The following is a 57671-nucleotide window of genomic DNA, read 5'->3' as shown; positions in this document are numbered from 1 at the left end:
CACCTGCGCAGAAACCCAGCGACATGATCCAACCATGCACAAACGCGTCAGGCGAACGTATCAAGCAAACCAACGGCCTTCGTCACGACTGGTGCGTCCACCGCGTCAGCCTCTCCGGCAAAACGTTCATCACCCTTCCCGCCCTGCCCCTGCCCTCCACCATTACCACTCGCACTCTGCTGCCCCACCTGCGCCTGTCCCAGCGACAAGCCATGACCGGCCAGCATCAGATCCAGCTGCCCCAGCGTCTGCTGCACGGCCAGCACCGCCTGCGGGTGCTGCGCGGTGAAACTCACATCGACCTTGCCGTGCTCGGCCACGCTGACCTTCACATCCAGTTGCCCGAGTTCCTCGGGACGCAAGCGAATGCGTGCTTCCTTGACGTCATGGCCACCCAGCCATGCCACGTGCTGGCTCAGCTCTTCGGCGAAGGCCGGGCTGCCGACCGGCGCATCCATCTGCAGATTCGGGGCTTGCGGCGCATGCGTCGCATGGGTACCGGGCGACATCAGGGGCGCGGCGAGCAGATCGGCCGACAACGACGCGCCGTCCGATTTCCGTCCGGCGTGCTCGTCGCCCTGCTTCGATCCGGCCAGCATGGAGGCTGCGTCGATGATGACGTTTGTTGCTGACGCTTGCGCCGGTGCGCCATCGGTCATGGCATTGGCGGTCAGGTGTGACTTGAGCGCCGTGAGATTCAGGCCTTGCGCGGCATCGCCCTTCGCAGCATCGCCGCCGGTCGCGTCTGTTTTGATCGCCGCGTTCTGCGACTGCCCCAGCATGGCAAGCATGGCGGCCGCCATCACATTGCCGTTGCGTTCGGCCGGATCGGCATCGTCCGGCGGAAGATGGGCCGGCACCGGCACCGTGACATTCGTCGCGTCGCCGGCATGCTGCGAAGCGAGCAACGACACCAGGTTGGCAGGCAGCGGCGCCGGACCCAACTGCTGCTGCAACAACTGCTCAAACGGCTGACCGAAAGCCTGGCCACCTTCCTGCCCGGTGAGCAAATGGAGGGCGTCGTTGGCAGCGGTACCTTTGGCGCCCTGCACGGCGGCGGTCTTGACGGAAGGCGAAGTCGGAGCGGCGGTGGGTGTCATCGTGGTGTCCTGATTTACGTCCGGCGCTGACCCATGGACGCGCGCGGATACTGCATGCGCTCGTCAATGGCGTTCTGTTCGCGGCGGTCTTCGGCTTTGCGTTCCAGATTGCGGGCGTTGTCGATGACGCTGTCGAGCGCACGCTCGCGCGCATGCGCATCGCGCCACTCGCCACGCACCTGGTCGAGCTGGCGACGCTGGCGCTGGACCTCGAATTGCTGTTGTTCAATCGCCTGATCGATGCGATCCATGAACTGCTGGCGGTTGAGCAAAGCACTGACGGTCATGCCCGTGCCCCCGGCCTGCAAGGCGTACTCGGCCTTGTAGCGCTGGAGCTCGCCCAGCTGCTGCTCGGCGTTCTGCACGCGGCCCTGCTGTTCGGCCAGACGCTGGGTCGCGCCTTCGCGCTTTTCGCGCGCGACATCGGCGGCCGGCTGGAGTCGGACCGAGCGGCTTTTCATGTGCTGGCCTCTTCAGCAATCCCGTTCAATGCCTCGATGGCCTGTGCCAGCGCCATCGGCTCGTCGACTTCCTGCTGGAGGAAGTCACGCAGGCGCGGCCACATGGTGATGGCCTTGTCCACCTGCGGATCGGAGCCCTTCTGGTAGGCGCCGACGGCAATGAGGTCGCGCTGGCGACTGTACGCCGAATACACCTGGCGAAAGGCCTGGGCCGCGCGCATGTGTTCGCGCCGAACTACGGCAGGCATGACGCGGCTGATGGACGCCTCGATATCAATGGCCGGGTAATGACCTGCTTCAGCGAGGTCACGCGACAGGACGATATGACCGTCCAGGATGGCGCGCGCGGCGTCGGCGATGGGATCGTGGCGGTAATCGTCGCCTTCGGTCAGCACGGTGTAGAACGCCGTGATCGAACCTCGCCCGTAGGCGTCGTTGCCCGCGCGTTCGACCAGCGCCGGCAACATGGCGAACACCGACGGCGGATAGCCCTTGGTCGCGGGCGGCTCGCCGATCGCCAGCGCGATCTCACGCTGTGCCTGCGCATAACGGGTGATGGAGTCCATCAGCAGCAGGACGCGCTGGCCGCGATCGCGGAACCACTCGGCGATCGCCGTGGCGTACTGCGCGCCACGGAGGCGCTTCAGCGGCGGCGCGTCGGCGGGCGCGGCGACGATCACCGAGCGCGCGCGACCTTCGTCGCCGAGCGTATGTTCGACAAATTCCTTGACTTCGCGGCCGCGCTCGCCGATCAGCCCCACGACCACGACATCGGCGTCGGTGTACCGGGTCATCATGCCCAGCAGGGTCGACTTACCGACACCCGAACCGGCGAAGAGGCCCAGGCGCTGGCCCCGTCCCACCGTCAGCAGCGCGTTGATCGCACGCACGCCCGTATCAAGCGGTGTATCGATGGGCTTGCGCGACATCGGGTTGATGGGTTCGCGCTTGAGCGTTGCGTGCTCATCGGCTTCCAGCGGGCCCATGCCATCAAGGGGAACGCCATCGGCTCCGATCACGCGCCCCAGCAGGGCCGTGCCGACAGGCAGATCGCCCGCCCGCGCACAGGGACGCACGCGCGCATTGGGCAGCACGCCGTGCATTTCCGTCACGGGCATCAGCAAGAGCCGGTCATCGGCAAAGCCGACGACTTCGGTATCGAGCTGCGCACCCGTCGCCGTCGACACGAGGCAACGCGCACCCAGCGGCGCCTCGCAACCTTCAGCCTCCAGCGTGAGCCCCACCACGCGACGGAGGCGCCCTTCGACCACGTTGAGCTGTGCTTCTTCGGCGCGACGCGAACGACGCGCGAGGCGCTCCTGCCAGCGCTGTTGTCTCAGCTGCAGGCTGGGGCGCACGATATTCATGCCATCTCCGCCTCGGGATCTTCGTCGACGGCACTCAGCTCATCGCCGAACACCGCGTCGACCACCGCGGCAAGCCGCGTTTCCACGCGGGCATCAAGTCGGGAGCTGTCGCTTTCCAGCCGGCAGTCGCCGCGCTCCATCGACGGATCGGCCAGCAGCTGCCAGTGCTCCTCGGTCGCTTCAAGCGCGCGCAGCAGGCCCAGGTCGTCCGGGTGAAGCAGGACGCGAATCTGGCGATTGGCCGAGGGCAGTGCCAGCACCGCTTCGCGCACCGTGCGCAGAATCAGCTCAGGCGTGACGGTCAGTTCGTGCGCGATCACGCGACGCGCGATCACCAGCGCAAGGCGCGCCAGCTCCTGCTCCGTCGCCTCGTCCATGCCTGCGAGCGGACGCGCTGCGCCAAGCAGAATGCCTTCCAGGCGCGCACGTTGCTCTTCCAGCTCCTGCAGGGCGGCCTTGCGCCCTTCGGCCAGGCCGGTGGCGAAACCTTCGGCGCGCGCTTCGCGCTCGAGGGCCTCCAGGTCACTGACCGTCGGACGCGCGGCCTGCGGCTGCTCGACTGGCTCGGGCTCGCGCGGCGGGCCCATATCGGGCAGCTCCCAGCGCTCGGCCTGGGCGACCCTTTCACGGGCGAGGATGCGCGCAAGCTGGTTCATGCACCGCGTTCCTTACACGTACTCGTCGCCGCTGGGCGACAGGTTGATCTGGCCGGCGTCGGCAAGCTTGCGGGCAATCTGCAGCACTTCCTTCTGCGCTGCATCCACTTCGCTCAGGCGCACCGGACCCTTCACTTCCAGGTCGTCGCGCAGCATGTCCGAGGCGCGCTTGGACATGTTGGCAAAGATGCGTTCGCGCACGTTCGGCTCGGAGCCCTTCAGCGCGGTGACCAGGCGTGCGGACGGCACTTCGCGCAACAGCATCTGCATGCTGCGGTCGTCCAGTTCGGCCAGGTCCTCGAACACGAACATCAATTCTTCAATGCGTCCGCTGAGGCCCGAGTCATGCCCGCGGATAGCAGACATCAGTTCCGCTTCGCGGCTGGACTCCATCGCATTGAGGATGTCCGCCGCCGCTTTCAGCCCACCCACGTTGGCCGACTTGAGCTTGTTGGTGCTGCCGGAGAACTGGCGCTCCATGATTTCATCGAGTTCGTTCAGCGCATGCGGCTGCACGCCATCAAGCGTGGCGATGCGCATGACGGCATCGCTGCGCACGCGCGGCGGCAGGTAACCGATCACCTCGGCGGCCTGGTCGGCTTCGAGATGCGCGAGCACCAGCGCGATGATCTGCGGGTGTTCCTGGCCAATCATTTCGGCAATGGCGCGGCTTTCCATCCACTTCAGCGATTCCAGGCCCTTGCTGCTGCGGCCGAGCAGGATACGGTCGATCAAGCCACCCGCCTTGCTCTCGCCCAGTGCGTTGACCAGGATCTTGCGGATGTACTCCTCGGTGCCAACGCCCAGCGCCGTATTGCGGCCCATGTCGTCGCTGAGGCGATCGAGCACGAACTCGACCTGCTCGCGTGACACGTTGGTGAGACCGGCCATGGCCTGGCCCACCGCCTGCACGTCGCGGGCATTGAGATGCTTGAGCACTTCGGCGGCGTCTTCCTCGCCCAATGTCAGCAGGAGGATGGCGGCGCGCTGTGCGCCATTGATCTGAAGTTCAGTGCTCATGGAATGCTTCGCCCGCGAAAGTCGCCGGCCTCTGTATCGTCACGCGAGGTCGTCGGCTTGACCATCACGTGCACGGCGCGCGTCAGGGTGTGCATCGATATCATCAGCCACCGTCCTCGCCGACCCAGTTGCGCACGACCTGCGCGACCTGCTTGGGATTCTCGGCGACCATGCGCTTGGCGATGTTCACGCGCGTTTCGTAATTGATGCCCTGCGGCGATGCCAGGCGGCCCGGCAATTGCGCATCGTCGTCTTCCGGATCATCGATGCGCACCGAAACCGTCGGCACGGCGGCCGGCAAGGTCGCCACCTGCGTGCCCGGCCCCTTGAACACACCGCGCAGCAAGGGACGAAGCAATCCGAAGGCGATGATCAGGGCGATCAACACGCCACCACCCTGCTTCATCAGGTCGAGCATGCCCGGTCGCTGCCAGAAGGGCATTTCCGGGGCAGCGTCTTCACCCGGGGCCTTGTGGAAGGCCTGGTTGATCACGCTGACGCTGTCGCCGCGCGTCTGGTTGAAGCCGACGGCATTCTTGGTCAGTTCGGTGAGGTGTTCGAGTTCCTGCGGCGTGAAGGCCACGCTCTTGCCGGCACCCTTGTCGCCAGGCATCCACTTATTGTCGACCACGACGGCGACGGTGAGGCGTGCGAGTCGCCCCGCCGGATCACTCGTATGGCTGACGGTGCGATCGAGTTCATAGTTGCGCGTGGCGCTGCTGGAGCTTTCGCCCGAGGCATTGGCCGTGCTGGCCGTGGCGTTGGCACCTGCGGCACCCGGCGCGCCCGGCTTGGCGGCGGTCGGCTGCGCCACCGTATTGGGCGGCTGGTTGCTCAACGCACCCGGCACCGCGCCTGCGTTGCCATCCTTGCGCGTTTCGCTGCTCGTCTGTTCGCTGCGCAGCGCGGGGTTTTCGTGGTTGTAGGTCTCAACGGCCTTCTCGGTCGCGCTGAAGTCCAGATCGGCGTAGACCTGCGCGCGCACCTTGCCCGGACCCACGAGCGGTGTCAGCAGTTCTTCGATGCGCTGTGCATAGGTGTTCTCCATGCGAGTCGCCAGGCGAAGGCGCGCATCACCGACGGCACCGGCGCTGTCCGGATCGTTGACCGTGAGCAACTGCCCCTGCTGATCGACGACGGAGACTTGACGCGCATCGAGCTCCGGCACGCTGGACGCGACCAGGTGAACGATGGCCGCCACCTGGGAGGCATCGAGCTGGCGTCCCGAATACAGCGTTACCAGCACGGACGCGCTCGCCTGGCGGTTATCGCGAATGAATGCCGACGGCTTCGGCAACGCCAGGTGCACGCGCGCCGCGCGCACCGACTGCAATCCCGCGATCGTGTTGCCCAGGTCGGTTTCCAGCATCTGCTGGTAGCGCGTGCGCTCGGCCAGATCGCTCATGCCGAACGGCGAATCGCCAGCCGGAAGCGCGCTGCTGGTGCCGGCACTGCCCTGCGGAAGACCTTGCGCGGCGAGCTTCAGGCGAACGGCCGGAAGATCCGACGCGGGCACGGAAATCGACGCACCATCCGGACCCAGTTGATAAGGCGTGTTGGACGACTGCAGGGCCTGCGTGATGGCCGCGGCATCTTTCTGGTCCAGCCCCGCATACAGCAGGCCATAGTTCGGCCCGCGCGACCACAGCACCACCGCCACGCCGAACGCCACCGCCGCCGCGACGCCCACGAGCAGTAACAGCTGCCGCGTTGCCGGGCTCTGCGCGAGGTTCTTCAGTGGGTCCAGGCGAGAGCCGTTGCCGGTCTCCGCGATGGCGTTTTCTGCCATGAAAACTGCTCGGTAGCGGGGGATGGGTGACTACGAAGGGAGCGCCGCTTTTAGACCGGCATGTTCATGATGTCTTTGTACGCATCGACCAGCTTGTTGCGCACCTCGGTCATCGTGCGCAGCGAGAGGTCGGCTTTCTGGATCGAAATCATCGTGCGTCCGAGATCGGCGCCGGCGTCGCCGCGCTCGAAACTCGCCGCCATGCGACCGGCTTCCTGCTGGTTCTGCCCCACCGTGGCGATCGACTGCTTGAGCAACGCGCCGAAGTCCGCACCCTGCGCCGCCTTCGCACTTTCCACCGACACCTCAGGCATCCGCACCTGGGCGGAAATCTGACGCATCTGCGAGAGCAAGCTATTGACGTCGATCTGGGTCATGACGGTTTTCCAACGCGTGGCGATGATGTGAGGGGTAGGTGCAAGACGTGTGCCATTGAGTGGGGCGGGGAACGGTTAACGGTGAACAGTGAAGAGGACAGCGAAAGCAGGCAGTCGGCACGTCTGGCCACAAGCTGCTTTTCTATGTTCACTGTTTACCGTTCCTCCGTTCACCGCCCATCAGGGCACCTGAAGCCCCGTCTGCAAGCCGTATTTCCTCAGCTTCTCGACAAGCGTCGTGCGCTGCATGCGCAACAACTTCGCCGCATGCGCCACCACGCCACCCGTGGCATCCAGCGCCTGACGGATCAGCCCGACCTCGATGTCGGAGAGGTGATCCTTCAGATCCAGGCCACCCTCGGGGAGGATGATCGCGGACTCGGCGCCGGCATTGGCGTTGACCTGGGGCAGCCGGCCTTCCATCAGCGCGAACAAGGCGGCGCCAGTCACTTCTTCACCGGCGGGGACGCCACGGTACTTGTCGGGCAGATCGCTTGCGCGCACTTCGCAGGCGGGATACAGGATCGCCATGCGCTCAACCAGGTTGCACAGCTCGCGCACGTTGCCCGGCCAGGTGTAGTGGCGCAGCGCATTCATCGCGCTGGAGCTGAAGCGCACGCCGGCCAGACCACGACGCAGCAAGCGCTGATTGAATTCGGCGATGAGCTCGGAAAGATCTTCGAGGTGCTCGCGCAGCGGCGGCATCTCCAGGGGGAACACGCTCAGGCGATAGAACAGGTCTTCGCGGAAGCGCCCCTCGGCGATGGCCTGCTCCAGATTGCGGTGCGTGGCGGCAATGATGCGAACGTCGCAGCGCTGGGTGCGGGTGCCACCCACGCGCTCGAACACCCGCTCCTGCAGGACGCGCAGCAGCTTCACCTGCATGGGCAGGCTCATGTCGCCGATCTCGTCGAGGAACAGCGTGCCGCCTTCGGCCAGCTCGAAGCGACCCTTGCGGGCACTGATCGCACCGGTGAAGGCACCCTTTTCGTGACCGAACAGCTCGCTTTCGAGCAGCTCCGCCGGAATGGCGCCGCAATTGATCGCCACGAACGGCTTGTCGCGGCGTTGCGAGCTTTCATGGATCGCGCGGGCCACCATTTCCTTGCCGGTACCCGACTCGCCCAGCACCAGGACATTGGAATCGAACGGCGCGACCTGGCGGATCAAGGCATTCACGTGACCCAGTGCCGGCGAACCGCCCACGATGCGCAACAGGGGCGAACGACCCGGCGACATGCTCGGGCGCGGCGTCGTGAAGCGACGCAGGGCATCGGCCAGTTGCTCGAAGCGGAGCGGGAAATTCAGCAGTTCCACGTGGCGCTGGCGCGAACCCGGCAAGGCCGCCGGCAACTGCGAGGCCAGCGGCGAGTCTGCCGCGACCAGCAAAGGCAAGTGCAGGGCCTGTTCCCCCAGGGTGTCCAGCTGCTGCTGGAAATCATCCAGGCTGGCAACGTCGCCGATATAGATGGCGCACCAGTCGTGCTGGCCCAGCTCATCCCGAGCGTCTCGCCCGACCTGTCGCGGCCGGTAACCCAGGAACTGAAGCGCCGACTGGACCGTTTCCGCCCGGACTGCATCCGATTCAATCACCAGAATATCGATGTCTTGTACTTCGTTTTGCACTGCAACCCCCTGCAAATTGCGGCGACCTGGACGTCCACGTCCCGCCGCACACTCGTACCGCGTCAACGCTTCGTCGCTGACGTCGAATACCCATACGCAAGATCGAGGCCAATGCCGCGCCGGGTATTCGTCACACGAATACGTCGAGGACGGTTATTCGTCGCTTCCGGTATCCCAGGACCGACCGCAAGATGTCGACGCGGGACCGCAAACCCTTGTGGGGCGGCGTTTCCGTGAACGGTAGCTGACGGAAGCGTCATGGGCACGGCGCACGTGCCAACTGCCAGACGCGTCAAATAATGAACTGAGACACTTTCGGAAATGTGAGACCGATCACATTCGAAAAATGATGCCAATCACGCCTGAGACGCTTGGCCCTGGCGGGCGACTGCCACTCTGCGTCGGTGGTGACGAAAAACCATACGTTCCAGACCCTCGCGCAGACCTTCAGTGACACCCAGGAACCCTACGAAATCATTCCCATCCGCAAATCGCTGCGCGACACGTGCCGGCAACTCGAGCGGCAGGCTGGGACAGGCATCCATGCGAATACGTAGAACTACGTAGTCGCTGCCAGGCAAAACGACTGAAGGGACGAGCGCACCCAACGCATTGAAGCGCAACGCCATGCGCGTGCGTGTGGTGGCATCGGGTACCAGCATGCGATTGACGATCTGGATCAGCGCGTTGAGCTTGGCGTCCATGCGCGCGATTTCGACCGCGAGCGGGTCTTCCTCGTCGGCAGGCTCGGCACGGCGCGATTCGAACACGTCCATGAAGGTCAGTGCCGAAACATTGCGGTCGGCGTAGCCGGCCAGTACGCGCTCATCGGGTTCGCCGGCCAACGAGTCGGCTTCCACGAGCCAGTCGCCATCGCATGCAAGCAACTGGTTGAAATCGTCCAGGGATGGGGTGTTCATGGGCTGGCCCGTGATGGGGGAGTGAGAACGGAGAATAATCGCTCAAGGCCGGCCGCAGCCCCCATTTCATGGCGTCCGCATTGACCTATTCCCTAGGCTTGCTTCCCCTATTACTAATTCAGGCGCTCAAATAAGCGGCGATGGCCTGGGCGCGCCCGTTGGCACGCTGCCATTCGTCGGCCACGAGGTCGCGGGCGCGACGCACCGTGTCGCGCAACTCGTCATTGAGGCGGATCAGCGTACCGACCGCTTCGTGATCGCGTTCGCCCTGCTCTGCCGCCCGCTGGAGCACGATCTCGCGCTGGGCTTCCTGCAGCGCAAGGCTGTCCCAATCCTCGCTGCGCGCCGATTGCAGCATTTCTTCGCTGAGGCACACCGCCTGGGCCAGGAGCGAACTCACGGCGCGGCACTCTTGGTGCGGGCTTCCGTGGGCACCTGCTTCCAGGCATCACGCAGCTGCTTGAGCAGACGATGGACTTCATCCACCGCGGTGACGTCGTTATGCAGGTTCGCGTGCAGCAGGCGGTTGCCCATGTAGTCGTAGAGCGCGCTGAGCTGGCCGACCAGGGGCGACTCCACCTTGGTATCCAGGCTGCCACGCAGTTCGGACACGATATCCATGATTCGGGTCATCACGTCAGCCTTGGCGGCAATCTCGCCGCGCTCCATGTGGCTGCGCGCGCGAATCAGGCGCTCGATCGCGCCGTCCATCAGCATGGCGATCAGGCCGTGGGCGTCGGCCGATTCGACGCCGCCGTGGGAACGTACTTGCTGGTAGGCGCCTGCGCCGTATCCGAATGCCATGTCCGTGTCCCTTGCTTACTTCTTGTTTGCGTTCGACATGGCGTCGAACTGCTGCGTCAGGTAGCTGCTGGTGTTGTTGAGCTTGGTCAGCATCGTGTCCAGCGCCGTGAACTGCTGCGTGTAGCGCTTGGTCAGCGCGTCCATGCGGTTGTCCAGGTCGGTCTGCTGATCGGCCAGGCTGGTGATCTGCTTGTTGAGGTTGGACGTGCGCGTGACCAGGATGCCGGTGGGGCCGACCCAGCTGTTGAGCGGGGCCTTGAGTGCCGCACCCAGGCCCTTGTCGCCACCAAACAGCGACTTCACCTTGTCGCCATCGCTGCCAAGCGCTGCGGTGAGCTTGTCGTTGTCGACTTTGAGCGTGCCGTCCAGCTGGAATGCCACGCCAAGCTGGCTGAGCGAGGTGCCGTTGGCCGGACCGCTGAGGATGCCGGTCAGCGTGCTCTTGATGCTGTTGAGCGTGGCGTCGCCGATGAGGGCGCCGGCCGAGCCGCTGGTCTTGTCGTAGGCGGTGAGGTTTTTGTAGAGCGTCGCAAAGCTGTTGTACGCGGTGACAAACGTGTTCACGGCGCTGGTGGCCGAGGACATGTCGCTGGTGACGTTGACCGTGGTGCTGCCGGTGGTCAGCAGGCTGATGGTGAGGCCATCGATCGCCGTCACCGAGTTGCTGTCGCTGCTGCCATCCATGCCATCGATGGTGTACTGCGCATTCAGCGGCTTGTCGACAATGCTCAGGCCGTTGCCGTCGGTCGCGGCCGGGTCGTAGTTCAGCGCCGCGAGGCCGCCGTCGCCACCACTGCTGCTGACCGTGAAGCCGTTGTCCTCACCGGTCTTGGTGCTGCGCAGGACCAGATGCGCGCCATCCGTGCCGGTGACGATGGTGGCCGTGACACCCGGGTTGTCACTGGCCTTGTTGATCTTGTCGCGAATGGACGCGAGCGAATTGACCGAACTGTCGATATCGACGTTCATGGTCTTGCCGCCCGCCGAAATGGTGAGCGTGCCGGTACCGACCTTCGTGTTGGCGTCAGTGAATGCGCCGGACGACGCCTTCATCGCGGTCGCCAGCTGGGTGACCTTGATGTTGTAGCTGCCATTGACTGCGCCGGCCTTGCCGGTGGCAGCCGCAGCGGCCGTGGCGGTGACGATGGTCTTGTCGCCCGTGCTCACGGTGTGGCCGGCGAACGCCGTGCCGGTGGTCAGTGCGGACAGCGCCGACTGCAAGGCCGTGAGGGCGGCCGAAACCTGGCCGATGCCGGAGAGCTGCGTCTGCGCGGTGCTCTTCTGGCTGTCGATCTGGTTCTGGAGCGGGGTCTTCTTCGCAGCAACGAGCTGCGAGACCAGGGTGTTCACGTCAAGGCCGGATCCGACGCCTGCTGCGCTGAGCGTGCCGGTGTTGGAGGACGTACTGTTGACGGTAATAGCCACGGTCATTTCCTTCTCATGGGAAAGCGGCCGTGATTGCTCACGGCCGCTTCGGGATTGCTACAACAGTTACTGCAGGAGCTTCAGCACAGCCTGGGTGGAGGAGTTGGCCTGGGCCAGCACCGACACGCCTGCCTGCTGCAGGATGTTCGCGGACGACATGTTCGCGGTTTCCTGAGCGAAGTCAGCGTCCTGGATCTGGCTACGCGAGGAGTCCAGGTTCTGCGAGATGGTCTGCAGGTTGGAGATCGTCGAATCGAAGCGGTTCTGGATTGCACCCAGGTCGCTGCGCATGGAGCTGATCGACGACAGGGCGGCATCGACGCGGCTGATCGTGTCGTTGGCGCCGCTGACGGTCTTCACGCTGCTGTCTTCCAGGCTGCCACCGATGGCGATGGCGCTGCCGCCAGCACCCGAGAAGCCCAGGTTACCCGTGCCGGTGCCGGACTTGGTGCCGTCAACCACGAGATCCTTCTGCGAGTTCAGGTGGATCGAGTTGGTGGTCGAGTCGTAGAAAGCCGACAGGCCGTCGACGCCCTTGGCGTTCAGAGTGTCCACGAAGGACTGTGCGTCCTTGTAGGTGCCAGCCATGTCCACGCCCTGGATGGTCAGGTCGCCAGCAGCGAGCGTCAGGCCCTTGGAGAAGCCGTCCGTCGCACCCGTGGTGGTGACGCTGGCGCTCTTGGCGATGGTGGTGGCGCCGACAAGGCCCTTGCCATCAACGATGGTAGCGTCGTTGGCGGCGTCGCCGTTGGCCAGCTTCAGCTCGCCGTTGGTCACGGTCGCCGAGATCTTCGTCGTGGCCGACTGCGCATTGATCGCGGCAGCCAGGCTGTTGACGTCGTTGAACGTGCCGGTGATCTCGGTGTCGGTCGTCGAACCGGAAGCACCCGTGGTGAACTTCAGGTCGCCCGAAGCCAGCGTGACCTTGCCATCCTTGAACAGCGAGCTGATGTCACCCGTCGAGCTGGCGGCGGTCTGGCCGACCTGCGACGAACCGGTGCCCTGGCTCAGGTTGACCGAGATGGTCTGACCGACGTTGGCGCCGACCTGGAAAGCAGCCGTGCCGAACGTGCCGTCGAGGACGTGGCGGCCGTTGAAGGTGGTCTGCTGCGAGATACGGGTGATTTCAGCCAGACGCTGCTGCACTTCGGCGTCGAGCGCCGAACGGTCGCTGTCCGAGTTGGTGGCGTTGGCGGCCTGGACCGACAGCTCGCGGATGCGCTGCAGGTTGTTGGTCACTTCGTTCAGCGCCGACTCGGTGGTCTGGGCGAGCGAGATGCCGTCGTTGGCGTTGCGGATGGCCTGGTTCAGGCCGTTGATCTGCGTGGTGAAGCGGGTCGAAATGGCGAGACCGGCGGCGTCGTCCTTCGCGCTGTTGATGCGCATACCGGAAGACAGACGCTCGATGGCGGTGCTCAGCTTGCTCTGCGTCTTGGCCAGGTTGTTCTGGGCATTCAGCGAGCTGATGTTGGTGGTAACGGACATGACCATGGGAATAACTCCGTATCGGGTCGGGCTGCTGCCGGAATGGGCCGGCGGTGGGAACACAGCGGGCATTCCTGCTGGAACATCGCCGCCTCAGTCACTGTTTCGGCCCATCTCGCGGGAACTTGAGGCTCGCTTTTGCAGCTTTCCCCGATTTCCTGCGAAGCGCATCACACGTAATGCGCTATCCCTACCCTTCGAAAGCTCAACGCAAGTAATCAAACAAAGACGAACTGTGCACCTTGGTGTACGTCAGCTGCGCCGCCTGCAATGCCGAGTTCTGCAGGTTCAGCTGGCTGATGGCGTCGTAGTAATCCAGATCCTGCACGTCCGACAGCGCGGTCTGGTACTGCAAGGTCAGATCGCTGTTGAGGGACGCCTGCTGGTCGAGCGCATTCATGCGACCGCCGATGGCCGAACGCGTCTGCGTGATCGTGTCCATGGCCTGGTCAAGATTGGAGAACTGCTGGTTCAGCGCGTTCTGCATATCCGCGCCGCCACCGGGCATCTTCAGTGCATCGATGATGTTGCCCAGCGTGGAGAAGATGTCCTGCTGGCCCGACGGCGCCACATTGAACGTGTCGCCTGCGGCGGGCTTGCCGGAAATCGCCACCTGCACGCCCTTGAACGCCACGACGGCGCTGCCGGTATCGGTATAGGTGCCATTGCTGACGACGTTGTTGCCAGCGTCGCGCACTTCGTACGTATCCGGGGCGGTGAACACAATGCTGTAGTTGGCGTTGTCCCACTGCGACTTGTCGGTCACCGTGAGCGTACCGGCCACGGCACTGCCGGTATTGGTCGACGGAACAGACACCTGGAAGGTGCCATTGCCGGTCGGGATGTTCATGAAAACGGATGCACCGGAATCGCCCGTGACCACCTGCATGCCCGGGCCGGCGGCGATCATGCGCTGGCCGTTGTCACCGGTGTAGACCACGTTGCCGCTCTGCACCGAGAACGGCTGCGAACCGACCTGGTTGCCGGCAAAGAGGAAATCACCGGCGCCGTCCTTGCCATTGGCCAGGCCCATGAGCTGCGTGCGGATCTGGGTGAGTTCGGCGGCGATGTCGGCACGCGTCGCGTCGGTCTGCGTGCCGTTCATGCCTTCGAGCAGCAGCGTGCGCACACGCGTCAGGGCGTCGGTCGATGCCGAAAGCGCCGAATCTTCGAGACCCAGGCGTGCGTTGGCTGCCGTGATGTTGCGCTGGTACTGCGCGACATCCGCCGTCATGTGCGTCAGCTCCAGGGCGCGCGTCGCACCCACCGGATCGTCCGACGGACTGTTGATGCGCTTGCCGCTGTTGATGCGGTTCTGCAGGTCGGCCAGGTTCGACTGCCCTTCGAGCATCGTGTTGACCGACTGCTGGGCCATGTAGCTGGTGGAGATGCGCATGGGAATTCCGATAAGAAGGATGGCGTCAGTGGGAAGCGCTCTGAGCGCTCAGACCGTCTTTAGCTCTGCACTGCCGACAGCAGCGCGTTGAAAATCTGGTTGGCGGTCTGGATCACCTGCGCCGAGGCCTGATACGCCTGCTGGTAGCGCACCAGCGACGCGGCTTCTTCGTCGATGTTCACGCCCGAAACGCTTTGCTGGGTGGCCAGCGCCTGGTTGTAGATGCTGTTCTGGGTCGACAGCGCGTCCTTCGCCAGCGAGCCGGCGCTGCCGACCTGACTGGTGAGCTGACCGTACGCGCGGCCGACGCTGGTGTTGCCACCGTCGAGCACACCGAGGTTGGCGACGTTGGTCAGCGTCAGGGCGTTGCTGTTGTCGCCGCGCGCGTTGGCGTTGGCCTTGACGGTGAAGCTGTCGTTCGCGGCAGGGGTGCCACCGAGCTTGAGCGTCCAGCCGTTGACGGTGATCGGCTGACCGGCCGTAAACGTCTGGTCCGGGCCACCGTCGACGCTGTACGTTGTGGCCGAAGTGAACACGATGTTGACCGTGTTCTTGATGTTGGGATTCGTCGGATCGCTGACGCTGATGCCGTCAAGCGTGCCCGAGCCCGTGTTGCCCGATGCCTTCGAGGCGACGACTGGCGCAGCCGCGGCAATCTTGTTTGGATCAGTGATCACCGACTTGAAACCGCCGGCCGCCTGACTGGTCGGCGAAATCTTGAAGCTGTCGCCCTGGGCAGCGCCCGCACCCACCACGATGCTCAGGCCATCCGCCGTGAACGGATCGGCGGCGGTGCCGGTGCCCTTCATGGCGATGTTGTTGCCCGCCGTGTCCTGCAGGGACCAGTTGGTGCCGTCGTAGCGCATCACATAGTCTTTCGCGGTGAGCTGCGAGACGTCGCTCACGCTGGCACTGACCGTCGCCGTGCCGGTATTGCCCGAGTTCAACTGCACCACCGGGCTGCCGACGCTGAAGAAGTCGCCGCCCATGTCGCCATTGAGATCCATGCCCTGCGCATGCTGCGCGTTGAAGGCCTGGGCCATGGCAACGGCGGCACGACCAAGCTGGTTCTGGGCCGGCTGCAGCACGTTGGCGCGGAAGTCGAGGATCGCACCCAGGGCACCGCCGCCAAGCTGGCCGGTGAGCACCATGCCGGTGTCCTTCGCGACCACTTCAAGCTGCGTCGGATCGTAGGCGTTCTGCGCCGTCGCGAGTTCCGAGGCATGGACGCCGTTGACCAGCGCCTGGCCGTTGCCGACGAACAGGCTGACCGTGTGGTCGCCCTGCTCCACCACGGACACGCCGACCTGGCTGGATACCTTTTTGATGAGGGCGTCGCGCTGGTCCAGCAAATCCGACGGCTCGCCCTTGCCCGAGGCATAGGCGGAACGGATCTGCTCGTTCAACTGCGCGATCGACTTGCTGTCGCTGTTGATCTGGTTGACGGTGTCGCTGAGCTGGCGCTGCGACTGGGTACTGAGCTGGTTGAACTGGGTCGACAGCGACTGGAACGTGCTGGCCAGGGCGCCGGCGCGGGCGAGCAAGGTGCTGCGCGCTGCCGAGTCGGCCGGCGAATTGGACACGTCATTGAGCGCGCCATAGAACGCATCCAGCGAGCTCTGCAGGTTGGTGGTGCCCGACAGCTGATTGTTCAGCTGGGCCGTGAGGCTCTGGTAGACGGCCGCACGGCTCTGATCCCCCGAGGCCTGCCACAGCGCAGTGTTGAGGTACTGGCTGTAGGCGCGCTGCACAGCCGTCGTGTTCACGCCGGTGCCAATGTAGTACTGGCCCATGCTCTGGCCGGGGCGCGCGCTGAACTGCACCACCTGGCGGCTGTAGCCGTCGGTATTCACGTTGGCGACGTTATGGCTGACCGTCGCCAGGCCGATCTGCGAGGCGAGCAGGCCCGATACGCCAGTGGAAAGCAGGTCAGCCATGGGAGGACATCCTTGGTACGTCGATCAGAAAGAAGGGAACGCGGGGGCACGTCATGGCAACTGTGACGGCACGCTGACGCCGGACTTGAGCGCATCGAGCGCCTGGCGCATTTCCGGACTGTTGGCGATGGCGACCAGCTTGTTCGCGTAGGCCGGGTCGGTGGCATAGCCGCCGCGCACCAGCGCGTGGGCGAAGCCACGCACGTCTTCGCCGCGACCGAGTGCCGCCGTGTAGCGCGGGCTGTTGGCGAGCACGTCGGCGTAATCGGAGAACGATTCGGAGGGTGAGTCGTAGGCGCGGAACTGGTCGCGCTTGCGCACGGCCACGCCGTTTTCGTATTCCAGCGTGGGCACGGAGACCTTCTCGCCATCCCAGCTACTGCCGGCCTTCATGCCGAACAAGTTGTTACTTGTGCTGCCGTCGCCGTGGGACGGCAGGTGCTTGCCCCAACCGGTCTCCAGCGCCGCCTGAGCGAGCAATGCACGTACCGACACGCCGAGTTTTTCTGCTGCGGCCTGCGCATGCGGCGCCAGGGACTGGACGAAACTCACCGCATCGCCGGCGCCCGGCAGGACACTGGCGGCCTTGCCAGCCACCTTGCCGGCCGTGCGCGTGATCTGGGCCAGCGTGTCGCTCAATGCCGCATTGCCGCCGACCGACGGCGTGATGCCGGCGTCCTTGCCGCCCAATTGCTTGACCAACATCTGCGCGATGCCGATGCCACGACCGCTGTTGGACAGGCTCAGCGACAGCTGTTGGTCGAACATGTCGCGATACGTGTCACCTGCTTCGCTGTCGCCCATGCCATCGCCGAAACTGGCGTCGCGCATGGACTTCAGCATCATCTGGGTGAAAATTGCTTCGAACTGCTTGGCGACCGCCGGAAGCGCCGACTTGCTGTCGGTTTGCGCGTCATTGCGCAGCTTCTGGAAACCGGACAGTTCCGTCCAGTTGTCCAGCGCCGGCAGATTGACATCGCCAACGGCCATCAGATCACCACCAGCTCGGCGTGCAAGGCGCCCGCCTGCTTCAGTGCCTGCAGGATCGAGATTAGATCGGTCGGCGAAGCGCCCACCTGATTGACCGCGCGCACGATGGTGTCGAGATTCACGCCCGGGCCAAACTTGAACATGTGTGCGCCGTCTTCGCTCACCTGCACGTTGCTGTTCGGCACGATGGCCGTCTGGCCACGACTGAAGGCTTCGGGCTGGCTCACCTGCGGCTGTTCGCTGATGGTGACCTGGATCGAACCATGGGCCACCGCGGCGGGCGTGACGCGAACTTCGGCGCCGATCACCACCGTGCCGGTGCGCGAATTGACCACCACGCGCGCCGGGGCATCACCCGGCGTCACATCGAGATTCTGGATGGCGCCAAGCCAGGCCACCTTTTGCGACGGGTCCTGCGGACCGCGCACGGCAACGCTTCCGCCGTCGATGGCCTGGGCCGTGCCCGCGCCATAGGCGCGATTGACGGCATCGGCGACACGACCGGCGGTGGTGAAATCGGGCGTATTGAGATTGAGCATCAGATCGCCCGTGCTGCCAAACGACGACGGCACGCTGCGCTCCACCGTCGCGCCACTGGGCACGCGGCCGCTGGCGGAGATGTTCACCTGCACGCTCGAACCGCTCTTGCCCTGCGCGCTGATGCCGCCGACGACCACACTGCCCTGCGCCATGGCGTAGACGTTGCCGTCAGCACCCTTCAGTGGCGTCATCAGCAGCTGGCCGCCGCGGATGCTCTTGGCGTTACCGATCGATGCCACGGTGACATCGATGATCTGACCCGGCTTGGCGAAGGGCGGCAGATCCGCGGTGACTGTCACGGCGGCCGCATTTTTCAGCTGGGGACGCGCGCTGGCCGGCACCGTGATGCCGAACTGCTGCAGCATGTTTTCCAGGCTCTGCGTGGTGAACGGTGCCTGGGTGGTCTGGTCGCCACTGCCATCGAGGCCGACGACGAGGCCATACCCGATGAGCTGGTTGGAACGCACGCCACCGACCTGCGCGAGATCGCGAATCTTGTCCGCGTGCGCATCGGGAATGGCGATCAGGAAAGTTGAGGCAATCGCCAGCGCCGTGGCGAGATGACCGCGCCAGGCGGCCGCAAAGGTGCGAAGCACGGTCGCGTCCATCAGTACGGCATCCACTTCGAGCTGAAGAAGCGCGACAGCCAGCCCTGCGTGTTCGCATCGGCAAGCGAGCCGCGACCGGTGTAAGCGATGCGTGCGTCGGCGACGCGCGTGGACGGCACGCTGTTGTCCTGGCCGATGTCCTGCGGACGCACGATGCCGGAGATGCGCACCAGCTCCTGGCCCTGGTTGATCGTCAACCACTTCTCGCCACGCACCAGCAGGTTGCCGTTGGACAGGCGCTGCGCCACGGTGACGGTGATCGAGCCGGTGAGCTGGTTGCTCTGGCTGCTGTTGCCGCTGCCGTCGAAGCTGCGGTCGCCGGAGGTCTCAATGTTGGCGGACTTGCCGTTGATGGTGAGGCCCTGACCGAGAATCGTCGGCGCGGCGATGTTGGTGTTGTCTTTCTTGCTGGTGCTGGTGGTGGCCTTCTTGCTGGCCTGCGTGCTTTCCACCAGCGAGATGGTGAGGATGTCACCCACGCGATGCGCGCGCGGATCGTTGAACAGCTCCATGCCCTGCTGATCGTGGTAGATCGCGCCATCCGACGGCGGCGGCGCCAACGGCTCCTGCGGCGGCGTCGCGGCCCACATCGCGTCGTCGCGCTTGGGCGGCATGGCGCAGCCACCGAGGCTTGCCAGCACCAACAGGACGCACAACGTGCGCAGGCAGGAGGAGACGTTCATAGCCGGGCTCAGGTCTTGTTGGTGAGGAACTGCAGCATCGAATCCGCTGCGGAAATCGCCTTGGAATTCATTTCGTAGGTGCGCTGAGTTTCGATCATGTCGACCATCTGCTCGACCACGTTCACGTTGGACGCTTCGAGCGAGTTCTGTGCCAGCGTGCCCAGGCCATTGAGCCCCGGCTGACCGATCTGCGGCGCGCCGCTGGCAGCGGTTTCGAGATAGAGGTTGTCGCCGTTCGGCTGCAGGCCAGCCGGATTGACGAAATCGGCAAGCTGCAAGGTGCCGATCACCTGCGGCGGTACCTGGCCCGGCACGGTGACACTGACGGTGCCGTCGTTGCCGATGGTGACGGTCTGCGTGCCCGGCGGCAGCACGATGGCCGGATCGAGCGGGTAACCGGTCGAGGTGACCAGCTGGCCGTTCTGGTCGGGCTTGAGCGCACCGTCACGCGTGTAGGCGACGCTGCCGTCCGGCATGGTGACCTGCAGGAAGCCGCGCCCCTGGATCGCCACGTCCAGCGCATTGCCGGTGGTCTGGATGTTGCCCTGGGTGAACATCTTTTCGGTGCCCACCACGCGCACGCCGGTACCGAGCATCAGGCCGGTCGGCGCCTGCGTCTGCTCGGTGGTCTGGCCACCGGGCTGACGCACGTTCTGGTAGATCAGATCCTGGAACGACGCACGCGACGACTTGAAGGCGGTGGTGTTGGCGTTGGCCAGATTGTTCGACACCACGTCCATGCGCGTTTGCTGCGCATCGAGACCGGTCTTGGCAACCCACAGGGAAGAAAACATGGAAGTGCTCCGTAGCCGTCGTGCGGCGGATGGTTTCGTCAGCTCACCTGCAGCAGGCGCGAGGCCGACTGCGCGTTGTCATCGGCGGTGCGGATCGCCTTGACCTGCAATTCGTATTGGCGCGACAGCTGGATCATCTGCACCAGCGTCTGCGAAGGATTCACATTGCTCATTTCAATGGCGCCCGACTTCACCTGCACGGTTTCGTCGGCTGCGGCGGTGCCACCGTCCGCCAGATGCATCAGGCCATCGTTGCCCGGCTGGAGCTGATCCGCCTGCGGATTCACCAGCTTGAGCTTGCCCACTACCGACAAGGTGTCAGGACCCTGCCCCATCGGCACGGCGGACACCGTACCGTCGTTACCGATCATGATCTGCGAGCTCTGCGGAATCGTGATCGGCCCACCATCGCCCATCACCGGATTGCCACGCGCATCGGTCAGCACGCCGTCCGGCGTGAGCTGCAACTGGCCAGCACGTGTGTACGCTTCGCTGCCATCAGGTGCCTGCACCGCCAGCCAGCCCTGGCCCTGCACGGCAACGTCAAGCGAGTTGCCCGTGTCCGTCTGCGGACCGCTGCGCATATCCCAACCCGTGCCCTGCGCAACCCCATTGATGCGCGAAGGCATGCCATCACCAAGCACCTGCAACGGCTGGAACGCCGACATCTGCGCTTTGAAACCGACGGTGTTGGCGTTGGCCAGGTTGTGCGCCACTTCCGTCTGTGCACGCATCATTTGCGTGGCACCGGTCATGGCAACGTAGATGGAGCGATCCATAGGCGGTTAGAGGTCAATAGTGAATGGTGAATAGGGAGAGCGCCGGCTCGTGAACCGAGGTCAATGTGGATGGCTTTTTCTATTCACCATTCACCATTGACCATTCACCGCTCTTAATTGCGAATATTGATAATCGTCTGCGTCAGCTTGTCATCCGTCGAAATCACCTGGGCATTCGCCTGGTAATTGCGCTGGGCCTTGATCATGTTGACGAGCTGTGCGGTGAGGTCGGCGGTGTTGGAGGCTTCGAGCGCGCCGGACTGCACGCTGCCGTAGGTACCGTTGCCGGCCGTGCCCATCACCGGGGCGCCAGAGTCATACGACGCGGCCCAGTTGGTGTTGTCGAGCTGGCGCAGGCCCTGCGGGTTGGCGAAGTTGGCGAGCGCAAGCTGGCCCAGCGCGGTCGACTGGCCGTTGGAGTACTTGGCCTGCACGACGCCTTCGCTGGACACGTCGATGCTCGACAGTGTGCCGGTCGGGTAGCCGTCCTGATAGATCGACGTTACCGCGTAGCTGTTGCCGAACTGCGTGGTCTTGTTCAGATCGAGGCTGACATCGAGCGGATCGGAACCCGGGTTGGCCGTGACGGGTGCAAAGGTGAGCTTGCCGTTGGCCGGCGTGGCGAGCGCGCCGCTGCTGGTGAAGCTGATCTGGTTGGTGACGCCGGTGTCCTGGCCGTCGATGAACAGATGCGCGTCCCAGGTGTTGGCCGTGGCGCTCTTGACGAAGTACACGGTGCCGCTGTGCGTGGCGCCGAGCGAATCGTAGGCGGTGAACGGCGTGGCCTGGTTGAAGCTCTTCGCGTCCGTCGGATCGAAGGCGTTGGCCGGTGCCGTGGCATCCGAAGGCAGGTTCAGGGCGAGCTCGACGCTGGACGTGGCCTTGGCCGCGTTCTGCGAAGTGAGCATGCGCAGATCCGTCATGGTGCTCATGTCGAAGCTGCCGTTGTTGTTCGGCGGATACACCTGCACCTTCTGGCCGGAGCTGTTGGTGATGTAACCGTTGGCGTCCGGACGGAACGCGCCGGCACGCGTATAGGTCAGGCCCTTGCCATCCTTCAGCGTGAAGAAGCCATCGCCCGAGATCGCGAAGTCGAAACTGTTGTTGGTGGTTTCAATGTTGCCGGCGTTGAACTGCTGCGCAACGTTGGTCAGGCGCACGCCGCTGCCGATCTGCGTGGCGCTGAGGTTGCGACCGGCCACGCTGTACAGCTCGGCGAACTCGGCACGCGAGCCCTTGAAACCGATGGTGGACGTGTTGGCGATGTTGTTGGCGGTGACTTCGAGATCGGCCGAGGCCGCATTGAGACCGCTGAGTGCAATGTTGAAAGCCATGTTCTGCTCCCCTCTTTATCCAGAGGCTCTGAAAGTTCAGTTGATACGTGCGACCTGACCCAGCAGGACGCCGCCAAAACCATCCACCTGCAAATACGCGCCCTGGTCACCCGCCATGCCCACGCTGCTCACCTTGCCGGTGATGTAGGGCTGAACCGCGGTGGTGCCGACCTGCGCCTTGATGCCATACGTACCGTCCGCCACCGGTTGACCGGCGTCGTCCAGACCATCCCAATGGAAATTCGCCAGACCGACATCGGGCGTACCCAGATTGATCGTGCGCACCGTGTTGCCGGCCGCGTCGACGATCTGCACCGTGGCGATCTGGTTGTCGGTCGTTACATTGATCGCGCCGTCCATCGAGCCATTGACCAGCTTGCCGGCACTCGAGGGCACCGTGACATCGCGACCGACCAGGCCACTGGCCTGCATCAGCTGGTTGCCCTGCAACGCCGTGCTCAGGGTATCGAACGAGGTCTGCAGCTTCTGCGTGGCGTCCACCTGACTGATCTGCGCCAGCTGGCTGACCATCTGCGAGGAGTCCATCGGCTGCGTCGGGTCCTGGCTGCGCATCTGCTGGATGAGCAGGCTCAGGAAGTCCGCCTGGGTGAGCGAATCGCCCTTCTTCGTACCGCTGCTGTCGGACGTCGAATTGCTGTAGGTACTGCCGTTGATCGCGATATCAGCCATGTCGTTCGCCCTTACTTGCCGAGGTCCAGCGTCTTCTGCATGAGCTGACGCGTGCTGTTCATCACTTCGACGTTGTTCTGGTACGAACGCGAGGCGGAAATCATGTTGACCAGCTCGTCGACCGGATTGACGTTGCTGGCATAGACGTAGCCATCGGCGTCCGCAATCGGGTTGCCGGGCTCGTAGCGGCTTTCGACGGCGGCCTGGCTTTCGGTGATGCCGAGCACCTGCACGCCTTGCGTGCCTTCCTCAGCCTTGCCGCCAGAGACGCTGCGCTGCACGGTCGCGAAGAGCGGCTCACGCGCGCGATAAGCGGTGTCTGCCGAACCGGACACGCTGTCGGCATTGGCCAGGTTGCTGGCGACGGTGTTGAGTCGCAGCGATTGCGCGGCCATGCCGGAGCCGGCCACGTCGAAAATCTTGAACATGGACATCAGCCCTGACCTCCGGTGATGGCCGTACGCAGCATGCGGATCTGCGCCGTAATGAAAGAGAGACTTGCCTGGTAGTGAACGCTGTTGGCGGCGAAGTTCGCCTGCTCGACCTGCGTATCCACCGTGTTGCCGTCCATGGTCGGCTGCATCGGCACGCGATAGGCAAGGTTCGCGGTAGTCAGCGATGAGGGATCGATGTGGTTGGCGTTGGTGGAGCTCAGCGCCAACTTGTCGCTGCTGCTGGCGTCGGCCAGCGCCTTGCGGAAATCCACGTCACGCGCGAGGTAGCCCGGCGTGTCGGCATTGGCCAGGTTTCCGGCAATCGTTTCCGCACGCTTCTGCCACGTACCCAACGCCTGGGTATGCATTCCGAACAGGTTGTCGTTGATCTGACTCATCGAAAACTCCACGCGGCCCGACACCGCGAGTTGTTCGAGGCAAGTTGCATGCCATCTCCCGGGAAGCCTTGATGCACATAGGTTTGCGACCGGTGACGGATTTCCGGCACGCGCTTTGCGCCGCGTGGAAGTCGATTTTCCGACGCTCTTCGCCCCCACCCTTCCGTGCGCCGAAAATTCCACACACCCCGTCGGACCAACGCCTCCCGCCCGCTTCACTCCTTACGGTTCACGACGCTCCACGCTCTGGCACACGCCTTGCTTCCTCAAGTTCCAGCGCTCCCGGACGATGCATCACGAGAGCCCTCGCCCGCTCTGCTTCGTGCAGCGAGCGACGCCCCATGCCTTAAGGAAGGAATGCACGACCCATGAGCCTGATTTCGAGCAAGCACGTTGCGGCGCTGGCGCAAGCGGCGGCCGATGGCGATGCGCGCCTGGTTGAGCGTCTTTCGCAGGAGCACCCGCGCCTCGCGCAGGCGTTCGCGCCGCTGTTTGCCCGCCTGGCGCCGCGCGAGCCGGCAGCCATTGCCCTGCAGGCCGTGGAGCAACAAGGCCTGGTCATGGGCGCCGCGCAAACGCTGCTGCGCACCCAGGAGGCCCTCGGCAAGGCCACGGGCGAGAGCCGCGACAGCGTCGGCCGCTTGACGGAACAGGGTGCCGGGATCTCGACGGCACTACAGCAGGCCGCCACCGAGGTGGCCCAGGCCTGCGAGAAGAGCCAGCACGGCGCCGACACGGTCAACGAGCTTGATGGTCAGCTGCGCCTTTTGCGCAGCGCCCTGTCCGCGATGAATCGCAACCAGAGCAAGCTGGCCGAACAGGTCGCCCAGATTCGCAAGCTCACGTCGACGGTGCAGGAGATCGCGCACCAGACCAACCTCGTGGCGCTCAATGCCGCCATCGAAGCGGCACGTGCGGGCGAGGCGGGTCGCGGCTTTGCGATCGTTGCCGACGAAGTGAAACAGCTCGCGGAAAAGACAACCCAGGCCACCGATGAAATCGAAGCCGTCACCGGCGCCATTGGTGACTTTTCGCAGCAGCTGGATGGCGACGTGCGTCAGGGCATGCAGCGTCTGGAGCGCGCGCAAAACCGCATCGACCACACGACGGCAACGCTGGGCGAAGGTGGCGAAGCGCTGCGCAGCATCGCGACGCGCGTCAAGACCGTGCAGCACAGTTGCGACGCCCAGACCGCGCGCATCGTCAACGCACAGGCGACGCTCGGCGCCCTGCAGCGCCGCAGCACCGAAGCCATGCGCCACGCCGAGGCCCTCGATCGCGCTGCCGTGCTCGCCCACCGCCTGTGCCTGGGCTGGCTGGACCATGCCGACGCCCAATCGATGGCGAGCCTGAGCTTGTGCTTGCGGGAATCCATCCAGGGTCTTCGCCAGGCGATGGAAGTCGCCTTGCTGGAACCGGCGGCCATGGATCGCCGCTGGTTCGATACCACGGCTTTCGAGCGCGCACTCCACCGCCTCAGCGAACACCATGACTCGGCCGATCTGCTGGCTGCCGGCCAGCGACTTGGCAGTCACACGGACACCTTCGTACGCATGCTGACCGAAGGACAACTCGACCAGGCAGCGCAGATGCCCGATCAGCTCGAACGCGAGCGCGAAGCCATCCATAAGCAACTGGGCGAACTGCTCAACAGGCTGGACGCGTAATGCGCAAGGGACCGGCCAGCCTGCTCGCCATCGCGCTGCTTGCGGCGGGAAGCGCGCATGCGGACAACGTCGATGCCGTCCGTCAGGCGGCGCAGGCGTGGCTGGTCCAACATTACAGCCAACCCGGCAGCCGCGCGCTGGCCAGTGCCGAACCCCTTGCTGCCCGCACAGTCGTACCGGCCTGCCCCCAGGGCTGGCGCGGCGATCTTTCGTCGACCGCACGACCGGCCCCACGCATGAGTGTGGCGATGACCTGCCCCACGGGCGCCAAGGTCCAGGTGCCGGTCAAGCTGCAGTTGTTCCGCACGGTGCTGGTGACCAACCGCCCGTTGCAACGCGGTGACGGCGTGACCGCCGGCGACGTGCGGGGCGAAGAACGGGATATCACCCGGCTGGGTTATGGCTATCTGGACCAGCTCGACGACCTGGGCGGCCGGCTGCTGTCGCGCCCCCTGGGCACCGGTAGCGTGCTCACGCCCGGTGCCTTCGGCGCCCGTCAGGCCGTGCGCCCGGGCGACCACGTGCAGATGGTGGCCCGCATCAACGGCATCGAAGTGCGCGCCGGTGGCGTGGCGCTAAGCGGTGGCGATACGGGCGCGCGCTTGCGGGTACGCAACGACAGTTCGGGACGCGCCGTGGACGCCATGGTGCAAGGGCCCGGACTGGTGGAGGCGTTACCATAATGAGACCTGCATCACTCTAAAGTTTGCGCCTGCCTTGCCGTTAACTGAAGCAGAAGGGCCCCCAACCCACTGGGATACACCATGAACACCACGATCACTTCCAACGGATTGCCGGTTCTCCCGCAGGCCAAGGGCAATGCCCAGGCCCCGGCGCAGTCGAACGCGCCCGCCGCTGAAGCCACGGCTGCCCCCCAGACGGGCGACAGCGTGAAGCTGACCGAATCGGCGCGCACCCTGCATGCGGTCGCCCAGGGCGACCAGGGCACCGGTATCGACGCCGCCCGCGTGGCGGAAATCCGCCAGAAGCTGGCCGACGGCAGCTACACGATCAACGCCGGCAAGATTGCCGATGGCCTGATCTCCCTCGAAGGTCAGATCAGCGGTCAGTCATGAGTAAGGCGCTGCAAGCCGAACTGGAAAGCGCGCTGGACGCCGTCATCGGCGACATGCGCACGGCCGTCCACGAACTCACCGATGCGCTGGCCGCTGAACGCGCCGCGCTCGAACAGGCCGACGTGGAGGCGCTGCACCAGGCCAGCACGGCAAAGCAGACGCACACTGAGCTGCTCGAAAAACTCGACGGCGAACGCCTTCATCTCCTGCGCGCCGTGGCCTATCCCGCCTACGCCGAACGCGCGGACTGGGACGACGTCGTCAATGGCCTGGCGCAGTGCCAGATGGCCAACCAATACAACGGCCAGATCGTCGGCCAGCGCCTGCGCCAGGTGCGCCAGGCCCTGTCGGTACTGACCGGAACCGAAGCCGCGGGTGTTTACGGCCCCAAAGGTTCAGTCGATTCCCAACACCGCTCGCAGTCCCTGGCGGAAGCCTGAAACCCGTCGGTCGTGGCGCACGACGCCTGATCGCGGGTTGCAAGGAGGAACGGACCTGATGCCGCACGGCGCCAGGCGATCAACCGGGTGCCAGTACCGGCCCCGCAGGACGATGATGTTTTCATGACCGATACCGCAGTAGAAGCCGCCAAAGCCAACGCCCACGCGCCGCAGGCCAACAGCGCACCGCTGCCGGTGCTGCGCGTGCCCATGCTCGATCGTGAGCGCCAGCTCATGGCCTACGAACTGGTGCTGCAATTGGGTGACGAAGACCCCAACGCCATCGCGCACCGCCTCGTCTCCACCATCATCGATGGCTCGGTCACGCAGTGGGCGCGCGGCAATCGCGTCTTCCTCAGCCTGCCACGCGACCTCGTGCTGGAGCAGGCGGACCAGATCCTTCGTCATCCGCGCATTGGACTCGTCGTGCATCCGTCGGCAGCGCACGATGTGCTGCTGATGGAAAAGCTTCGCCAGATCGCCGCCCGCGGATGTTCCCTGTTGCTCGACATCGACCCCCATGCGGCGCCGGTCAATCAGGATGAAACCCTGCGCGTGCTGCTGGGCCTGGTGCAGTTCGCCCGACTGGATGCCAGCAAGCTGGATGCCGTGCAGTTGCGCGAGCGCTGTGAAGTGCTGCATGCGCGCGGCCTGCATGTAATCGCCGGTCACGTGAAAGACCACGACACCTGCCATCGCTGCATGGAGCTCCCCTTCGCCGGCATCCAGGGCCCGTACCTGCTGCGGCCGGAGAAGGTGGATGTTCCGGTGCTCACCGCCAATCGCCTGAGCGTGCTGCGCCTGTTGCGCGCGCTGGACGAGGACGCGACCGGCCCGGTCGAACTAGGCCAGATCATCCGCAACGATGTGATCCTCAGCTACAAGCTGCTGGGCTGCGTGAATTCCGCGTACTTCGCCCTGCCCCGCCAGCTTAAGTCAGTGGAACAGGCGGCGATCTTCTTCGGCCTGTCGCGCATGCGCAACTGGATCAGCACCATGGCGCTCAGCGGCATGGATGATCGTCCGCCGGAACTGCTGCGCGCCGCGCTCATTCGCGCGCACATGTGCGAACAGCTTGGCCAGAACCTGCCGCGCGAACAGCGCGAAATGGCTTTCACCACCGGCCTGTTCTCGCTGCTGGAAAGCCTGATGTGCGCGCCGATGGAAATCCTGCTCCAGCACCTGCCGCTGGCGCCGGATATCCGCAGTGCCCTGCTTGAGCAGCAAGGTCCGTTCGCGCCCATCCTCGAACAGGTGCTCGACTGGGAAGCCGGCAAGCTGCGCGGTGGTGAAAGCCAGCCGCAGCAGATTCGCCGCATGGCGACGGCCTATCTCGAAGCGATCCGCTGGGCCGATCACGTGTATTCGTTCGCCGAGCAGCGCCCGAACTGAAGCAGGCAGCGAGGGCAGTCCATGCCCTCGCATCGATGGCGCTCCCGCTAGCGCCTTTCCATCGCGCCATGCAGTCGCCACACGGCCACCGCAAGCCCAACGACGGCCGCGAGGAACCAGAATGCCGCGGCCTGCAGATCCTTGCCCAGCCACATCACGCCGGCGACCGCGCCCGTAAGCAACAGGCCGGCACCCAATGCGACCGGCAATGCGCGGTCCGACGGCAGGCGGCGCCAGAGCAGCAGCAAGGCGCCGAACGCCGCCAGCAGCACGGCCAGGACGCGCCGCACGGCAACCATGGAGGGCGGCTCGGGCACGTCCGGCAGCACATCCACCAGACGACGATCGCCAAGTTGCACGTCGAACCCCTTGCCATCATCGGCGTCGGCGGCCGGCACCAGGCGATCGCCATCCAGCCGCGCGAAGACCGTCACCTGCTGGATCGGCACGACTTCCCAGCTGATACGCAGATCGCCGAGCCTCGGATGCGAGGTGTTCGCGCTGGTGGTGAGGTACTTGCCGTTCTGCGAAAAGCTGGCCGCCAGGTTCTCGGGCATCTTTGACGCGCTGGGTGTGATGAAGTCGCTGCCAGGGAGCTCGTGCAACAAGGGTGGCGAAAGCGCGAATCCACCGACCTTCACCAGGCTCGCGTCAAACTGCTTGCCGGTAATCGGGAAGGCGCCCGGATTGGCGTGCCCGGCCGGGCGCGCGAACCCAGCGGCATCCACGGGGCGATCGACCCAGTCCTGTTCGTAATGGACGTCGCTGCCCATGCGCACTTCGCGCCACTGGAACATCTCGACATGGCGCACCAGCACGGGCGTGTTGATGCGCTGCCCAAAGTCGGCGTCATAGGGCTGCTCGACAACGTCAATGTCGCCAGCGACACGCACCATGTAGCCGTGCTGCCCCGCCTGCGGCCCTTGCGCATCGGCCAGGTCGAGCACTTCGCCACCATGCCTGTTGAACGCCATGCGGCTGGTGATGGCCGACTGCTCGGTCATCGCACCCAGCCCGACGCCGAGCAGCATCAGCAAGGCGCCCAGGATGCCCGACAGCCAGCCATTGGCTCCTTCCGGTCGGCGTGCACTCATGGGCGATGCACCCCGGTCAGCGCGACGTGCTCGTCCACGGTGCCGTAGCGACCACGCTCATCGCGAACCACGCGCGCAAGTGCGCAGCCGTGATCGTGCGTGAAGAACAGGCCAACATCGCGCGCAAGCTTGTCTTCGAGAAAAATGCGCTTCTCGTCGATAAGTTTTTCGGGCCAGCGGTCGTAGCCCATGGTGATGGGCAAATGCACCCACGAGCGCCCCGGAATCAGGTCGGCGCAAAACACCACGCCACCGACCTCCGACAGCATCAGGCCGGGGGTATGGCCGTCCGAATAGCTGAAGCGCACCGCATCGCCGAGCGTCCTTGAATGCTCGCCCTCGACCAGCTCAAGCCGGCCACTATCCGCCAGCAATGTCTGCAACTCGGGAATGAACGAGGCACGGTCACGGGGATGGGGCTGTTGTGCACGGCGCCAGTGCTCGGCACCGATCACGTACGTGGCCTTGGGAAACAGCAGTCGCGCCGGCGCCCCCTCTTCCCAGGCCGCAAGCAAACCGCCGGCATGGTCGAAATGCAGGTGCGAAAGCACGACCGCATCGATGTCTTCATGCGTAAGCCCGGCAGCCGCCAGTGAATCGAGCAAGACGTGGTTGCCTTCGACGACGCCGTAGCGCTCTCGCAGCGCCGGCTCGAAGAACGCGCCGATGCCCGCTTCGAACAGCACGTTGCGGCCATCCAGATCCTTCACCAGCAGGCAGCGGCAAGCGAGCGGGATGCGATTGTGCGCATCGGGTTCGATCCAGCGTGACCACAGCGCCTTGGGTGCATTGCCGAACATGGCGCCGCCATCCAGTTGCTGCGAATTGCCGATGAGTGACCAGAGTTCCATTGCCTTTCCTCGCCTGCCTGGGGCTCGCTCCAAGCGGCCCCGGGCTGCTTCCGCGCTGCCCTGTGCAGCGCGGTTTGAAACTTATTGCACCTTGCCCAGGCCGGAAGGACGACGCGGGTCGCTCGCCGCATCCAGCTTGCCGTTCTTCAGGTCCCAGGTGACGACGTTCATGAAGCCCCACGATTCGCGCGACTTGAGCGTATGGCCCATCCGGGTGAGCGTCTCGGTAGTCGCCGGATCGAATGCCCCCTCCTCCACGTCCACGCGATCGGGCATGAATTGATGGTGGAAACGCTTCTGCCCCGCAATGCCCAGTGCATCCTTGCCATCGATGAAGGCAAGGATGCCCTCGAGCACCTGCGTGATGATGGTCGAGCCGCCCGGCGAGCCGATGACGCCGACGCGATCCTTGCCGAACACAATGCTCGGCGTCATCGACGAGAGCATGCGCTTGCCCGGCTCCGGCGCATTGGCCTTGCTGCCAAGCAAGCCGTACACGTTCGGCTTGTCCGGAACCAGGGCGAAGTCATCCATTTCGTCATTGAGCAGAACACCCGTGCCCTTCGCAACGAAGGTGCTGCCCAACGTGTAATTGACCGTCAGGGTGATCGAGGCGATGTTGCCCTCGCCATCGATGATGGAGAAATGCGTGGTGTGCATGCCCGGATCGACGCCCGTGCTCGAGGGCAGCATCGACGACGGCGTGGCCTTGTCCGGCAGGATGGTCTGGCGCAGGCCATCGGCGTAGTAAGGCGACAGCAGCATGTCCAGTGGCATCTTCACGAAGTCCGGATCGCCCAGGTAATCGTTGTGATCACGGAACGCGCGACGCATGGCTTCGATGACCAGGTGCGTGCGGTGCGCCTGGTCCAGTTTCGTGAGATCGAAACCCGAGAGGATGTTGAGGATCTCGGCCACGGCCACGCCACCTGACGACGGCGGCGGCGCAGTGACGATGCGATAGCCGCGGTAGTCGACCGTGATCGGCGCACGCTCCTTCACCTGGTAGCCACTGAGGTCTTTGGCCGTCCAGTTGCCACCGGCGGCGCGTACGGCACTGACCAGCTTGTCGGCGGTTTCGCCCTTGTAGAAACCATCGAAACCCTTGTCGCCCAGAAGCTCCAGCGTGCGGGCCTGGTCCGGATCGCGCCAGATCGCGTCTTCCGTCGGCGGCTTGCCGTTGGGCAGGAACTTCTCGACCGAGGCCGGCCAGCGACTGAGGGTCTTCTGGCGTTCGGTGATCGCATTGACCAGGCGACTGTCCGGCTTGAAGCCGTCGCGGGCCGTGCGGATGGCGGGAGCCAGCGAGGCCTTCAGCGGCAGCTTGCCGTAATGCGCCGCCAGCCATGCAAGACCGGCCGGTTCGCCGGGGATACCGGCCGACAGCGGTCCGTTGAGCGCCGTGTCGCGATTGGGCGAGCCATCCTTGTTGAGGTAGTCCTTGGCATTGACGGCAGCCGGCGCGGTCTCGCGCGCGTCGATGAAGAACGCTTTGCCATCGGACGCACGATGCAGCACAGCCAGGAAGCCACCGCCGATGCCCGAGCTTTCCGGCTCCACCACCGACAGGGTCGACGCTACCGCGATAGCCGCGTCGAACGCGTTACCGCCCTTGGCCAGGACTTCGAAGCCGGCCTCGGTTGCGTGGAAGTTGGCACTGGCAATGGCGGCCTTGCCCGGACCCTTGAGGGCGGCGGGGGGCGTGGCGGCGGGTTGGGTGCGGGGTTGGTCAGCCCAGGCAACGCTGGCAACCAGCAACAGACTGACCAGTACGACTCGGCCTCGCAGCGGCCGCTTCCACGAAAACGTCATGCCTGACCCTCTTGGTTCATGAGTTGGCGATACTTGAGCTGGAGCTGGTCCTGGGTCTCGGTGTGCGCCGGGTCCACGATGATGCACTCTACCGGGCAGACCTCGATGCACTGGGGTTCGTCATGATGCCCGACGCACTCCGTGCACAACGCCGGATCGATCACGTAAAACTCTTCGCCCAGCGAAATGGCCTTGTTGGGGCAGACAGGCTCGCAGACGTCGCAGTTGACGCAGGTGTCTAGGATTTTCAGGGACATGTTCGCAGTGTACATGGAGAGGCCCTATGCTGCGGCGCAGCATGGGGTGGTGCTCGCTTTGCGAGCAGGGGGGGGAGGCCTGCTGCGCAGGCCTGTGAACGGTAAACGGTAAACGGTAAACGGTAAGAGCGTTGAGTGCGCGGGCCTTTCGCTCTTACCGTTTACCGTTCGCAGGCGCGCAGCGCCGACCTCCCCGCTCGCTCCGCGAGCGCCCCCCGCTTCGTCGCCCATAAAAAAACCCGCGAGGCCAAGCCCCGCGGGTTTCTTCAAGACGCCGTAGCGCCCGGAATTACATGGCGACGAAGCGCACCGTCGCACCCGTCGGCTGCAGGGCCGTGGTCACGCGCTCCTGGTCGGCCTGGTCGCCGATGTACAGGATGATCACGTCCTTGAACGAACCCGGCTTGGCGTCCTTGAAGGCAGCGATGATCAGGTCAGCCGTCTTGGCCGAATCCGGACCAGCGAACACCAGCATGTTGCCCGGCAGCACGCCGCGGGCGACGGTGTCGGTGACGTTGTCGAGCTGGCGCTGGCGCTTGGCCGCGTCTTCTTCAGTGTCACCGGCGTTCACCAGGTAGGGGTACGGGCGGTCGGCGGTCATGCCCTGCATGTTCTTCTGCACGATCGAACCGAGGTAGGTGTTCCAGGCCTTGGCATCGTTCGGATCGGTGGGCTTGGTGACCTGAGCGGCCTGCTCGGACGCCTGCGGGGCGTTTTCGTCGGCATTGTTGCCGCAGCCGGTCAGGGCCAGCGAACCGGTGAGGGCAAGGGCAGCGAGAAGAGCGTACTTGTACATGATGATCACCCTGGATCTTGGATTCTGGAATTACGGATCCCCGGATGTCAGGCCTCTCGGGAACACGGCTCAGCGGCCATGCCTGTCCGATCCGCAGGATGGCCGGCAGCATACAGGAAGGTGAAGGCCGGGGTCAGTAGGCCCCGCCCCTCACTCCCAATGAAGGGTCAGGCGGAAGTTCGCCCGCACGCTGTCCTGGTCCGGCGTCACCGTATTGAACGGCTTGGCCACGTCAGCCGACACGGTGAGCCAGGTCCGATAGCGATACAGCCCGCCGACGCCCGCGCCAGTGATGCTCTGGTTGCTCGGATAGGCGGCGTACACCGAACCCGTATCGGCAAATCCGTAAAGGTCCAGGTTGGGACCAAAGGAGCGGTGCAGTTCAGCGGAGAAGTAATAGCCACGGGGACCGGACAGCACGCCGCGCTCGTAGCCGCGCACGCTGCCCAGGCCACCGATCTGGAACAGGTTCGCCGATGGCAGGTTCTTGCCCCGGCTGAACTGCCAGCCCAGGTCGGCACGAACGGCCCACTGCGACTGGCCAAGGCGCTGCATGAAGCTGGCGCTACCCGGGGCGATATCGAAGTTGTCCTTGCCGAGCATGGGCTCATCGGAATGGATACGCGTGTACAGCTGCGTGACCGACCAGCGCTGGCCGTCCTGCTGGTGCGCCAGGCTGAGGCCCAGCGTGATCTGCTGCGTACGCGTGTCGGCGATGTGCTGGCCGCTGATATCGGTGCTCGAGTGACCGATCGAATAAGCGCCGATGCCACTGAAGAGCCAGTTCATCGTGGCAATCAGCGGCTGGTTGTAATCGAGCGAGGTCACCGAGCTGGTGCCGGTGATGTGCAGATTGCGGAACGCGCCCTGCACGATGTCGATCTGGCTGTGCGAATAGCTCACGCCCAGGCGACCGTTGTTCGGCATGATCGGCATCGAGTACGACACGGCACCGTCGTTGCCGCCCTTCGAATGCGCGATATTGCCGCTCAGGCGATCGTCCACGCCCATCAGGCCGTACAACGCACCCTGCACACCGACACGCCACCGGCCGGAACTGTCGATGCCGTTGTTGTCGATGAAGCCGTCGATGGTGTGTCGCTGGGGCTCATCCACCTGCAACAGAATGTCAGTCTGCCCGCGCGTTTCGCCCGGCTGCAGCAAGGCCTTTACCTGCAGATCCGTTGTGCGGTTGAGGTACACCAGGTCTTCGCGCAGCCGGTCGGTATCGACGACTTCGCCGTCCTTCTGATGGATGCGGCGGCGGACGAACTTGTCATCGACATGTCGCGCACCCTTGACCTCCACTTTACCAAGGCGACCTTCCACCAGCTCGACGTGAACCACGCCGTCGACGATGGGCTGGTTCTTGAACACCGCGCGTGCCGTGGTGATTTTGCGCGCCGCATACAACGCATTGACCTTGTCCAGCATCCCGGCCAGCTCGGTGCCACTGACCTGCTTACCGAGATAGGGCGCGACAGCAGCATCGAGATCCGCCTGCGGAAGCAGCGCCGAGGATGTGAACTCGACTTTCTTCAGCTCGAAGCGCTGGCCTTCCGTGGTGACCTTCTGGCCCGGCACGTTCGGCTGCGGCTGCTTGAGCGGATCGGTTTCGTTGGGCTCCTGCGGTTTCTGCTGCTCGTAGTAGCGCTGCACGCGCTGCGCATCGTTCTGCAGTGTGGTGGCCTGCTGGGCGAAGGCCGAGCCGGCCCCACCGACCAGGAGGACGGCAATGCCGGCAAGGCGCGTGGACCGCTTGTAAACGCAATGGGACATGGATCGACTCGTGTTCTTATGGTTATCAGTTCGGGGCATTGACGTTCACGGCACCGGACGGGCTGGACGGTTGCACCAGATCGTCGGCATCGCTGCGGACCCACGCGGGAATGGCACGCTCAGCCGACGTGTCACCCTGGTCGTCGGTGTGCTGCTCGAGGTAGCGCCCATTGAAGCGAAGCGCACTCTCACCGTAGTAATCGGGCATCACCGAACTGTGCGTATCGATGAAGTTCGGCGTATCCATCTCGTAGCCGAAGCCGTAGCGCACGATGAACGAATCGGTAAAGGTGCTGACACCGTTCTGGGTGAGGTGGAAGTCGAACGTCGGCTGCATCAGCTGGACGTCGGCATTGACCAGGTACGCACGCTGCTGATCCATGCGCACGCGCGTGGTCGGCGTATCCAGCGACATGGTCTGCTCGATGTGGCCGGACACGATGTCAGTGCGCGGAGCCGTGGTTGCCAGCGCAGCCTGCACGGCGGACAGACGTTCGATCATCCATTGCTGCGAGGCATCGGCGTCCACCGTGATGTGCTGTGCCACGGCGCCCTGGTAGCCCGTGAGCACCGAGTACAGCGGCTGGCCCTGACTCGTCTGGACAATGTGCGCCACGATGTTGTGGCCGCCCAGGTTGATGCGGTTGCCGATGTTCGCCGCGTCCAGCCCGATATTGCCGTTCGCCTGCACGGTGGCGTCGCGCGTGGTGAGCGTAGCGCCGGTGATGTCGCCATTGCGAGCCAGCAGGCTGATGCTGTCCGGCGCGGTGACCGAAGCAAAGGTCATGCGCTCGGCCGCCAGGCTGATCGCATGGCCGGCATCGACGTCATGCGTGGTCAGCGTGCCGCCGGAATCCACCGTCACCATGTTGCCGGCATGCGTGGAGTACATGCTGATGTCGCCACCGGCGAGCACCGTCGCATCGTGACCGGCATCGATGGTGGTCGTGGTGATCTGGTTGCCGGCCTGCAGGTTGAGGTCCGTGCCGGTCACCAGGTGGCCGATACGGATGTTGCCGGCCGCGATAAAGCGGATCCAGTCTGCCGCATTCACGCTGCTGCCCGTGATGTCCCCAGCCAGGGACTGGCCGAAGACATGGCCACCCGCGCCGATACCGGCGAAGTCAAGGTTGCTGCCGGCGTGCATGTCGAGGTTACCGCCCGCCTGCGTGTTGCCAGTAAGCCCGATGGCCTGTCCGGCGGTAAGCACGACGTTCTGGCCCACCGTCAGCGTGTCGCTATGCAGGTCGCTGACCGCCGTGGCATCGAGGTTGCCATCGACCTGGGTGGTTCCAAGCGTCATGGCCTGACCCGCCTGCAGGCTACCGTCACCATGGACGGTCATGGCGTTACTGAGCAAATCGGTACCCGCCGTGGCATCGAGGTTGCCATCGACCTGGGTGGTCCCAAGCGTCATGGCCTGACCCGCCTGCAGGCTGCCATTGCCATGGACGGTCAAGGAGCCCGAGGTGATGTCCGTGCCGGCATCGGCCACGAAGTTACCACCCACTTGCGACTGACCCAGGGCGATCGCGCTGCCCGCGTGGATACCGCCATGGCCCTGCACGCTCAACCCGCCGGATGTGAAGTCCGTGCCGGCGCTGGCCGCAAGATCGCCCTGCACCGTGGCATCGTCCAGCTGGGTCGAAAGTGCCGAGGTGATCTGGGCATTGCCATCGACCGACATCTGCACGGCGTGGAAATTGCCCTGTGCGCTACCGGTCAGATTTCCTGTGATCTGTGCATTGGTCAGCACGGTATCGCCACCGCTGGCGAGGCTGGCATCGCCAGTGACCTGCAGCAGCCCGGCGCTGAGCGAGGTGCCGGCATTCACCGCCAGGTTGCCACCGGTAAGCACTGAATCCAATTGCGTGTCATCGATCGACGTCAGCGATGCGTCACCGCCGGTCTGCAGCGAATGACCCACGATCTGTTGTGCCGTCACCACCGCCGTACCCAAGGCACTGAGGGCGTCGTACTGCAACACGTTGTCAACGGCCAGGTTGATGCTGCCCATCGGCGTGGTCAGGCTGGTGACGTGCGCGTCGCCCAGGGCATGAATCCACACGTCGCCCTGCGCGCTGGTGCCCGACAGCGTATCGACGTCGACCACCAGGGGCTGCGTCTTGGCGCCAATGTCATGAACGGCCTGAATCGAGGTGTCGCCACCCTGTCGGGCCTGCAGGTTGATAGCCGCGCCGTTGCCCTGAATCGCGCCGCCAGCATTGACGTCGATGACCGTGCCGGTGGTACCGGCGCTGCCCACCAGGCCCAGCGTGATGTCGCCATCAGCGCGCAAGGTGGCCTGCGTACCGGCGGCCACCTGGCTGCCCGTTCCCATGACGATACTGCCGGTGCTGTCGATCGCCACCGCCTGGCCAGCCGACATGTTGCCGTTGTCGTTGAGCAGGAACTGCGGTGCGTTGTTGCCCACGACGCTTGCGGTGATATTGCCCGCGTGCGCCGTCGCCGAGTCCAGGCTCATGCCGTCGGCGGCAGTCATGCTGATGTCACCGACATGGCTGACCAGCGTACCCGCATCGAGACGGCCCGGTGCGGTGAGCGTGATATTGCGATCGGCGTTGATGGCCACGAAGGTGCCGTCGGTGCCCGCCACGCCCGTCACGTTGCCATGGTCGGATGTGATCTGCTGGGCATCAAGCGACGACTGCGTCGCGGTAAGGACAACGTTGCCGCCAGCATGCACCGTACCCACATGCAACGCATTGACCGGCGACGTCGCCAGGATGTCACCACCCGCCGTTGCATCGAAGCTGCCGTTTGCACCCACCTGCAGCAGCACCGGCGCATCGACGCCCGTGCCGACGTTGACGCGGCGACCGATGTCACCGGCCGCCGACAACTGGATGCTGTCGCCCACCAGGCTCAGCGTGTCCAGGAAACCAAGCAGGCTGCCGTTCTGTGCATCGAGCGACAGCAAGCCATTGGCGTAGACATTGCCGAACCGCAGGTCGCCGCCGAGCTGCCGCAACATGAAGTTGGTAGCGGCCGAACCGCTGAGCAGGCTTCCACCAATCTGAACCGACAGCGGATCGGTGCCGTTGCTCAGGCCAACATGGCCAGAGCCTGCGGCAAGCACCAGGTCGCCGCCGGTGGTGAGCACTGGCTTGGTGGGGTCGGATCCCGCCGGCGCATCGATGCTTCCACCCGCCGACAGGCGCATATCGGTACCCGAGACCAGCGTACCCACGTGCAGGTCGTTGTTCGCCTGCAGATAGACCGAACCGGTGGCGGTGCCCGATACCGTGCCCGTGGCGTCCACGTACAGCGGCGAGATCTGGCGCAACGAGATGTAGGTCAGCTTGCTTTGCAGGTCCGGATCGGCCTGGTCGAGCACGTTGTGGTTTGCATCGAGCAACTGCACGTCGCCCGGGGTGTTGGCAAGCGCCAGGGCCAGGGCTTCACGCGAGTTGAGCGAGCCGGACATCAGCGACGCGTACGAGACATCAAGCGGATCGGCCACGCGACCCATGCCGCTGTCGGCCACCGATGCGCCGGTGCACTTTTTGGCTGCCAGGCCAGCCGCACTGCAGCTACCCGAATGCAACTCAATATTGCGCGCACTGATGTTCGGCGCCACCGCACCACCCACGACGCCCTGCCCCGGCTGCAGCGCCGTGACATTGATCCAGTACTTGAGCTGGTCAGGCGTCCAGGAGGAGTTCGCGCTGAGGCGATTGTAGAGATCCGAGCCCGTGGCGATGGTGAAGTTGTACCCGTCGTTCTTGCTGGCGAAGTCCGCCGTGCTCGCCCAGCCGGTTCCAAGGTAGGTATCGAACGTGTTCTGCAGGTCGGCGAAATGCTGGCTCGCGTACTGCAGGGTAAGCGTGCGTTGCGTGGCCGCATCGACCGAACTGATATCCGTGATGCCCGCTGCGGCCGCCGCAAGCGGCCAGTACAGCGCAATGGCATTGTCGTTGAGGACGAACTGGCCGCCGACGACGCTGCCGACATTCTTCATCTGCCAGTACTGTGCATAGGCAGCATTCACCTGGCTCTGCACGGCATTGACGGTCTGCGTCACGGCCTGGCCATCGGTCAGGTGCAGGCGGTCCCACACAGCCTTGGCCTGTTCATCGGTGAGCGTATCCACACTGTTCAGCAGGCGCGCATCGAGCAAGCTGCCACTGGTGGCTGTGAGGTACACGTCGCCCGTGGTCGAGGTGATCTTGTTCACCCAGACATCGCCGCCATGGTCGACCAGGCTGATGTCTCCATAGGCCTGCGCATCCAGACGGCCACCGCTGGGCGCGCCACTGGCAAGCGTGTCGGCATGCGTCTGGATATTGAGCGGCAAGGCCGCCGAACCGATGCTGCCGAACTGGCTGGTCAGGTTGACGTTGCGACCGACCACGTCGAGTGCACCCGTGCCGACGTTTCCGGCCACCCCGACCATCGAACCGGTGGTATTGATCACCACGTCGCCAAACGGGTTGCTGCCGCCACCAGCGATGGCCTGCAGTGCCTGGGTGCTGTTACCCGAATCGACGTTGACGTAGATGCCGCCACCGTCGGTGGAAGCTACCAGCTCGCTGCCCGGATCGGTGTCGTGGACGATACGCGTCTCGATCGCCTGCGTGGCGCTGCCGATATTACCGGCGGCGTGCATGGTCAGGTCATGCGTCCAGATCAGCGCCTTGTCCTGGGTCTGGATGATGTTGCCGCTGGTGGCGTTGAGAATGGTTTCGCCGTGCGTATTGGTGATCTGGCCGGTAAGCAGGATGTTGTTGTTGGACGTGACGTCCACCTTGTTGGTGGCGTTGGTCGCGAAGTTGATCGCGATCGGACGATCCGCGCGCATGGTCGTGGTCAGCGTGAGGTAACCGGCCTCCGGCATCACGTAGTCCCAGCGCGACACCCAACCGTCGTTCGGCGCGTCGTAGGTGGCGTGAGTGCCGTAATGGCAGTCGCTCCCGGCACCGTCGCAACCATGGTAGTGCACGTAGTTGTTGCTGACGGAATAGAAACTACCGGTGATGTTGGCCGTGTAGTCGACACCGTTCGCCAGGGCCACGTAGCCACTGCTGCCGGGATCCTTGAACGAGCCCGTGGACAGGTTCCAGTGCTGGCCGGCGCTGCCGCCCGAACCGGTGGCCCAACTCCAGTTGTTCGCGCCGCCGGAGCGCGAGATGTACGTCGTGGCACTCCAGATGTACTGCTCGCCCGTCTTCGGGTTGTAGTACGTCGAACCCGGCGAAACGCCGCCGACGAGGGCGCCGTTCTCCCAGGTGGTAGCGCCATTCGTGTTGTTGTACTGCTTGGCGGCCTGGCCGTCCTGGCTGACGTACCAGGTCGTCAGGGGCTTGCCCTGCCCATTGGTTTGCAGCGAGTCGACCAGGGTGATCAGGCCCAGGCCACCGCTGCCGGCGTAGATGTTGTGAACCGACAGCTCTGCGCCGGTCTGGTTATTTACCGTGACCGAGCCGTAACCGCTGTTGACGTTGATGCTGCCATTCGCCGTACTGACAATCTTGCCTTCCAGGTACACCGTGCCGCTGCCTGCCGCATCGACGTCATCGAGGACGATCTGCTTGGTGGCCGCGTTGTAACTGGCGCGGATCAGCTGGCTGCCACCATCGGCGCCGATGACCTTGATCATGGCATCGCCGTTGGCGTTGACCACCGGGATCGACACCAGCGTCGCCCCCAGCTGGCCGTTGGCATAAGCGGTGTTCTGTGCGTCGATCCACGCCTTCAGTGCGTCGGTGGTTTGCACCGACCAGTTGGCCGGCGTACCCGCATTGATGGTGCCATCGATGTTGATGTAGCGGGCGCGAACGACAATGTCCTGGCCCGTGAACGACGAGCCGGAATTGAGCTGCGAGGCACTGAGCTGGCCGCTTTGCGTCAGTGCGATGTAGGGCACCAGCGGCACGCTGCGGTCACTCATGAGGCCGGTGCTGCCACCGATCGGGCTGAGCGTGCTCGGGCTGCCACAACCGTCGGCACCGCCATTGACGAACGGACGGCAGCGGCCGTACAGGATCACCGGGGAATTTTCGACGATGCCGCCGAACCGGCGATTGAGCAGCTGGGAGTTGAGTGACGAAGTGTCGGTGGCGCCGGGTGCATACACGTAGTGCGCGATGGCCGCCGCTGCCATGTCGGGCGTACCGATCGCCGCATTGATGAATGCTGCGAGCCAGCTTGAATCCAGATCGCTCGTCGGGTCGCCGCCGGAGAACCAGTCGGCATTCTTGTCGTTGAACTCGACCGAACCGTTCGGGACGTACACGTCCTGCTTGTTCGCACGCACCGTGCCACCCTGATAGAGCGAACCGGCCATGTCCACGATGCTGACGGTGCCACCCAGGTTGCTGACGTTGCCGAGGATGATGCCGGGGGTATGGGTGCCGTCCACCGGACGGGTCGACTTGATCGTCACCGACGGAACCGAGCCGGCGGGCGCCTGCGTCACCGTCACGTTGCCCAGGTGGTTCACGTCGGCGCCACCGGCCACGATGACATTGCCGCTGCTGCCAAATCCGACCTGGATGTCACCCAGCGCCAGGTAGTACTGGCTGGCGTTGTCGATGGTAATCGACGGTGCGCCATTCGCCGTCACGCTGCCGCTGCCACCGACCGTGCCGCCATAGACGTAGGCATTGCCGCCACCCACGTACAGCGGATCAAACACGAAACCACCCACGGCGGCGTTGTCGATGCCCTGGTAGTTGCCGGTCTGGTGCTTGGCTGCGTTGATGTATTGCGTCGGATTGAAGTTCGACACCCACGTATAGCTGACCGGCGCGGTGGTGGCCGGATTGGTCGTGAGGTTGCCGTTCTGATCGATCGAGATATCGATCGTATTGAACTTGCCAGCGACGATGTCGCCATTGAGCGTCGTGCTGCTGGAGTTGTTCGAGCTCTGGTGATTGCTGTGGTCCGTGACCGGGATGAAGCCCAGCTCGTAGCCATGCGCGGTGCCGTCCGTCGACACCTGGGCGCTGCCGGGCATCGCACCGATGGCGACGTCCGAGCCACCCAGCACCACGCTACCGCTGCCCAAGCTCAGGCTCGCATTGCTGGTGGTGTTGGCGGTGGAACTGGCCACCGGAATGGCGATGAGGCCACGCACATAGGCCTGCGCGATGGAGGTCGGGCTCAGCACCGTGTCGGCCGTGCCCATGATGTCCTTGCCGGCGATGATGTCCGCTTCGCCATAGCTCATGATGCCGACGTTCTGGCCGATGTTGACGTTCTGGTTCGAGGTCAGGTTGACCGTCGAGTGCGCGATGCCCACCGGGGCGGCGCCGAAGGTGTTGGCCATGGCATTGGCACCCACCGCGCGGATCGCGTTGTAGGTTGCGATGTCGGTACGGCCATAGCTGGTCGACACGGAGCCGTCGTCGATCTTCACGTTGCTGGCGAAGTTGCCGCCCACATCCACATTGGCGCTGGCGACCGGCACGGCGCCGCCGACGGTGAGGCTGGCGGCATCGTTGATGCCCGTGATCAGCGTGTTGGCGATAACGCTGTAGTTGCCGCGATTGGCCTTCAGCTCCGACTGTGACAAGCCCGTGGCGAAGTCGTTGTTGGTACCGACATGGGCAAGGTTGTCGGAGGTGAGGCGCGTGGTGACGTTCGCCGCCTGGCCGGCAATGATGCCGCCCGCGCCGCCTTCCGCGCCCGTGTTGTCGCCGGCGTTGCCGAATTTCGACTGCGCGAGGATCGCCAGATCACCACCCGTGGAAACCTGGTTTCCACTGCCGAACTCGGCCTTGGTGTGGCTGGTGGCGTCATTGCGCACGTCGGCGCCACTCGCACCGATGGCCGCGGCGTTCACCGAGTTGGCGTGACCGCCATAGTTGGCGGTATGCACGGCATTGAGTGCGAGGCTCGCCAGCTGGTTGAGCTTCCAGTTGCTGCCGATGGTGGCATGGGTCGTCGACGTCGAGGACGTCGCCGCGCTGGAGGCGTTGCCGGATACCAGGCCGCCGCTGCCAGCCGTGCTCGAAGCGTTGTTGGTGTCGGTGCCATTGGCGGCCACCGTCAAGGTGCCGGCGGTCGCACTCTCGGTGCTGTTACCGTCACCCAACGATGCGGTCGTCGTCGTGTTCGACGTCGCTTCGGATACCGCCGCACCCACGGCCACGAGGCCGGCACTGATACCGCTGGCCGTGGCGGACTGGGTCGTGTTGTTTACGGCACGAATCGCGACATTGCCGCCGGGCAACGTCACGCCATTGCCGACGTTGGCAATCACCGTGCTGTTGCCACGTGCGGTCGCACCGGCACCGTTGGCACTGAGCAGCACGCCACCACCGCCGCCATTCGCGTTGCTGGTCGAAGTGGGCGTCGCGACGGCGCTCACATTCAGGTCGCCGCGGGTGAACTGGGCGTTATTGCCTACCAGGGCGCTCACCGCCGCATTGACGCTGGCGGTAGCCACGTTGGCGCCAATGGTCACGCCGCCGCTCACCGAAATGCCCTTGGCCTGCGCGTAGGTCGTGGGTGTTGCACTCGCGCTGACGCTCGTACTTCCTGCGGTGACCTTGGCGCGATCGCCGATACGGGCCGTCACGTTGCTGTTGTCCGACGCATTGGCAACCACCGCACTGATCGCAGCAAGGATGCCACCCGAACCCATCACGCCCTGGGCCGACACCTGGCCGGAATCGCTGGCATTGACGTTCACCGCCGCGAAGTCGCCCACCTGACTGTCGTTCTTGATTTCAGCGGACACGTCGCTGTCGCGCAATGCGTCGACGACAACGGCACCGGCGACAACACCACCGACGTTGATGCCGTTCGGATCCTTCGCGTTATCGTTGCCCGCAAGCACGGAGCTGCTGTCGGACGCCGTGATGCTCAGCGTACCGGAGCCACTATTGAGCGCACTGAGCGTGCCGGCGTTGTATGCCTCGACCTGGTTGCTTACATGGCTGATCGCCACGGCCGCACCGATGGCCACAGCACCACCCGCGCCGGCATAGGCCTTGGTCGACGCCGCGTGGCCGCTGCCAAGGTCACCGCTTGCGGCGCCGATGGTGATGCCGTTGCGTGCCGAGACCGTGGTGCCGGATTCGATCGACGAACGGATACCGCTGTCGATCGTCGTGTAGGCCACCGCGCCGCCCACGCCGACGCCACCTGCACCGGCCGCGCCGGCAACGTTGCTGGTGTCGTTCAGTACATTGGCGCCCAGGGTGACGGCACCCTGCGCAGTCACCGAGCCACCACTGATGGTTGCCTTGACGCCATCGCTGGCACCAAACGCAGCTGCGCCACCATTGCCTGTCGCATTCGCCAGCGAATAGCTCGACCGCGCGTTGATGTCGTTGACGTCGTCGCTGGAGAGCTGGGAGCTGTCCAGGCCGTACTTGGAGACATCCGAATCCAGCCGGTTGCTGCTGGATGCCTGCGACAGGTTGTCCAGGTTGATCTGGCCATTCGCATGCAAGGTGCTGTTGGTGTCGGTCTGGCCGTTGTTGTTGATGTCACCCGTGCCGGCGACGACCACGCCTGCCGACAGGCCCACGCCGACGCCGCCCGCGCCCGCCGCGATGGCGATGCTGTCGACGTGGCGTTGTGATTTGGCGTCCACGGCAACATCGCCGTTCGTCGCGATCGTGCTGTCCAGCACGCCCGCGCCAACGTCGGCCTGGAGCAGTGACAGATTGATGCCACCGCCGATGCCTGCGATGCCCGCGCCAAGCACGCCTGAGTAGGCGGCGACGTTCTGGCTGTCGTTCGCGTGCACGCCGAGACTGGCGGCATTGAGTACGCTGTTGTCGATGGTCGCGTGGGTGCGGTTGCCAATCACATTGACAATGGCCGCGCCAGCGATACCGGCATAGAGGCCGCCGGCCGCACCCACGGCAACGCCCTGGGATGTGTTGGTGGTATCGGCCTGCACGGTGGCCGCGCCACTCGCATCAACCTGGGCGCCGCTGACCGTGGCCGATGTTTCGACGTTGTCGACGTTGACCAGGGCCACGCCGGCGATACCCGCCACCGAGCCGCCGAAACCCGCGGCGCCGCCGATCTGGGCACCCACCGACGCATTGCGGGAGCGGACGTCAAAAGTGCCGACGTCGAAGCTGCCACCGCTCACCGTCGCGTCAGTCTGCGCGCCAAACACCGTGACCACGCCCGATGCCGCGCCACCGACACTGCCACTGGCGCCGGCACCCACAGCGCTGGCGAGCGACCACTGGTCGGCGCCTGCGTACACCATGCTCCCCTTCTGGGCGGAGGTTGTCGCGTTGTTGATCGTCGCGCTGGTTTTCGCGTCCAGCGTGTTGACCGCCACCGAGCCGTTAACCGCCGCCACGCCACCCACCGAAACGTTGGCGACGATGTTGGCTTCGTATTGCCGGCTGCCGGCGCGCACGTCCACGCCCTGGTTCGCACCGGCCTGCGTGTAGATGGCGCCACCGGCGTTGTCGGCGTCATCCGACGTGCCGCCTGAGTCGATTACGCGGTCGGCCTGGTTGATGCGCGAGGAATCGATAGTGGCACTGGTATTGCCGCCGACCACGTTCACGCCGGCCAGTGCACTGACCGCCGCAGTGCCCGAGCCGCTTACGCCCAGTGCCAGCGTTGCGATGTGCTGCTGGTTCGAAGCATTGACCGCAACGCCGTAGACCGACGCCTTGTTGCTCGCCAGGTTCGGAGCCGTGTAGTTGGACGGATCATTGGAGACCAGCGACGGCATGTTGTCCTGATCGGTGATGTTCACACTGCCGTCGAGCGTGGACTTCGCCGCAGCCGTACCATCGTCGACCGAGAGCGCAGCACCCTTGGCGTAGGCGGTGACGTCGCTGTTGTAGATGCCTGCCTTGGTATTGGCATTGATGTCGTTGACGACGACGCCAACGCCGACGCCAGCCGTGCCGCCGATCGCGGCCGCACCGCCGAAAACATTGATGCCCTGGTCGTTGCTGGCGAGCACGCCCACGTTGTCGCTGGTGATCACCCTGGCGCTGTTGTCGATGCGCGCGTCGGTACCACCGGAGATCAGATTGACAGCGACGGAGCCGGCGACGGCTGCATCGCCCCCACCGGCTGCGCCCACGGCGATGGTATTGATGTTGGCGGCGTTGCCGCCCGTACCAGCCGCCGGATTACCCGCACCCGCGCTGACCAGCAGGGATTTGGCCTTGTACGTGCGGTTGTCGGCACCGCCCATGAACGAAGCGTTGGTGGTCGTGCTGATGTCGTTGACCGCCACCGCGGCACCCACGGCCACACTGCCTGCGCCGCTGATCGCACCTGCCAGCGCATCGATCGATGCGTTGTTGGTCGCGCTGACGCTGGTCGCATTGGTGCTGCTGACGCCAGCACCACTGGCGGAGTCGACCGACCCGACATTGCTGATGCCGGCATCGATGCTGTTATGGATCAGGTTGGTGGTGCTCGAACCGCTCACCGCCACTTCACCGGCAGCCGCGCCGGCCACCGACAGGGTGCGAATCGTCGACGACGAGCCGGCATTCACCGCCGTGCTGTCGCTGACATCCAGCACCGAGTCGCTCAGGTTGGCACTGGTATCACCACCGATGTCGGCGATGCTGATGGCCGCGCCCACACCCGCCGTGCCGCTGGCGCCGATGCCGCCGGACAGACTGGAGATCGCGGCGCTGTTACTGGCATTGACCAGCAAGCTCTTCATCTTCGCCGCGGCAGAGGTCAGGCCGGTGCCATCCGACGCCAGGCCATAGAGGTTGGTCGCGCTGGCGCTGACATTGTTATCAATGGTGTTGTAGGTCGCCGATCCAGCGCCCGCGCCATCGCCGCCGAATGCGCCGGCCACGGCAAGCGAGTACTGCCTGCCGCTGCTGCTGGCGTTGGCCTTGCCCTGCCCCGTGAGCTTGAATCCAACGTCGCTGATCGTCGCCGAAGTGTCATCGCCGATGTCCGCAACGCTCGCAGCCAGGCCGACGCCGGCGGTGCCGCCGATGGCGACGCTGCCGGACAGCGCATCGATCTCCGCCGCGTTGTCGGCACTCACCGTCGCATTGACGCCCTGCACCGTGCTGCCCTGGTCCAGGGTCGCACTGACCTGGTTTGCCGTCTGGTTCCAGCCAAACGACAGCATCAGCGCCGTACCCTTGGCGCCACCCGCCGCCACGGCACCGGCCATGATGCGCGCGTTCTCGGCCGCCTTGAGCGAGGCGTCATGCGTGACGGTGATCGCCGCGGCCGAGGCCTGCGTCTGCACCACGTTGGCAATATTGTTGTAGGTCACCGCACCGCCGACCGCGGCGTTGCCGGTGCCGATGGCGACGTTGCCCGCCAGGCTGTAGATCGCCGACTGGTCCGATGACAGTGCATTGAGGTAATCGGCGTTGATGGTCGCCGTCTTGCCCGCACCCACGGCGGCGCCAAGCAGCACCTGGCTCTTGTTGGTGATGTTGTTGTAGGTCGCGCTTCCGAGGCCTGCGAGCTGGCCGGTAGCCACACCCACGCCGACCGCCAGGCTCATGATGCGCGTGTTGTCGTTGGCGTTTGCCGCCACGGTACCCGTCGAACTGATGGAGGCATTGCCCACGGACACACTGTGCGTGTTGTGCACCTGGCTGCCAACGAAGGACAGGCCGACGTTGTTCTTGCCGTACTGCACCTCACCTGCAACGGCGATGATGGAACTGCCCCATCCACCCGAGGAAATCGAGCTGGCATCAGGCTGAGCACTGTCGCCGCCGGACTGCGCCGTGCCGCTGAAGCCCAGGCTGCTGCCGCTGAAGTCATAGTCGCTGGCGGAGGCCGGTGCGTTGATGAGCGCGTTCAGCGCGCTGACGCTGCTGTCGCCCGCATTCACCGCGCTTGCCGTCAGGCTGACATCGCCGCTCACGCGAGCATGCGTGCCCCCGTCCATCAGGACGGTGCTGCTGTTGCCGACGTCGTTCCAGAGAAACGCGCCCGCGAGGCTGTTGCCGTTGGAGGCGGCGCCACCGGAGGCGACGGCCGCGGCGATCATCGACGCGTCAAGCGCGCGCAACGTGAGGTTGTCGTAGTGGTCAATGTCCCACGCGGTGGCACTGCCGGTATGGCCGGTGATGTAGGCGCTGGTCTGGTTGGCGATGGAGGCATAGGTGAAGCCCAATGCCGCGTTGCCGCTGTTGCCGCCACCCGTGGTGACATAGAGCGCACCAGCACCCTGGCCGATGCGCGAGTGATCGTAGGCGGTGACTTCCAGCGAACGATTGTTTCCGGTTCCGCCATCGAGCGTGCTGTTGCTGATGCCAGCGGTGGTCTTGTTGGCCGAGGTGCCGACGGACACAGAGCCGGCGAGCGTTGCCGAGGAACCACTGCTGCCCGTCTGCACGGCAACGCCGACGCCAACATTGGTTTGTTCGCTGCCATCCAGCGCCTGCACCGCCACGTTGGCCGCCTGGGTAAGCGTACTGTTGCTTATCGTGGCGGACGTCGTATCGGCAATGCTCGAATACGCCACCGCGCCGGCCAGATCGCCACCTGAGCCACCACCTCGCTTCAGTGCCGCCGAACCGGCCGCGCTGGCCAGCTGCGCGCTATTGATGGCCTGCACGGTGACGCTGCCCTGATTGGCATTGATCACCGACTGGTCGACTTCGGCACGCGAGCTGAGCGCCACCATATTGACGCTGGCGGTTCCGGAAATGGCAATGCCAAAACTGCCGCTTTGCTGTTGCTGACTGTTCGAGTTGGAGGAGCCGCCGTTCTTCTTGCCCAGGCTGCCGGCTTTGCCCACCACCTTCTGCAGCGTGTCGTCGACACTGGAGACCTTCTTGAGGACGGAGCTCGCCTTGTCGAGCAACGATGACGCGGAGTCATCCCCGCTGACGGTATCCGCGGCACCGGCGAGGCCATCGACTTTCTCCAGGCCGCCTTGCAGCTTGCCGGTAACCGTCTTGACCTGCTTGAGCATGTCGATGATGCCGGACGCGCCGCCGGACGACGGTGCCTGCGCGCTACCGCCCGAACCACCACTGCCGCCCGAACCGCCGCTGCCGCCGCTGCCGCCCGAGCTGGACGAAACACTGCTGCCGGCCACCGACAGCGCACCCGACTGCCCGGTGCTGCTCCCCAGGACACTCAGGCTGGCCACGTTGATGGAGCCACCCGTCTGCACCGGCGCGGGCGTCGACGACACCGGCTCGTCGCCGCTGTTGTCGCCAATGCGTGCCAGCGTATCGGTGCTGATGTTGTTGACGCCGACACTGATGCCGATGCTGGCCTCGTTGGACATGGCCAGGGCGCCGGCCACCGACCACACCATCAGCGGATTCATCGCCTGTACGGCGAGCGCGCGGCCCTTGACGGTGGCTGCGGAGCTGACCGACGCGTGCGTGCTGTCACTGACGTCGGTGATCGCCACCGCGCCCTGCATGCTGGCCGTGCCGCCCTTGCCGCTGATCGGGCTGATCGCAATGAGCTTGTCGCTGCCAGTTGCCGTGACTGCAATATCGTTGTTGCTGGTCAGCCTGGCGCCACTGCCCACGCCGGCCGCCGTGGTGTTGTCGTACCCGGCGTAGTTGAAGGCACCGCCGATGGCAGCCGTATCGCCCTTGGTGCTCTTCGCCCACGGCTTGATATCACCCACCAGGTTGAATGCATCAAGATCGGTGTCGGCCGTGACGCTGATCGAATGTGCCCACTGGATGGGCGAGGTGTTCCAGTCGACCGCGCTTTGCCAGCCGTCGGCGCCCGCCGTGCTGGCCACCGGGGCCGTGGACGTCAGCGTGGCACCATCGCCGATCCATGCCCGGTTCGTATTGGTCATCGCGAAGTAGTTGACCGACCCGCCGATGTCGACGCTGTCGCCGGTCGCCGACGCGCTGGCGTAGCCCGTCGCGCCCTTGACGATGGCATCCGCAGCACCGGCCAGCTTCGGCAAGTCCTTCGCGCCGGCGATGAAGTCGTCGAGGCTGTCGCCCATCTTCGACAAGGTGCCAAAGGTGTCCGAGAGACCAAAGGTCCAGTCGTAAGGCACGATGATCTGCGAGGCCACGCCGATATGAGCCGCCGTCAGACTCGCGCCCTTCCCGACGAGCGCCGAAACGTTGTGGCCGTAGTTGGCATATGCGACGGCGGCGGCGATGTTCACCTCGCTACTGCTGCCGGAACCACCGCTGCCACCCGTGCCCCCGCTCCCGCCGCCGCTGCCGGAACCGGCGGCGCTGTCCGGCGCCTTCGACACCGTGGCGGCAATAGCGGCGTTGTGGATGCCGGCATCCGTCAGCGTCGACAGCACGGCGATGTTGCCGGTGGTCTTCACCGTGACGTTGTCGGCAACATTGGCCGACACGGTGTTCTGGCTGTCGGTCCAGGCGACGGCGGCGCCGAGCTTGAAGGGCAACGACGTGCCCGTGCCGGTGTTGCTCTTGCCGGCCATCGTGCCGGTAAGGTTGGCGCTGGTGCCGGTGGTCGGCGCTTCGGTCTTGCCAGCGCTTTCGGCCTTGCTGGTGCCGGTCGTGGCGACCGTGGAATTCTTTGTCGTGTTGGTATCCGCGGACACCGTCACATCGCCTGACATCGCCGCGCCGCCGTTGAGCGTGCTGCCAAGGGTTGCATTGGCCTTGACGGTCTGCAGGCTTACCGCGCCGGCGATGCCAATGTTGCCGCCACTCTGCGCCGTCTTTGCCGTGGCGCTGGTCGAGAAGCTGTTGTCGTTGTGCGCGCCAATATCGACGCTTCGCGCCGACACGTTGCCGTTGATGCTCGCATTGGCATCGACGGCCGCTTGCGTCCACGCAACCGTGGTCGCAACAAGCTGCCCGCTGGCGTTGGCAATGGTGCTGGCCGACACGTCGAGCTTGTTGTCAGTGGCCGCAAGCACGGAAACCTTGCCGCCGCTGCTCACCACTGCACCGTTGTCGATGCTGGTACTGGCCTTGCTGTCCACGGCGCCGTACATGCCGGTAACCATGACCGCCAGCGAATCGTCCGTGCCGGTACTGGTAGCGGCAGTGGACGCTTCGGTCTGCGTCTTTGAATTCAGGGTGACGTCGCCGCTGGCAGTGATCTTGCCGGTAACCGACACCGTTGCGCTGGAGGACGAGGTGACGTAGGCGAGCTGGCCGACCTTCTCGCTGGCGGCCAGGTTGGCGTCCTGGATCGCCGAAGAGACACCGTCCTCGAAGAACGAATCCTGATCCTTCAGCAGGTCGCCAGCCTGCTTGAACACCGCGCTCTTGGACGGATCTTCGTAAGCCGACTTGCTGGTTGCCGTCGCGGTAGCGGACACCAGGCCCCAACTGCCGGCGTCAGCGGCCGCACTCTTCGTGGTCGACGAGGTGGTCAGCTTTCCGCTGATGTTGATCGACGCATGCGCCGCCGAATCGCCGGCTTCGGCGCTGTCGGTGTCTTCGGCCATCAGTCGGATGGTGTTGCCGTCGTTGACCACGACCGGCGTGGTCGAGCCTTCCACGTTTACGGCGGTCGCCAACGTATCCGTGCCGGTGCCGGCTACGAAGATCGTGCCGCTGACATCGATCGCGGTGGCACGGATGCGCACAGCCTGGTTGGCGTTGATCGTGCCGTTGACGCAGACCAGGCAGGTGTCCGACTTGGCCAGCGGCTCGGTGCCCTGCATCAGGCTGGTGAAGGCCGTAGCGTCAGCGTTGACCTTGCCGTCCGTCCCCAACAGCGAATCCATGAACGACTGCGTGGGTGCACTGAGCGACAGCGCACCCACGTTCAACACGCCGGTGCTGCCGACCACGATGCCGTGCGGATCGGCGAAGTACACATTGCCGCCAATCGTGTTGCCGTTAAACAGGTAGCTGTTCACGGTGCCATTGATGACGGTCTTGGTATCCCAGACCAGGTTCACCAGGTTTTTCACGTCTGCTGCCGGCATGCGCAGGTTGACGGTGTCGCCGGCCCCAACGTTGAAGTCGGTGAATGAGTTGAAGCCCACGCCATTTTTGGAGAGGTGGGTTTCGACTTCGATGACGTTGCCTGCCGTTGGCGGTTTGACCACCGTCCCTGCCTTGCCGTCAGCGTTGATGGTGGAGGCAGCCAGGGCCTGTCCACCGAGACCTACGCCGATGACGGCGTAGAGCGCTGCGGTGATGGTCTTGAGCGAGATGCCGGCGCCAGCGGGACTGGACACGAGGCGGCGCGCACGCGACGGGGACTTGGCGTTCATGGACTGCTCCCAAACTTGCGAATGACGTGGATGCGAAACGACGAAGCGGCGCTGAGCGCCGCCTTGTTTGGTTCAGTGGCGCGGGCTTCTCGCCCGCGCATCCCATCGTGTGGAAAGGCGCTGCACGTTGGTTAGCGACATCAGGTGTACGTAAAGCAAACCGAGCGAGCCGCTGCGCGACAACTTTTCCAGTGCCTTGGCACCGAGCTTCTGCAGGCGGGCTTCGTCAACCACACAGAAGCCACTCAGCGACTGCGGTTCGTTGCCACTGCGTTCTACTTTCAGCGTGCGCTCGATCAGCAGCTTGTGTTCGCGCAGCTGCTGCATCATCACTTCGGTGCGACGCACTTCATTCTGGTAATCGGCAAGGAAACTCACCGCACGCTGCAAAGCAGGGGCGTCGTCGCCGCTTTCCTCGAACAAGGGCAGGCCTTTGTCGTCCGTGGTGACGAAGGCATGTTCCACGCAGACGGTGAAGTCTTCCGGCGACTCGTCCTTGCTGGCCACCACGAACGGGTAGCGACGCAGGAAGGCCGGCACGTAGACGTCGGCTGCCCACTGACCCTGCGCATCGACAAACAGGTTGTCGTCCTTGTCCAGGCCGAGCAACGCGGCCGGCATGCTGGCATCGTCGGGCGTACCGGCAAAAACGATGGGGAAGTCGCGGGCCGCCTGGGCGAATTCAACCGTGGTCAGGGGCACCGAATTGAGGTGACTGGCGAAGCCATAACCGCCCAGCTCGGCCTTGAGGCGCAGGTGCCGGTGCTGGTGACGGTTCAACGCCAGCGGCTGCTCATAAATAAGCAGTTGTTTCATATGGAGTTCCCCTGTAGAGCGGCCAGTCCCTTCGAGTCCGCTCTTCCATATTCCGAGAAATCCATCACACTCGCCCGACATTTCGTCCCGGCCGCGCCAAAAATTTGGCAGCGATGCCGGTGACCAAATCCGTTGGGGTTTTACGCACTACATGGTGAAGGGGTCCCTCGCGCTCGAAAGCGCCACCGTCCGGGGATCCAAGGGGTCAGCATGCAGAGCAAGTCCGCCTTGGCAAGAACCAGCAGTCCTGAAACCTGGCCGTCCTGGCCTGCATCGACGCCGCAAGTCGGCGCCCGAACACGAGTGGACCTTCCGCATCGTGCCTGGCTGGCCAGCCCTGCGCCGCAAGATGTTGCGACACCAGGAGCGGAAGCCGAGCTGCAGGGTCAGATTCGCGCGTACATTCGCGCCTACCTGACGTCGACTTGCCTGGACAGCTCGACGCTGCAACGCACGTTCCGGATCTCGCGCCGCCTGCTGTACCGGTTGTTTGATGATGTCGGTGGCGTTGCCCGGTACATTCGGGAGCAGCGACTCGACGCGGCGTACGCACGACTGATTGCCAATCCCGACTGCAGCATTACCCGTCTGCTCTACGACCTGGGATTCACCAGCGACCGGCAGTTCCAGCGTTCATTCCGGGCCCGGTATGGCATGTCACCCCTGGAACTCAAACAAAGGCAGGGCGAGCGCTCCTAGGCCGTGCCACCCATGTTTCAAGCTTCGACCCCTGGATAAGGCCGTGGACAGACTCGTCCATCAGACGGTGCCAGGCTTTGTGTACGGACGTCTATACGTCCATCGAAATCCTACGTCTCGCAATGATGCCCCGACATTCCGCCAGCGCGGGATGACTGGCCGTGCATGACCGCCTGTCCGTTTGCAGGCCCCGGATGCAAGCGCGCCGCTGCCCTCTTTGGATGCAGGGTAAGCAACCTGCGCAGAATGATCCGATCGACATCCGTGCACATGCTGATGGCCTGTTTCGCGGCAGCCGCGAGAATTTGCCTCTCATTTTCAACGAGGCAAAGTTCATGAAGCCACGCGCTAGCTCATCGCATCAGGCCCGGTTTGTCCAACAGCACCGCGAATGTCAGTCCCCTCGTCGGCGACTCTCCGGTACCGTGAGCAATGGTTCCTTCCAGACACCTGTCGCATCGGGCAGGCCTCTTGGCAAGATGACAACGGGACAGGCCGCCTTGCTCATGCTCATGTTGGCGGGAGTAACCACCGCGCATGCCTTGCCTGCACACCACGGGAGCCAGGTGGGTCGTGGACGGGCCTGTCCCCAACCGCTGTACTCGCGCCCACTGAAGGGCGAGTCAGGAGCGCAATGCACGAACTTCAACCTGGTCGTGGACGACATCTTGCTTTCCCATGCCGATTCGGGGGCGCCCACGGCAGCACAGTTCAACCAAGTCCATCTGGGACGTTTCTGGCAGGATATCAGCGGCGTCATTCCCCGAGGCCAAGATCTTCGCGTCAACGTATTTTCCAAGAGCCAGTTCCGCGCACTTTCCGATGAGCGCCTGGATGGCCGGGTGTCCGCCGACCAACTGTCACGGATCTCCGGCAAGCTCGCCGCGGAAACCCACCACTGCCTGGAACCGACGACCGGCCGGCCGATCGGGGACAAGTGGATGATTGCCGAGGCGCGGCGTGACATGGGCGTGTTCGGCTGGTTCACAGGGGAGCAGGAGGGCCTGTCGCAAATCGGTTTCACGCCGAACGATGGCGCCACCGGCAAGGCTTCGGTGGGTACCTACCAGGACACGCTTGCCCACGAAACCGCCCACGTTCTGGGCACGGGGCGACACGCCGCTCAGGATGCGGTCGCAAGCGATGGCAAACCCGCCCTCATGCGTCCGCATACGGGGTTCTTCGATCAGGAACACTCAATGACGTCCGATACCAAGGCGCAGATTGGCCGTCACTGGCAACGCGGGATGGTCTGACCCGGGGTGTCGGGCGTAAAGGCGAGTGGCCTATGCCCGACGCTGGCGCATGGCCTGCTGTACGGCCGGGTGGACGAAGCCGGAGATATCACCTCCCAGGCGACCGATCTCGCGCACCAGCGATGAGGAGATGAAGCTGTACTGCTCGGCCGGCGTGAGAAACAGCGTCTCCACCTGGGGAATCAGGTGGCGATTCATGCTGGCCAACTGGAATTCGTACTCGAAATCCGAAACGGCGCGCAGGCCACGGATGATCACGCCCGCGCCGATCTCGCTGACAAAATCCGCCAGCAGGCAATCGAAGCCACGCACCTCGACGTTGCGCAGGTCAGCCAGGGCAAGGCGGGCCAGCGCGATGCGCTCGTTCAGGCTGAAGCCCGGGCCGCGACCCTTGTTGGGGCTTTCGGCCACGGCAACAACGATGCGCTCGAACAACGGAGCCGCGCGCGCCACCAGGTCCGCGTGACCGTTGGTTATCGGATCGAAGGTGCCCGGATAGACGGCGAGTCGCGTATTGACCGGTGGCTTGTTCACGATGCGGGACTGCTGGTGGGGAAACGGAGCGGTAGCTTAGAGCGAGGGATCGGTCGCGGCCAGAGGTTTCGCATCCGTACGGCGATAGAGGGCGAACTGCACGTCACCGGCAACGCCTTCGCGGTGGATCACCCAGTTGTCTGGCAGGTCCAGTGGCTGCTGCCTGGGCGACTCCACGTAGATCCACGCGGACGGCGCCAGCCACCCACCTTGCTCCAGCGTACAGGCCAGCCCGGCCCACAGGTTGTCGGCAAAAGGCGGATCGAGGAACACCAGGTCGAAGGGCGTGCCGGTATTGCCCAGCCAGACTTGCGCCGGCGAGGCTGCCACGTCCGCCGTGCTGACCTTCAGGCGTGCCAGGTTGTCCTTCAGGGCCCTGGCTGCCAGCGCATGGCTTTCGACAAACTGCGTTGCTCCGGCGCCACGGGAAAGCGCCTCGATACCCAGCGCCCCCGTGCCCGCGCAAAGATCCAGCACCCGTGCGCCATCGATGACCGGGGCCAGCCAGTTGAACAAGGTTTCCCGCACACGTTCCGGCGTTGGCCGCAGGCCAGGAAGCTCTGGCACGTTCAAGCGCGAGTTCCGCAGCTGCCCGCCGATGATGCGAATGCGACCGGAGGCGCTCATGGGACCCGGTTCTTGCTGGCAACGGCGGTGAACGTCGTCGTCACGGCGCTGAACATCGCCCTTACGGCACAACGGGACCGGGAGACGAAAGTAATCGAACTGGCGCGGGGTGTTAGCATGCGCGGTATTGTCTTTGAATCGTTGCCGCAATGCTCAAGTTCTGGAAAAAGAAGCCTGCAGATACCACTGCGGAGAAGCCTGCAGAGCCGCCAGTTGCGGCCCAGCCTGCCCCGGACCAGGCGGTTGCGCACGACGCCGATGTCGGTTCCATGGACCATACCCGCAGCACCCTGGGCGAGGCCATGGCCGAAGCGGCTCCGCCGGCGGAATCGCTGACCGAGGAGCTGACGTTCGAAGTGCCGGCACCGGGTCCTTCCGCTGACCTGACGCCGGCGCGGCGCGGCTGGCGCGAACGCCTTGCTGGCAGCGCGTTCGCACGCGGACTCTCGTCGCTGTTCACGCGCCATCCGCGACTGGACGACGATCTCCTGGACGAGCTGGAAACCACGCTGATCACCGCCGACGTCGGCGTCGAGGCCAGCACCCAGCTTGTGGAAGACCTGCGGGCTCGCATGCACAAGCGGGAGTTCGCCGATGCCGGTGCCCTGCTGACGGCCCTGCGCAAATCACTGGTGGATCTGCTGACGCCCGTCCAGCAACCGCTGAACGTCGGCGGCCACAAGCCGTACGTCGTGCTCACCGTCGGCATCAACGGCGTAGGCAAGACGACGACCATCGGCAAGCTGGCCCGCCGTTACCGCGACGAAGGCCGCGCCGTCATGCTCGCTGCCGGCGACACCTTCCGCGCCGCCGCCGTCGAACAACTCAAGACCTGGGGCGTGCGCAACGACGTGCCGGTCATCTCCCAGGGCCAGGACGCCGATGCAGCCAGTGTCATCTTCGATGCACTCCACGCGGCGCGCTCGCGCAACATTGACGTACTGATCGCGGACACCGCCGGTCGCCTGCACACGCAGGGCGGGCTGATGGATGAGCTGGGCAAGATCGCCCGCGTGCTCAAGAAGATCGACGCGGATGCGCCGCATGAGGTGCTGATGGTGATCGACGGCACCACGGGACAGAACGCCGTGAGCCAGGTACGCCAGTTCCGCCAGATCGTGGGTGTCACCGGCCTGGTCGTGACCAAGCTGGACGGCACGGCCAAGGGCGGCGTGGTGTTTGCCCTCGCGCGCGAGTTCGGGCTGCCCATCCGCTTCGTCGGATTGGGCGAAACGGCTACGGATCTGCGCGTTTTCGATGCCCAGGCCTATGTCGACGGCCTGCTGCCGGCAAGCATCGGACATGCGTGAGCCCTCGCTTCCACGGCGTCAGGGCTGAGCCGTGCGCCGCTGGCTTCGCGTCACCCTGCTTAGCGCGGCCGCCGTCGTGGCGGTGGTCGTGGCGACGGCGGTCATTTCACTTTACGTCATGCTGCAGCCCAGTCGTTTCACGGCCATGCTGCAGTCGCAGGCCGCCGAAGCCGGCTTGCAGCTTAATCTTGCCAGTCCCGCGAGCCCGACCCTCTTTCCGCGGCCTGCGCTTGAGCTGCAGGGACTGACCCTGAGCGCCAGGGGCGCGACGATGCCAATCCTGCTGGCCGCGCGTGGCCGCCTGCAGTTGCCATGGCGCGCCCTGCTCGGCAATGAAACGGTGATCTCCCGACTGGAGATCGACTCGCCGCGCGTGGACCTCGATGCGCTGCAGGACTGGATCGCTGCGCTGCCGCCGCGCCCCGAAGAAGCGCCACCGGAAATTCCGCGCATCGACGCCGGCGTGCACATCACGCGAGGCAGCGTCGTGCGAGGTAACCAGATGTTGTTGAGCGATGTTTCGCTGGACGCCGGAAGCCTGATCTCGGGTC

43 protein-coding genes (1 of these 43 running past the window's edge) are annotated in these 57671 nt (G+C 64.7%); 9 read left to right on the top strand and 34 right to left on the bottom strand.

The window, feature by feature from the left end:
* Positions 1-47: 47 nt before the first annotated feature.
* The 24 genes from EYV96_RS15075 to flgB form a co-directional block, all read right to left on the bottom strand.
* The gene (locus tag EYV96_RS15075; protein ID WP_131152350.1) at positions 48-1100 is read right to left on the bottom strand and encodes a flagellar hook-length control protein FliK; all 1053 of its coding nucleotides are present in this window, start codon (positions 1098-1100) and stop codon (positions 48-50) included.
* A 14-nt stretch (positions 1101-1114) separates the two neighbouring features.
* On the bottom strand, positions 1115-1561 hold the full coding sequence (fliJ, locus tag EYV96_RS15070) for a flagellar export protein FliJ (protein WP_131152349.1): 447 nt from the start codon (positions 1559-1561) through the stop codon (positions 1115-1117).
* Positions 1558-2928 carry a flagellar protein export ATPase FliI gene (fliI, locus tag EYV96_RS15065; RefSeq protein ID WP_131152348.1) on the bottom strand — a complete coding sequence of 457 codons (1371 nt, stop codon included), beginning with the start codon at positions 2926-2928 and terminating at the stop codon, positions 1558-1560. The genes fliJ and fliI overlap by 4 nt, the downstream gene beginning before the upstream one ends.
* Positions 2925-3584: a flagellar assembly protein FliH gene (locus tag EYV96_RS15060; protein ID WP_240732590.1), complete on the bottom strand. Its 660-nt coding sequence runs from the start codon at positions 3582-3584 to the stop codon at positions 2925-2927. Before EYV96_RS15060 ends, fliI begins: the two co-directional genes overlap by 4 nt.
* Positions 3585-3596: 12 nt before the next feature.
* Positions 3597-4586: a flagellar motor switch protein FliG gene (fliG, locus tag EYV96_RS15055; protein WP_205746184.1), complete on the bottom strand. Its 990-nt coding sequence runs from the start codon at positions 4584-4586 to the stop codon at positions 3597-3599.
* 121 nt (positions 4587-4707) lie between these two features.
* Positions 4708-6393 (bottom strand): flagellar basal-body MS-ring/collar protein FliF, encoded by a 1686-nt coding sequence (gene fliF, locus EYV96_RS15050; RefSeq protein WP_131152346.1) that lies wholly within the window; start codon positions 6391-6393, stop codon positions 4708-4710.
* 50 nt (positions 6394-6443) lie between these two features.
* Positions 6444-6770: a flagellar hook-basal body complex protein FliE gene (gene fliE / locus EYV96_RS15045; protein ID WP_131152345.1), complete on the bottom strand. Its 327-nt coding sequence runs from the start codon at positions 6768-6770 to the stop codon at positions 6444-6446.
* Between the two features lie 180 nt (positions 6771-6950).
* On the bottom strand, positions 6951-8396 hold the full coding sequence (locus EYV96_RS15040) for a sigma-54 dependent transcriptional regulator (RefSeq protein WP_131152344.1): 1446 nt from the start codon (positions 8394-8396) through the stop codon (positions 6951-6953).
* A gap of 356 nt (positions 8397-8752) precedes the next feature.
* Entirely contained in the window at positions 8753-9316 is a 564-nt protein-coding gene (locus EYV96_RS15035; RefSeq protein ID WP_131152343.1) for a PilZ domain-containing protein, read from the bottom strand.
* Positions 9317-9434: 118 nt separating this feature from the next.
* Positions 9435-9716 (bottom strand): flagellar protein FliT, encoded by a 282-nt coding sequence (gene fliT / locus EYV96_RS15030; protein WP_131152342.1) that lies wholly within the window; start codon positions 9714-9716, stop codon positions 9435-9437.
* A complete protein-coding gene (gene fliS, locus EYV96_RS15025; protein ID WP_131152341.1) occupies positions 9713-10120 on the bottom strand; it encodes a flagellar export chaperone FliS in 408 nt (135 codons plus the stop codon). The genes fliT and fliS overlap by 4 nt, the downstream gene beginning before the upstream one ends.
* A gap of 15 nt (positions 10121-10135) precedes the next feature.
* Entirely contained in the window at positions 10136-11551 is a 1416-nt protein-coding gene (fliD, locus tag EYV96_RS15020) for a flagellar filament capping protein FliD (RefSeq protein WP_240732588.1), read from the bottom strand.
* 60 nt (positions 11552-11611) lie between these two features.
* Positions 11612-13036, bottom strand: coding sequence for a flagellin N-terminal helical domain-containing protein (locus tag EYV96_RS15015; RefSeq protein WP_131152339.1), 1425 nt, complete (start codon positions 13034-13036; stop codon positions 11612-11614).
* Between the two features lie 199 nt (positions 13037-13235).
* Positions 13236-14426, bottom strand: coding sequence for a flagellar hook-associated protein FlgL (flgL, locus tag EYV96_RS15010; RefSeq protein ID WP_131152338.1), 1191 nt, complete (start codon positions 14424-14426; stop codon positions 13236-13238).
* Between the two features lie 59 nt (positions 14427-14485).
* Positions 14486-16363 carry a flagellar hook-associated protein FlgK gene (gene flgK / locus EYV96_RS15005; protein WP_131152337.1) on the bottom strand — a complete coding sequence of 626 codons (1878 nt, stop codon included), beginning with the start codon at positions 16361-16363 and terminating at the stop codon, positions 14486-14488.
* Positions 16364-16414: 51 nt separating this feature from the next.
* On the bottom strand, positions 16415-17353 hold the full coding sequence (gene flgJ / locus EYV96_RS15000; RefSeq protein WP_131152336.1) for a flagellar assembly peptidoglycan hydrolase FlgJ: 939 nt from the start codon (positions 17351-17353) through the stop codon (positions 16415-16417).
* Positions 17353-18501, bottom strand: coding sequence for a flagellar basal body P-ring protein FlgI (locus tag EYV96_RS14995; protein WP_131152335.1), 1149 nt, complete (start codon positions 18499-18501; stop codon positions 17353-17355). Before EYV96_RS14995 ends, flgJ begins: the two co-directional genes overlap by 1 nt.
* Positions 18501-19184: a flagellar basal body L-ring protein FlgH gene (gene flgH, locus EYV96_RS14990; protein ID WP_131152334.1), complete on the bottom strand. Its 684-nt coding sequence runs from the start codon at positions 19182-19184 to the stop codon at positions 18501-18503. The genes EYV96_RS14995 and flgH overlap by 1 nt, the downstream gene beginning before the upstream one ends.
* 8 nt (positions 19185-19192) lie before the next feature.
* On the bottom strand, positions 19193-19978 hold the full coding sequence (flgG, locus tag EYV96_RS14985; RefSeq protein ID WP_131152333.1) for a flagellar basal-body rod protein FlgG: 786 nt from the start codon (positions 19976-19978) through the stop codon (positions 19193-19195).
* Positions 19979-20016: 38 nt separating this feature from the next.
* Complete coding sequence (flgF, locus tag EYV96_RS14980) at positions 20017-20757, bottom strand: flagellar basal-body rod protein FlgF (RefSeq protein ID WP_131152332.1); 741 nt, start codon at positions 20755-20757, stop codon at positions 20017-20019.
* 113 nt (positions 20758-20870) lie between these two features.
* Positions 20871-22091: a flagellar hook protein FlgE gene (gene flgE / locus EYV96_RS14975; protein WP_131152331.1), complete on the bottom strand. Its 1221-nt coding sequence runs from the start codon at positions 22089-22091 to the stop codon at positions 20871-20873.
* A gap of 36 nt (positions 22092-22127) precedes the next feature.
* Positions 22128-22781, bottom strand: coding sequence for a flagellar hook assembly protein FlgD (locus tag EYV96_RS14970; protein ID WP_131152330.1), 654 nt, complete (start codon positions 22779-22781; stop codon positions 22128-22130).
* An 11-nt stretch (positions 22782-22792) separates the two neighbouring features.
* Positions 22793-23215 carry a flagellar basal body rod protein FlgC gene (flgC, locus tag EYV96_RS14965; protein ID WP_131152329.1) on the bottom strand — a complete coding sequence of 141 codons (423 nt, stop codon included), beginning with the start codon at positions 23213-23215 and terminating at the stop codon, positions 22793-22795.
* Positions 23215-23613 carry a flagellar basal body rod protein FlgB gene (gene flgB / locus EYV96_RS14960; protein WP_131152328.1) on the bottom strand — a complete coding sequence of 133 codons (399 nt, stop codon included), beginning with the start codon at positions 23611-23613 and terminating at the stop codon, positions 23215-23217. The genes flgC and flgB overlap by 1 nt, the downstream gene beginning before the upstream one ends.
* A 368-nt stretch (positions 23614-23981) precedes the next feature.
* Here flgB and EYV96_RS14955 point away from each other — a divergent pair, with 368 nt between their 5' ends.
* From EYV96_RS14955 to EYV96_RS14935, 5 genes are all read left to right on the top strand, one after another.
* Complete coding sequence (locus tag EYV96_RS14955) at positions 23982-25280, top strand: methyl-accepting chemotaxis protein (RefSeq protein WP_131152327.1); 1299 nt, start codon at positions 23982-23984, stop codon at positions 25278-25280.
* Positions 25280-25963: a flagellar basal body P-ring formation chaperone FlgA gene (gene flgA, locus EYV96_RS14950; protein WP_131152326.1), complete on the top strand. Its 684-nt coding sequence runs from the start codon at positions 25280-25282 to the stop codon at positions 25961-25963. The genes EYV96_RS14955 and flgA overlap by 1 nt, the downstream gene beginning before the upstream one ends.
* 81 nt (positions 25964-26044) lie before the next feature.
* The gene (gene flgM, locus EYV96_RS14945; RefSeq protein ID WP_131152325.1) at positions 26045-26356 is read left to right on the top strand and encodes a flagellar biosynthesis anti-sigma factor FlgM; all 312 of its coding nucleotides are present in this window, start codon (positions 26045-26047) and stop codon (positions 26354-26356) included.
* On the top strand, positions 26353-26796 hold the full coding sequence (flgN, locus tag EYV96_RS14940; protein WP_131152324.1) for a flagellar export chaperone FlgN: 444 nt from the start codon (positions 26353-26355) through the stop codon (positions 26794-26796). Before flgM ends, flgN begins: the two co-directional genes overlap by 4 nt.
* 123 nt (positions 26797-26919) lie before the next feature.
* On the top strand, positions 26920-28188 hold the full coding sequence (locus EYV96_RS14935) for an EAL and HDOD domain-containing protein (protein ID WP_131152323.1): 1269 nt from the start codon (positions 26920-26922) through the stop codon (positions 28186-28188).
* Positions 28189-28235: 47 nt separating this feature from the next.
* Here EYV96_RS14935 and EYV96_RS14930 read toward each other — a convergent pair whose 3' ends face one another.
* The 8 genes from EYV96_RS14930 to EYV96_RS14895 form a co-directional block, all read right to left on the bottom strand.
* Positions 28236-29282 carry a TMEM43 family protein gene (locus EYV96_RS14930; protein WP_131152322.1) on the bottom strand — a complete coding sequence of 349 codons (1047 nt, stop codon included), beginning with the start codon at positions 29280-29282 and terminating at the stop codon, positions 28236-28238.
* A complete protein-coding gene (locus tag EYV96_RS14925; protein ID WP_131152321.1) occupies positions 29279-30133 on the bottom strand; it encodes an MBL fold metallo-hydrolase in 855 nt (284 codons plus the stop codon). The genes EYV96_RS14930 and EYV96_RS14925 overlap by 4 nt, the downstream gene beginning before the upstream one ends.
* An 81-nt stretch (positions 30134-30214) precedes the next feature.
* Positions 30215-31945, bottom strand: a complete 1731-nt coding sequence (gene ggt / locus EYV96_RS14920; protein WP_131152320.1) for a gamma-glutamyltransferase — start codon at positions 31943-31945, stop codon at positions 30215-30217.
* On the bottom strand, positions 31942-32202 hold the full coding sequence (locus tag EYV96_RS14915) for a YfhL family 4Fe-4S dicluster ferredoxin (RefSeq protein ID WP_131152319.1): 261 nt from the start codon (positions 32200-32202) through the stop codon (positions 31942-31944). The genes ggt and EYV96_RS14915 overlap by 4 nt, the downstream gene beginning before the upstream one ends.
* Positions 32203-32491: 289 nt before the next feature.
* Complete coding sequence (locus tag EYV96_RS14910) at positions 32492-32998, bottom strand: hypothetical protein (protein ID WP_131152318.1); 507 nt, start codon at positions 32996-32998, stop codon at positions 32492-32494.
* 150 nt (positions 32999-33148) lie between these two features.
* Positions 33149-34777, bottom strand: a complete 1629-nt coding sequence (locus EYV96_RS14905) for a ShlB/FhaC/HecB family hemolysin secretion/activation protein (RefSeq protein ID WP_165488692.1) — start codon at positions 34775-34777, stop codon at positions 33149-33151.
* 25 nt (positions 34778-34802) lie between these two features.
* The gene (locus EYV96_RS14900) at positions 34803-51878 is read right to left on the bottom strand and encodes a leukotoxin LktA family filamentous adhesin (RefSeq protein ID WP_131152316.1); all 17076 of its coding nucleotides are present in this window, start codon (positions 51876-51878) and stop codon (positions 34803-34805) included.
* A 72-nt stretch (positions 51879-51950) separates the two neighbouring features.
* The gene (locus tag EYV96_RS14895) at positions 51951-52694 is read right to left on the bottom strand and encodes a SapC family protein (protein ID WP_165488691.1); all 744 of its coding nucleotides are present in this window, start codon (positions 52692-52694) and stop codon (positions 51951-51953) included.
* Positions 52695-52904: 210 nt separating this feature from the next.
* Between EYV96_RS14895 and EYV96_RS14890 the strand changes: the two genes are divergently transcribed.
* Positions 52905-53393 (top strand): helix-turn-helix domain-containing protein, encoded by a 489-nt coding sequence (locus tag EYV96_RS14890; RefSeq protein WP_131152314.1) that lies wholly within the window; start codon positions 52905-52907, stop codon positions 53391-53393.
* A 194-nt stretch (positions 53394-53587) separates the two neighbouring features.
* Positions 53588-54649: a hypothetical protein gene (locus EYV96_RS14885; protein WP_131411383.1), complete on the top strand. Its 1062-nt coding sequence runs from the start codon at positions 53588-53590 to the stop codon at positions 54647-54649.
* A 30-nt stretch (positions 54650-54679) separates the two neighbouring features.
* Here EYV96_RS14885 and coaD read toward each other — a convergent pair whose 3' ends face one another.
* Together coaD and rsmD are read right to left on the bottom strand one after the other, a co-directional pair.
* Entirely contained in the window at positions 54680-55183 is a 504-nt protein-coding gene (gene coaD, locus EYV96_RS14880) for a pantetheine-phosphate adenylyltransferase (RefSeq protein WP_131152312.1), read from the bottom strand.
* 36 nt (positions 55184-55219) lie between these two features.
* Complete coding sequence (gene rsmD / locus EYV96_RS14875; protein WP_131152311.1) at positions 55220-55810, bottom strand: 16S rRNA (guanine(966)-N(2))-methyltransferase RsmD; 591 nt, start codon at positions 55808-55810, stop codon at positions 55220-55222.
* Positions 55811-55959: 149 nt separating this feature from the next.
* Here rsmD and ftsY point away from each other — a divergent pair, with 149 nt between their 5' ends.
* Together ftsY and EYV96_RS14865 are read left to right on the top strand one after the other, a co-directional pair.
* Positions 55960-57120: a signal recognition particle-docking protein FtsY gene (ftsY, locus tag EYV96_RS14870; protein WP_131152310.1), complete on the top strand. Its 1161-nt coding sequence runs from the start codon at positions 55960-55962 to the stop codon at positions 57118-57120.
* Positions 57121-57151: 31 nt separating this feature from the next.
* Positions 57152-57671, top strand: the 5' end (the start) of a protein-coding gene (locus EYV96_RS14865; protein ID WP_131152309.1) for an AsmA family protein. The gene runs 560 nt beyond the window's last position; the window shows 520 of its 1080 coding nt (coding positions 1-520); its start codon is at positions 57152-57154; its stop codon lies beyond the right edge, outside the window.

It is taken from the genome of Dyella terrae (genome assembly GCF_004322705.1).
Classification (GTDB): domain Bacteria; phylum Pseudomonadota; class Gammaproteobacteria; order Xanthomonadales; family Rhodanobacteraceae; genus Dyella_D; species Dyella_D terrae.
Note: the sequence above shows the minus strand (reverse complement) of the source record. Positions and strands in the feature narration are given on the sequence as shown.

Bases quoted from the DNA above. Each gene is read 5' to 3' on its own strand.
- EYV96_RS15075 (WP_131152350.1), bottom strand. From the start codon at position 1,100: ATGACACCCACCGCCGCTCCGACTTCGCCTTCCGTCAAGACCGCCGCC.
- fliJ (WP_131152349.1), bottom strand. From the start codon at position 1,561: ATGAAAAGCCGCTCGGTCCGACTCCAGCCGGCCGCCGATGTCGCGCGC.
- fliI (WP_131152348.1), bottom strand. From the start codon at position 2,928: ATGAATATCGTGCGCCCCAGCCTGCAGCTGAGACAACAGCGCTGGCAG.
- EYV96_RS15060 (WP_240732590.1), bottom strand. From the start codon at position 3,584: ATGAACCAGCTTGCGCGCATCCTCGCCCGTGAAAGGGTCGCCCAGGCC.
- fliF (WP_131152346.1), bottom strand. From the start codon at position 6,393: ATGGCAGAAAACGCCATCGCGGAGACCGGCAACGGCTCTCGCCTGGAC.
- fliE (WP_131152345.1), bottom strand. From the start codon at position 6,770: ATGACCCAGATCGACGTCAATAGCTTGCTCTCGCAGATGCGTCAGATT.
- EYV96_RS15035 (WP_131152343.1), bottom strand. From the start codon at position 9,316: ATGAACACCCCATCCCTGGACGATTTCAACCAGTTGCTTGCATGCGAT.
- fliS (WP_131152341.1), bottom strand. From the start codon at position 10,120: ATGGCATTCGGATACGGCGCAGGCGCCTACCAGCAAGTACGTTCCCAC.
- fliD (WP_240732588.1), bottom strand. From the start codon at position 11,551: ATGACCGTGGCTATTACCGTCAACAGTACGTCCTCCAACACCGGCACG.
- EYV96_RS15015 (WP_131152339.1), bottom strand. From the start codon at position 13,036: ATGGTCATGTCCGTTACCACCAACATCAGCTCGCTGAATGCCCAGAAC.
- flgL (WP_131152338.1), bottom strand. From the start codon at position 14,426: ATGCGCATCTCCACCAGCTACATGGCCCAGCAGTCGGTCAACACGATG.
- flgK (WP_131152337.1), bottom strand. From the start codon at position 16,363: ATGGCTGACCTGCTTTCCACTGGCGTATCGGGCCTGCTCGCCTCGCAG.
- flgJ (WP_131152336.1), bottom strand. From the start codon at position 17,353: ATGGCCGTTGGCGATGTCAATCTGCCGGCGCTGGACAACTGGACGGAA.
- EYV96_RS14995 (WP_131152335.1), bottom strand. From the start codon at position 18,501: ATGGACGCGACCGTGCTTCGCACCTTTGCGGCCGCCTGGCGCGGTCAT.
- flgH (WP_131152334.1), bottom strand. From the start codon at position 19,184: ATGAACGTCTCCTCCTGCCTGCGCACGTTGTGCGTCCTGTTGGTGCTG.
- flgG (WP_131152333.1), bottom strand. From the start codon at position 19,978: ATGTTTTCTTCCCTGTGGGTTGCCAAGACCGGTCTCGATGCGCAGCAA.
- flgF (WP_131152332.1), bottom strand. From the start codon at position 20,757: ATGGATCGCTCCATCTACGTTGCCATGACCGGTGCCACGCAAATGATG.
- flgE (WP_131152331.1), bottom strand. From the start codon at position 22,091: ATGGCTTTCAACATTGCACTCAGCGGTCTCAATGCGGCCTCGGCCGAT.
- EYV96_RS14970 (WP_131152330.1), bottom strand. From the start codon at position 22,781: ATGGCTGATATCGCGATCAACGGCAGTACCTACAGCAATTCGACGTCC.
- flgC (WP_131152329.1), bottom strand. From the start codon at position 23,215: ATGTCCATGTTCAAGATTTTCGACGTGGCCGGCTCCGGCATGGCCGCG.
- flgB (WP_131152328.1), bottom strand. From the start codon at position 23,613: ATGAGTCAGATCAACGACAACCTGTTCGGAATGCATACCCAGGCGTTG.
- EYV96_RS14955 (WP_131152327.1), top strand. From the start codon at position 23,982: ATGAGCCTGATTTCGAGCAAGCACGTTGCGGCGCTGGCGCAAGCGGCG.
- flgA (WP_131152326.1), top strand. From the start codon at position 25,280: ATGCGCAAGGGACCGGCCAGCCTGCTCGCCATCGCGCTGCTTGCGGCG.
- flgM (WP_131152325.1), top strand. From the start codon at position 26,045: ATGAACACCACGATCACTTCCAACGGATTGCCGGTTCTCCCGCAGGCC.
- flgN (WP_131152324.1), top strand. From the start codon at position 26,353: ATGAGTAAGGCGCTGCAAGCCGAACTGGAAAGCGCGCTGGACGCCGTC.
- EYV96_RS14935 (WP_131152323.1), top strand. From the start codon at position 26,920: ATGACCGATACCGCAGTAGAAGCCGCCAAAGCCAACGCCCACGCGCCG.
- EYV96_RS14930 (WP_131152322.1), bottom strand. From the start codon at position 29,282: ATGAGTGCACGCCGACCGGAAGGAGCCAATGGCTGGCTGTCGGGCATC.
- EYV96_RS14925 (WP_131152321.1), bottom strand. From the start codon at position 30,133: ATGGAACTCTGGTCACTCATCGGCAATTCGCAGCAACTGGATGGCGGC.
- ggt (WP_131152320.1), bottom strand. From the start codon at position 31,945: ATGACGTTTTCGTGGAAGCGGCCGCTGCGAGGCCGAGTCGTACTGGTC.
- EYV96_RS14915 (WP_131152319.1), bottom strand. From the start codon at position 32,202: ATGTCCCTGAAAATCCTAGACACCTGCGTCAACTGCGACGTCTGCGAG.
- EYV96_RS14910 (WP_131152318.1), bottom strand. From the start codon at position 32,998: ATGTACAAGTACGCTCTTCTCGCTGCCCTTGCCCTCACCGGTTCGCTG.
- EYV96_RS14905 (WP_165488692.1), bottom strand. From the start codon at position 34,777: ATGTCCCATTGCGTTTACAAGCGGTCCACGCGCCTTGCCGGCATTGCC.
- EYV96_RS14900 (WP_131152316.1), bottom strand. From the start codon at position 51,878: ATGAACGCCAAGTCCCCGTCGCGTGCGCGCCGCCTCGTGTCCAGTCCC.
- EYV96_RS14895 (WP_165488691.1), bottom strand. From the start codon at position 52,694: ATGAAACAACTGCTTATTTATGAGCAGCCGCTGGCGTTGAACCGTCAC.
- EYV96_RS14890 (WP_131152314.1), top strand. From the start codon at position 52,905: ATGCAGAGCAAGTCCGCCTTGGCAAGAACCAGCAGTCCTGAAACCTGG.
- EYV96_RS14885 (WP_131411383.1), top strand. From the start codon at position 53,588: ATGCAAGCGCGCCGCTGCCCTCTTTGGATGCAGGGTAAGCAACCTGCG.
- rsmD (WP_131152311.1), bottom strand. From the start codon at position 55,810: ATGAGCGCCTCCGGTCGCATTCGCATCATCGGCGGGCAGCTGCGGAAC.
- ftsY (WP_131152310.1), top strand. From the start codon at position 55,960: ATGCTCAAGTTCTGGAAAAAGAAGCCTGCAGATACCACTGCGGAGAAG.